61 protein-coding genes (2 of these 61 running past the window's edge) are annotated in these 55557 nt (G+C 47.9%); 29 read left to right on the forward strand and 32 right to left on the reverse strand.

Annotated features, from left to right (window positions below; genetic code table 11):
- Together G459_RS0124030 and G459_RS0124035 are read right to left on the reverse strand one after the other, a co-directional pair.
- Window positions 1-594, reverse strand: the start of a protein-coding gene (locus G459_RS0124030; protein ID WP_084454739.1) for a TolC family protein. Its footprint begins 774 nt before the window's first position; only the first 594 of its 1368 coding nucleotides appear in the window; the start codon lies at window positions 592-594; its stop codon lies off the left edge, out of view.
- 73 nt (window positions 595-667) lie between these two features.
- A complete protein-coding gene (locus G459_RS0124035; RefSeq protein ID WP_026969853.1) occupies window positions 668-1126 on the reverse strand; it encodes a GbsR/MarR family transcriptional regulator in 459 nt (152 codons plus the stop codon).
- Between the two features lie 260 nt (window positions 1127-1386).
- On the opposite strand from G459_RS0124035, the gene G459_RS0124040 reads away from it, so the two are divergent.
- Window positions 1387-2289, forward strand: coding sequence for a DMT family transporter (locus G459_RS0124040; protein ID WP_035456989.1), 903 nt, complete (start codon window positions 1387-1389; stop codon window positions 2287-2289).
- Here the strand turns inward: G459_RS0124040 and G459_RS0124045 are convergent.
- Window positions 2278-3132, reverse strand: coding sequence for a metallophosphoesterase family protein (locus G459_RS0124045; protein ID WP_245588251.1), 855 nt, complete (start codon window positions 3130-3132; stop codon window positions 2278-2280). The genes G459_RS0124040 and G459_RS0124045 overlap by 12 nt on opposite strands.
- On the opposite strand from G459_RS0124045, the gene G459_RS30580 reads away from it, so the two are divergent.
- Complete coding sequence (locus tag G459_RS30580) at window positions 3076-3204, forward strand: hypothetical protein (RefSeq protein WP_281171911.1); 129 nt, start codon at window positions 3076-3078, stop codon at window positions 3202-3204. The two genes, G459_RS0124045 and G459_RS30580, sit on opposite strands and share 57 nt — an antisense overlap.
- A 160-nt stretch (window positions 3205-3364) precedes the next feature.
- On the opposite strand, the gene G459_RS0124055 is transcribed toward G459_RS30580, so the two are convergent.
- Both G459_RS0124055 and G459_RS0124060 read right to left on the reverse strand, forming a co-directional pair.
- Window positions 3365-3778 (reverse strand): response regulator, encoded by a 414-nt coding sequence (locus G459_RS0124055; RefSeq protein WP_035456991.1) that lies wholly within the window; start codon window positions 3776-3778, stop codon window positions 3365-3367.
- 75 nt (window positions 3779-3853) lie between these two features.
- The gene (locus G459_RS0124060) at window positions 3854-4555 is read right to left on the reverse strand and encodes a LytR/AlgR family response regulator transcription factor (protein WP_026969857.1); all 702 of its coding nucleotides are present in this window, start codon (window positions 4553-4555) and stop codon (window positions 3854-3856) included.
- 389 nt (window positions 4556-4944) lie between these two features.
- On the opposite strand from G459_RS0124060, the gene G459_RS29265 reads away from it, so the two are divergent.
- Window positions 4945-6078 (forward strand): sensor histidine kinase, encoded by a 1134-nt coding sequence (locus tag G459_RS29265; protein ID WP_051315414.1) that lies wholly within the window; start codon window positions 4945-4947, stop codon window positions 6076-6078.
- Window positions 6079-6083: 5 nt separating this feature from the next.
- Here the strand turns inward: G459_RS29265 and G459_RS0124070 are convergent, their stop codons facing one another.
- From G459_RS0124070 to G459_RS0124095, 4 genes are all read right to left on the reverse strand, one after another.
- Complete coding sequence (locus tag G459_RS0124070; RefSeq protein WP_026969858.1) at window positions 6084-6686, reverse strand: LbetaH domain-containing protein; 603 nt, start codon at window positions 6684-6686, stop codon at window positions 6084-6086.
- A gap of 239 nt (window positions 6687-6925) precedes the next feature.
- On the reverse strand, window positions 6926-8671 hold the full coding sequence (locus G459_RS0124080; protein WP_026969859.1) for an ABC transporter ATP-binding protein: 1746 nt from the start codon (window positions 8669-8671) through the stop codon (window positions 6926-6928).
- A gap of 199 nt (window positions 8672-8870) precedes the next feature.
- Window positions 8871-9269, reverse strand: coding sequence for a DUF1573 domain-containing protein (locus tag G459_RS0124090; protein WP_026969860.1), 399 nt, complete (start codon window positions 9267-9269; stop codon window positions 8871-8873).
- A 139-nt stretch (window positions 9270-9408) separates the two neighbouring features.
- Window positions 9409-10860 carry an ATP-dependent DNA helicase gene (locus G459_RS0124095; protein WP_026969861.1) on the reverse strand — a complete coding sequence of 484 codons (1452 nt, stop codon included), beginning with the start codon at window positions 10858-10860 and terminating at the stop codon, window positions 9409-9411.
- A gap of 14 nt (window positions 10861-10874) precedes the next feature.
- Between G459_RS0124095 and G459_RS0124100 the strand changes: the two genes are divergently transcribed.
- The 4 genes from G459_RS0124100 to coaD are packed head-to-tail and all read left to right on the forward strand — an operon-like array spanning window position 10875 to window position 13309.
- Window positions 10875-11384, forward strand: a complete 510-nt coding sequence (locus tag G459_RS0124100) for an NUDIX domain-containing protein (protein WP_084454685.1) — start codon at window positions 10875-10877, stop codon at window positions 11382-11384.
- Between the two features lie 50 nt (window positions 11385-11434).
- Window positions 11435-12019 (forward strand): hypothetical protein, encoded by a 585-nt coding sequence (locus tag G459_RS0124105; RefSeq protein WP_026969863.1) that lies wholly within the window; start codon window positions 11435-11437, stop codon window positions 12017-12019.
- Window positions 12020-12031: 12 nt separating this feature from the next.
- Window positions 12032-12850, forward strand: a complete 819-nt coding sequence (locus G459_RS0124110; RefSeq protein WP_026969864.1) for a DUF3822 family protein — start codon at window positions 12032-12034, stop codon at window positions 12848-12850.
- A 3-nt stretch (window positions 12851-12853) separates the two neighbouring features.
- Window positions 12854-13309 carry a pantetheine-phosphate adenylyltransferase gene (gene coaD, locus G459_RS0124115; RefSeq protein WP_026969865.1) on the forward strand — a complete coding sequence of 152 codons (456 nt, stop codon included), beginning with the start codon at window positions 12854-12856 and terminating at the stop codon, window positions 13307-13309.
- On the opposite strand, the gene G459_RS0124120 is transcribed toward coaD, so the two are convergent.
- Window positions 13306-13983: an NUDIX hydrolase gene (locus G459_RS0124120; RefSeq protein WP_026969866.1), complete on the reverse strand. Its 678-nt coding sequence runs from the start codon at window positions 13981-13983 to the stop codon at window positions 13306-13308. The genes coaD and G459_RS0124120 overlap by 4 nt on opposite strands.
- 95 nt (window positions 13984-14078) lie before the next feature.
- Between G459_RS0124120 and pyrE the strand changes: the two genes are divergently transcribed.
- Window positions 14079-14726, forward strand: coding sequence for an orotate phosphoribosyltransferase (pyrE, locus tag G459_RS0124125; RefSeq protein WP_026969867.1), 648 nt, complete (start codon window positions 14079-14081; stop codon window positions 14724-14726).
- Between the two features lie 176 nt (window positions 14727-14902).
- Here pyrE and G459_RS0124130 read toward each other — a convergent pair whose 3' ends face one another.
- The 10 genes from G459_RS0124130 to G459_RS0124175 form a co-directional block, all read right to left on the reverse strand.
- Entirely contained in the window at window positions 14903-15799 is an 897-nt protein-coding gene (locus G459_RS0124130) for an alpha/beta hydrolase (RefSeq protein WP_026969868.1), read from the reverse strand.
- A 163-nt stretch (window positions 15800-15962) separates the two neighbouring features.
- The gene (locus tag G459_RS0124135) at window positions 15963-16484 is read right to left on the reverse strand and encodes a DinB family protein (protein ID WP_026969869.1); all 522 of its coding nucleotides are present in this window, start codon (window positions 16482-16484) and stop codon (window positions 15963-15965) included.
- Between the two features lie 130 nt (window positions 16485-16614).
- Window positions 16615-17373, reverse strand: coding sequence for a sulfite exporter TauE/SafE family protein (locus tag G459_RS0124140; RefSeq protein ID WP_026969870.1), 759 nt, complete (start codon window positions 17371-17373; stop codon window positions 16615-16617).
- On the reverse strand, window positions 17370-18581 hold the full coding sequence (locus G459_RS0124145; protein WP_026969871.1) for a hypothetical protein: 1212 nt from the start codon (window positions 18579-18581) through the stop codon (window positions 17370-17372). Before G459_RS0124145 ends, G459_RS0124140 begins: the two co-directional genes overlap by 4 nt.
- Window positions 18582-18587: 6 nt before the next feature.
- Window positions 18588-19418: a type 1 glutamine amidotransferase gene (locus G459_RS0124150; RefSeq protein ID WP_026969872.1), complete on the reverse strand. Its 831-nt coding sequence runs from the start codon at window positions 19416-19418 to the stop codon at window positions 18588-18590.
- Window positions 19419-19459: 41 nt separating this feature from the next.
- Window positions 19460-20578, reverse strand: coding sequence for a carboxylate-amine ligase (locus G459_RS0124155; protein WP_035456993.1), 1119 nt, complete (start codon window positions 20576-20578; stop codon window positions 19460-19462).
- 11 nt (window positions 20579-20589) lie between these two features.
- A complete protein-coding gene (locus G459_RS0124160) occupies window positions 20590-21546 on the reverse strand; it encodes an ATP-grasp domain-containing protein (protein WP_026969874.1) in 957 nt (318 codons plus the stop codon).
- Window positions 21547-21577: 31 nt separating this feature from the next.
- On the reverse strand, window positions 21578-22291 hold the full coding sequence (locus G459_RS0124165; RefSeq protein ID WP_026969875.1) for an alpha/beta hydrolase-fold protein: 714 nt from the start codon (window positions 22289-22291) through the stop codon (window positions 21578-21580).
- 281 nt (window positions 22292-22572) lie between these two features.
- On the reverse strand, window positions 22573-23094 hold the full coding sequence (locus tag G459_RS0124170; protein ID WP_026969876.1) for a hypothetical protein: 522 nt from the start codon (window positions 23092-23094) through the stop codon (window positions 22573-22575).
- 98 nt (window positions 23095-23192) lie between these two features.
- Window positions 23193-23714 (reverse strand): gamma carbonic anhydrase family protein, encoded by a 522-nt coding sequence (locus G459_RS0124175; RefSeq protein ID WP_026969877.1) that lies wholly within the window; start codon window positions 23712-23714, stop codon window positions 23193-23195.
- A gap of 135 nt (window positions 23715-23849) precedes the next feature.
- Between G459_RS0124175 and G459_RS0124180 the strand changes: the two genes are divergently transcribed.
- The 8 genes from G459_RS0124180 to secG all read left to right on the forward strand — a co-directional run bounded on the left by G459_RS0124180 (window position 23850) and on the right by secG (window position 31519).
- Window positions 23850-24572, forward strand: a complete 723-nt coding sequence (locus G459_RS0124180; RefSeq protein ID WP_026969878.1) for a YceI family protein — start codon at window positions 23850-23852, stop codon at window positions 24570-24572.
- A 61-nt stretch (window positions 24573-24633) separates the two neighbouring features.
- Window positions 24634-25884 (forward strand): anthranilate synthase component I family protein, encoded by a 1251-nt coding sequence (locus G459_RS0124185; RefSeq protein WP_026969879.1) that lies wholly within the window; start codon window positions 24634-24636, stop codon window positions 25882-25884.
- A complete protein-coding gene (gene dinB, locus G459_RS0124190; protein WP_281171908.1) occupies window positions 25874-26974 on the forward strand; it encodes a DNA polymerase IV in 1101 nt (366 codons plus the stop codon). The genes G459_RS0124185 and dinB overlap by 11 nt, the downstream gene beginning before the upstream one ends.
- A 122-nt stretch (window positions 26975-27096) precedes the next feature.
- Window positions 27097-28572 carry a tRNA (N6-isopentenyl adenosine(37)-C2)-methylthiotransferase MiaB gene (gene miaB, locus G459_RS0124195; protein WP_026969881.1) on the forward strand — a complete coding sequence of 492 codons (1476 nt, stop codon included), beginning with the start codon at window positions 27097-27099 and terminating at the stop codon, window positions 28570-28572.
- Window positions 28569-29849, forward strand: coding sequence for a sigma-54 interaction domain-containing protein (locus tag G459_RS0124200; protein ID WP_026969882.1), 1281 nt, complete (start codon window positions 28569-28571; stop codon window positions 29847-29849). Before miaB ends, G459_RS0124200 begins: the two co-directional genes overlap by 4 nt.
- Entirely contained in the window at window positions 29836-30372 is a 537-nt protein-coding gene (locus tag G459_RS0124205; RefSeq protein WP_026969883.1) for an LptE family protein, read from the forward strand. The genes G459_RS0124200 and G459_RS0124205 overlap by 14 nt, the downstream gene beginning before the upstream one ends.
- 30 nt (window positions 30373-30402) lie before the next feature.
- Window positions 30403-31149 carry a hypothetical protein gene (locus G459_RS0124210; RefSeq protein ID WP_026969884.1) on the forward strand — a complete coding sequence of 249 codons (747 nt, stop codon included), beginning with the start codon at window positions 30403-30405 and terminating at the stop codon, window positions 31147-31149.
- Between the two features lie 10 nt (window positions 31150-31159).
- Window positions 31160-31519 carry a preprotein translocase subunit SecG gene (gene secG, locus G459_RS0124215; protein WP_026969885.1) on the forward strand — a complete coding sequence of 120 codons (360 nt, stop codon included), beginning with the start codon at window positions 31160-31162 and terminating at the stop codon, window positions 31517-31519.
- A 169-nt stretch (window positions 31520-31688) separates the two neighbouring features.
- Here the strand turns inward: secG and G459_RS0124220 are convergent, their stop codons facing one another.
- From G459_RS0124220 to G459_RS0124240, 4 genes are all read right to left on the reverse strand, one after another.
- Window positions 31689-33314: a hypothetical protein gene (locus G459_RS0124220; protein WP_026969886.1), complete on the reverse strand. Its 1626-nt coding sequence runs from the start codon at window positions 33312-33314 to the stop codon at window positions 31689-31691.
- Between the two features lie 8 nt (window positions 33315-33322).
- The gene (locus tag G459_RS0124225; RefSeq protein WP_026969887.1) at window positions 33323-34468 is read right to left on the reverse strand and encodes a DUF4249 domain-containing protein; all 1146 of its coding nucleotides are present in this window, start codon (window positions 34466-34468) and stop codon (window positions 33323-33325) included.
- Window positions 34469-34589: 121 nt separating this feature from the next.
- Window positions 34590-37319, reverse strand: coding sequence for a TonB-dependent receptor (locus tag G459_RS0124235; protein WP_026969888.1), 2730 nt, complete (start codon window positions 37317-37319; stop codon window positions 34590-34592).
- Entirely contained in the window at window positions 37316-38050 is a 735-nt protein-coding gene (locus G459_RS0124240; RefSeq protein WP_026969889.1) for a hypothetical protein, read from the reverse strand. Before G459_RS0124240 ends, G459_RS0124235 begins: the two co-directional genes overlap by 4 nt.
- Before the next feature lie 321 nt (window positions 38051-38371).
- On the opposite strand from G459_RS0124240, the gene G459_RS28535 reads away from it, so the two are divergent.
- Complete coding sequence (locus G459_RS28535; RefSeq protein WP_051315415.1) at window positions 38372-39409, forward strand: serine hydrolase domain-containing protein; 1038 nt, start codon at window positions 38372-38374, stop codon at window positions 39407-39409.
- Between the two features lie 140 nt (window positions 39410-39549).
- Here G459_RS28535 and G459_RS0124255 read toward each other — a convergent pair whose 3' ends face one another.
- The gene (locus G459_RS0124255; RefSeq protein ID WP_026969891.1) at window positions 39550-39924 is read right to left on the reverse strand and encodes a DoxX family protein; all 375 of its coding nucleotides are present in this window, start codon (window positions 39922-39924) and stop codon (window positions 39550-39552) included.
- 73 nt (window positions 39925-39997) lie between these two features.
- Here G459_RS0124255 and G459_RS0124260 point away from each other — a divergent pair, with 73 nt between their 5' ends.
- Complete coding sequence (locus G459_RS0124260) at window positions 39998-40408, forward strand: winged helix-turn-helix transcriptional regulator (protein WP_342664351.1); 411 nt, start codon at window positions 39998-40000, stop codon at window positions 40406-40408.
- Window positions 40409-40549: 141 nt separating this feature from the next.
- On the forward strand, window positions 40550-41269 hold the full coding sequence (locus G459_RS0124265; RefSeq protein WP_051315416.1) for a head GIN domain-containing protein: 720 nt from the start codon (window positions 40550-40552) through the stop codon (window positions 41267-41269).
- A gap of 29 nt (window positions 41270-41298) precedes the next feature.
- On the opposite strand, the gene G459_RS0124270 is transcribed toward G459_RS0124265, so the two are convergent.
- From G459_RS0124270 to G459_RS0124280, 3 genes are read right to left on the reverse strand one after another with little or no spacing between them, the layout of a single operon-like run.
- Window positions 41299-41679, reverse strand: a complete 381-nt coding sequence (locus G459_RS0124270; protein WP_026969894.1) for a hypothetical protein — start codon at window positions 41677-41679, stop codon at window positions 41299-41301.
- A 13-nt stretch (window positions 41680-41692) separates the two neighbouring features.
- Window positions 41693-42058, reverse strand: coding sequence for a hypothetical protein (locus G459_RS0124275; RefSeq protein WP_026969895.1), 366 nt, complete (start codon window positions 42056-42058; stop codon window positions 41693-41695).
- Between the two features lie 13 nt (window positions 42059-42071).
- Window positions 42072-42443 carry a hypothetical protein gene (locus G459_RS0124280; RefSeq protein ID WP_157373450.1) on the reverse strand — a complete coding sequence of 124 codons (372 nt, stop codon included), beginning with the start codon at window positions 42441-42443 and terminating at the stop codon, window positions 42072-42074.
- Window positions 42444-42581: 138 nt separating this feature from the next.
- On the opposite strand from G459_RS0124280, the gene G459_RS0124285 reads away from it, so the two are divergent.
- From G459_RS0124285 to G459_RS0124305, 5 genes are all read left to right on the forward strand, one after another.
- Window positions 42582-43484, forward strand: coding sequence for a bile acid:sodium symporter family protein (locus G459_RS0124285; RefSeq protein ID WP_026969897.1), 903 nt, complete (start codon window positions 42582-42584; stop codon window positions 43482-43484).
- 116 nt (window positions 43485-43600) lie between these two features.
- Window positions 43601-44602: a 1-acyl-sn-glycerol-3-phosphate acyltransferase gene (locus G459_RS0124290; RefSeq protein ID WP_026969898.1), complete on the forward strand. Its 1002-nt coding sequence runs from the start codon at window positions 43601-43603 to the stop codon at window positions 44600-44602.
- A 1-nt stretch (window position 44603) separates the two neighbouring features.
- A complete protein-coding gene (locus tag G459_RS0124295; protein ID WP_026969899.1) occupies window positions 44604-45149 on the forward strand; it encodes a P-loop NTPase family protein in 546 nt (181 codons plus the stop codon).
- A 66-nt stretch (window positions 45150-45215) separates the two neighbouring features.
- Entirely contained in the window at window positions 45216-46310 is a 1095-nt protein-coding gene (gene hppD / locus G459_RS0124300; RefSeq protein ID WP_026969900.1) for a 4-hydroxyphenylpyruvate dioxygenase, read from the forward strand.
- Between the two features lie 189 nt (window positions 46311-46499).
- A complete protein-coding gene (locus G459_RS0124305) occupies window positions 46500-47099 on the forward strand; it encodes a DUF502 domain-containing protein (protein WP_026969901.1) in 600 nt (199 codons plus the stop codon).
- Between the two features lie 99 nt (window positions 47100-47198).
- Here the strand turns inward: G459_RS0124305 and G459_RS0124310 are convergent, their stop codons facing one another.
- Together G459_RS0124310 and G459_RS0124315 are read right to left on the reverse strand one after the other, a co-directional pair.
- Window positions 47199-49010, reverse strand: coding sequence for a glycoside hydrolase family 2 protein (locus tag G459_RS0124310; RefSeq protein WP_026969902.1), 1812 nt, complete (start codon window positions 49008-49010; stop codon window positions 47199-47201).
- 26 nt (window positions 49011-49036) lie between these two features.
- A complete protein-coding gene (locus tag G459_RS0124315) occupies window positions 49037-49888 on the reverse strand; it encodes a hypothetical protein (protein ID WP_026969903.1) in 852 nt (283 codons plus the stop codon).
- 180 nt (window positions 49889-50068) lie between these two features.
- Between G459_RS0124315 and G459_RS0124320 the strand changes: the two genes are divergently transcribed.
- Entirely contained in the window at window positions 50069-51799 is a 1731-nt protein-coding gene (locus tag G459_RS0124320) for a phospho-sugar mutase (RefSeq protein WP_026969904.1), read from the forward strand.
- An 81-nt stretch (window positions 51800-51880) separates the two neighbouring features.
- Here the strand turns inward: G459_RS0124320 and G459_RS0124325 are convergent, their stop codons facing one another.
- A complete protein-coding gene (locus G459_RS0124325; RefSeq protein ID WP_026969905.1) occupies window positions 51881-52825 on the reverse strand; it encodes a succinylglutamate desuccinylase/aspartoacylase family protein in 945 nt (314 codons plus the stop codon).
- 77 nt (window positions 52826-52902) lie between these two features.
- Here G459_RS0124325 and murB point away from each other — a divergent pair, with 77 nt between their 5' ends.
- Complete coding sequence (gene murB, locus G459_RS0124330; protein ID WP_026969906.1) at window positions 52903-53916, forward strand: UDP-N-acetylmuramate dehydrogenase; 1014 nt, start codon at window positions 52903-52905, stop codon at window positions 53914-53916.
- Here murB and G459_RS0124335 read toward each other — a convergent pair.
- Window positions 53913-54395 (reverse strand): deoxycytidylate deaminase, encoded by a 483-nt coding sequence (locus tag G459_RS0124335; RefSeq protein ID WP_026969907.1) that lies wholly within the window; start codon window positions 54393-54395, stop codon window positions 53913-53915. The two genes, murB and G459_RS0124335, sit on opposite strands and share 4 nt — an antisense overlap.
- Before the next feature lie 106 nt (window positions 54396-54501).
- On the opposite strand from G459_RS0124335, the gene G459_RS0124340 reads away from it, so the two are divergent.
- The 3 genes from G459_RS0124340 to G459_RS0124350 form a co-directional block, all read left to right on the forward strand.
- Window positions 54502-55101, forward strand: a complete 600-nt coding sequence (locus G459_RS0124340; RefSeq protein ID WP_169725068.1) for a DUF4136 domain-containing protein — start codon at window positions 54502-54504, stop codon at window positions 55099-55101.
- Between the two features lies 1 nt (window position 55102).
- Window positions 55103-55414 (forward strand): Mpo1-like protein, encoded by a 312-nt coding sequence (locus tag G459_RS0124345; protein ID WP_026969909.1) that lies wholly within the window; start codon window positions 55103-55105, stop codon window positions 55412-55414.
- A 114-nt stretch (window positions 55415-55528) separates the two neighbouring features.
- A protein-coding gene (locus G459_RS0124350; RefSeq protein ID WP_026969910.1) for a response regulator crosses the window boundary here: on the forward strand, window positions 55529-55557 show its 5' portion. It continues 328 nt past the right edge of the window; the window shows 29 of its 357 coding nt (coding positions 1-29); the start codon lies at window positions 55529-55531; its stop codon lies off the right edge, out of view.

Genomic DNA, 55557 nt, shown 5'->3' on the forward strand with positions numbered 1-55557 from the left:
GGCGAGGTCATTGTCATACTGCGCCTGCAGGATTTTTTCCAACCCTTCAAACTGGCTGATAGTAGCCAGGAGATTTTCCTTCTGAAGCTCCAGCTGGATCGCTCCGAGGAAGTTCATCGCGATCTCGTGGATCACATCTTCCTCAGACTGCTGAGCCAGGAGGTTGTAAAACTCCTCCCCTGTCTTGGCGGCTTTCAAGCCGATCAGGTAGGAGTTGCTGTAGATCAGCTGATTCAGCTGAACACCGGCTTTCAGCGACTGGGGCACACCGAGGGCGATCACCTGGATATCCTCAGGACTGCCTCCAAAAATCCCCCCAGGGACTGCCTGTGGAAACACATCGATGAAATTGTTGTAATCCCCGTAGGCGGAAATCTGAGGAAGTCCAGCCCCTCGGATCTCGTTTCGCTGATACTTGGCCTTGTCTTCATCGAGCAAAGCCTTCTTGTAATTCCTGTTGTTCTCCAATCCAATCTGGATGGTTTCCTTCAAGGTCAGCGGATCCGGAAAAGTAAATTCCGGAGCGGAATTTTGTGCTGACAATACCCCTGGTATCAATAGGGTAACTGCGTAAATCAGGTATTTTCGAAACATTGTGCTAGTTGGTAGTAGATTTTGATAATTATAGTTTGTTCTGTTAAAACAGAACTTAATATTCAAATTTTTTTTAGCCTTGGCTTTTTCTGAATTCATTGAAAAGTGAAGGGATTCGGGTTTTCAAGAAATCCATGAACTTACAGATGTCTTTGATGTTGTGGTTAAATTCCGGCTTTGTCTCGCCCCTTGCCTCCAGTACTTCCTGCATAAATGAACTCATCTCAGAGATATCACAAAGCTTCTTTTCCATATCACCCTGCCAATTTTCCAGAGTCAGATGGAAAAATCTTTTCCGATCTCCCGGCTTGGTTTTGTAGGCTACATGGCCTTTAAGCTGAAGTACATTCAAGGCATTACTCACTGCACTTTTGCTTACGTTTAGATAATCGACGATTTCTTCAAAGGTCGCTTCCGCCTCTTCCAAGACTAAAAGCAAGCCCATAATTCGGCCCATCAACGGCTGCACTCCACGCATTTCGTGGAATACTCCAATCCGTTCAATGAGTTCTAATTTTTTTTCGCTTAACATTTTTAGTAAGGGTTTATACTCTCTAAACGTCACAAAGATAATTTGGTTCAGTTAGTTCTCCAAATAAAGAACAAACTTTATTTTTGACAATTATCGGCAGTGGTCTTGCCGCGAAAGAAGTATCGTCAGAGCTTTCGGTAATAGCAAAAGACCTTTGGTCCTATCCAGTCAACTTACGCGATTTCGCAATATCTTCGCAGCGAAAATCAATCAAGCTATTGAACTTACCGATTCATCTTCGAAAATTTCCGGGTCTCATCATGGCGCTGTCGTCCGCCGTTTTTTGGGGAGTTTCCGGCACCTGCGCACAGTTTCTTTTTGAGAAAAAAGGATTCGATCCTGCGAAGCTCGTGTGCTGGAGGATGCTGCTGGCGGGATTTATCTTGGTCTGCTATTCACTGACCGAAGAGCGAAAAGACACTTTTAAAATCTGGAGAAACCCAAGCGCCGCTGTCCAGTTACTTTTGTTTGCCATCGTCGGAATGGTCGGTGTGCAGTACACCTATTTCTATAGCATCTCCCTGTCCAATGCTGCGACCGCTACGATCTTGCAATACATTGGCCCTTTGTTCGTCGTGGCATTTTACGCGATAAAACACCGCAGATGGCCCGTGTTGGCAGAGTATGCATCATTGATCCTGGCATTGGTCGGTATCTTCCTGCTAGTGACTCACGGATCATTTGACCAATTGGTCATCTCTGATGCTGCACTTTTCTGGGGGATATTTTCAGCTTTTTCTCTGGCATTCTACACGATTCAGCCGGTTGTCTTACTCAAAACCTACTCGCCTGCCACCGTGACAGGATGGGGAATGCTGGTGGGAGGTTTGGCATTTTCTCTTTTCAGTGAGCCTTGGGACTTTCAGGGAACTTGGGATCTGGAAGCCTGGAGCGCTTTTGTCTACATCATTCTATTTGGAAGTGTACTGGCCTTTTATTTTTTCCTAAAGGCGGTAACCATCATCGGAGCCTCGACGGCCAGCCTTCTTTGCAGCGTGGAGCCATTGGCAGCAGCAGGAGTAGCTGTGTATTGGCTCGGAATCTACTTTGGGCCGATGGACTGGCTGGGCACAGGCTTTATCCTGATGACCGTGATACTGCTGTCTCTTGCCACCAATGAAAAAAAATCCCTACCCCCTCGGTCGGGTTCACTAGACAACTAGCCCTTCGATCCTGAAGTTGCTGATTTCAGGCTTGAGATTTTCCCGTTGCTCGGCTTCAGTCAAGATGGTGTATCCCAAGTCCGTCGGCGAAGGTCCAATCCACTGAGATTGTCGTCCCTCTACAGACACCTTTCCTGATTCCGGGTCTATTGTAAGCAAGGCAAATAGGCAATCCGAATAAGGGCAGGTGAACTTTAGCGCGGGATATTTCTCGTGTACTTCCTGAGGCAGACTTTCATGCGCCAGTTTTTCCCCCACCCAATAATAGGAAGCGGAATTGATGTGCAGGTAATTGACCCCGCCGACTAGAACGTGCTGATCCACATGGGCGTGGCCATTGATCGCTAGCAGAATCTTGGATGAAAAACGGCTCAGGATCCCCTGGATTTCTTGTGAATTGTCAATCGTATAGATCCCAGCGATCGGCTGGTGGCAGACGACCAAGACCGGTTTACTGGACTTCTCCAGTTCGGCGATCAGCCAAGCTTGCTGGGACGGATCGATGTAGGAAGGATAGCCACCTTTGTTGCTGGGAGAACCTGGATCGTTGCCGTCCAGCACGATCAAGTGGATTGAACCCAGATCCGCCGAATAATAGCGCGCAGTCATTCCAAAGGCTTCGCATACAGCTTCACGCGAAAAGCCTCCGTCCATATCATGATTTCCCAGCACATGAAAAACCTGCGGATGGGCTTCGTTGAAAGTGCGAATCGTCATGGCATTTTCAGGGATTGGAATCGCAAAATCGCCCATTTGGATCAATGCGTCTGGCTTTTCTCTGGCCATATGATCCAGAAAATTCTGGAGTCTGGCCTCACCATCATGGATGATGTCAACATGCAGATCGGAGATAAGACCGATTTTGAGGACTTTTTTCTTCGAAAAAAGTTGAAGGACGGAATCTGGAAGGGCTAAACTGAGAAGCGAAACAGAGCTGGTTTTTAGAAAATCTCTTCTGGAATTGGTAGACACGGGTAGAAACTATTAAACAGTGTACTAAGGTGAAAATATAAAATTAAGAGCGGACTATCGGATCCGGGAGTTGAGTTTCAGGATTCTTATCCAGGCCCTGTTTTTACTCAATAGTGCTGCAAAACTTATCAAACACCTTAATAAAATCAAAGTACTGATCTGCCTCAGAAGGCTTGACGATGTAGCAGCTCGCCTGCTCCTGATAGCTGGTCAAGATATCCTCCTGAGTGGACGAGGTCGTGAGCATGATCACAGGAATCTCCCGAGTGGCAACGTTGGCTTTGATTTCCTGCAGGACTTGATGGCCGGTTTTCAGCGGTAAGTTGATATCGAGCAGTACCAGATCCGGGCGATCAACCTCTTCGAATTTTTCCCGTCGAAAAAGATAATCTACCCCGTCCTTGCCGTTGTGAACCACTTCGATGTCGACTACATATTTGCTCTCTTGAAGCGCCTCCGAGGTCAGCAAGACGTCACCGGGATTATCCTCAATCATCAAAACTCTAAACCTCTTCATACAGATCAATCAAACTATACCGCTATTTTATTTAAAGCTATCAAAAAACCGGAGTCGAAATCCCGCCAGGCCACCTCAGATATTCATCTTTTCCATCAGTTCTCGGTACAATCCGCGTCGGATCGGGACGTTGGTTTCTCCAAGATTGATTTTTTTGGCGTTGAATGACGCGATGTAATCCATGTTGACCAAGAAAGACTTGTGAACTCTTAGAAACTTGTCAGCTGGCAGTTTTTCCTCGAATCCCTTCAGGATATCCCGCACCAGATAGGATTTGGCTTTGGTGAATACTTTCGTGTACAAACCGTCCGCCTTCAGATAAACAATCTCTGTATAAGGCACGGGCACCAGATAGCCTTTGTCCATGATCTTCAGAGAACCCTTTCCTTTGCTGTCTTTGCTGGATTTTTCCTCGTGCCTCTTTAGCCCAAAAAAAACGGCGGTTTTCAAGCTATCAAGTGTAAAAGGCTTCAGCAGATAGCCTTCGTGAATGTCGGAAGAGATCCGCTCGAGATACTCTGTCCCGGAGTACGCGGTACTGAAGACGATCGGGAGATTGAATTTCTCCCGGATCTTGTAGGCCAGATCAATCCCGTCCAGATCGCCACGGATCAAGATGTCCATCAGGACCAAATCCACTTCGTTCTCATCCAAAAAATCGAGTGCGCTACCGGCATTGTCTACGACGGCTGCCACTTTGTAATCCATGTTCGAAAGGATTTCACTGATGTTGTTGGCCAGCTCGACTTCGTCTTCGACAATGAGGATCTTTTTCATATATTCAATTTATAAAACATCGGCTTATTTCCCCCTATCGCCCTTGAGTTGTACGATGTATTTAATCAAGATGTCACGAATTGTAAACGTACTGACGGTAAACAACTTTGAACAACTGTCACGCGGCCCTAAATTTGCGCAGCGATTAGTGCGAAGTCACCCTGTTTTCGCCTGACAGAAACCCGCAGCAGCACCTTAAGTGTCGAAATCAGGCTGGCTCTCCCGAAAAACCCAATCGGTCAAAGCTGCTTTTTTTCAGCCATTGCCACCAGCACTATTCCCACTGGTAAATGATGAAAATCCTGCCTGTACCTCCAATTTAAGGGTGGGTGGTAGGAGCAAAGGATTTTGGTAAAGAAGCGGATAAACATAGTATATTATATTTCCAATTGCACAAGATATTGACTCCTTCAGACCAAGACGCCAGCAATTCGATACTCCCTACCGGATTTTCGGAAAAAGAGCTCCTTCAGTTAGTTATCGACCAGTCTGAGGACATTCTGGTATTGACCAATGCCGCTATGGAGATTGAATTTATCTCCCAGTCACTGGAGACTTCTCTGGAAATATCGGTTGCCCGCTCCACTGGAAAGAAGATCAACGAAGTCCTGGAGAATTTCCCCTCGCTGCCGCTGATGAAGCCGAATCAGAAGATGGTCATCCCGGTGACCACTCCGAAGACAAAAAAGAAATTTTTGATCGAATTCGAGTTCAAGCCGCTTTTTACGCCAAAGGGCAAGATCAGGGCGATTTTTGCAATCGGCAGAAACGTCACCGAGCGGGAAAACTCCCTCAAGAAATTCAAGGACACTGCATTTAAAGAGAAGGAGTTAAACCAGCTGAAGTCGCGTTTCGTCTCCATGGCTTCTCATGAGTTTAGAACTCCCCTTTCAACGATCTTGAGCAGTGCGCTGCTGATCGAGATGCTATTGAAAAAGGACTTTAGCCCGGAAATCGAATCGAAAATCCTCAACCATGTCGGCAAGATAGTCGCACAGACCAACAGGCTGACAGACATCACGAGCGACGTGCTGCTCCTTGAAAAAAGCATTCAACAGGAGATGAAGATCTCAGTGAAAAAGGTCCAAATCGGCCGGTTTGTCAAAGATTTGGTGGATACGATCAACCATGAGAATTTTGACCGGAGGCAAGTCCGGTGCTTTGCCCCTGAGACCGAAGTGACGGTGCAGACGGATCCGAGTCTGTTGGTTCATATTTTCAGAAATCTGATCTCGAACGCGCTGAAATACTCTCAGGGATCGCTGGATCCCGAGGTGCATCTCCAGTTTCGGGGCTCGTATTTCGAAGTGATGGTCAAAGACTACGGTCTGGGCGTTCCCAAAGAGGATCAGGATCATATTTTCGGATCTTTCTACCGCGCCAAAAATGTCGGAAACATCAAGGGAACCGGCTTGGGACTAAACATTGTGAAGGAACTGACCAAAAAATTAAACGGCGAAATCTGGTTTACCAGTAAGCAAGGCATGGGATCGGAGTTTTATGTATCCTTCCCGTTTAAGTAAAGGATTCACTTTTTTATCCTCGACGCAGGCAGCAGATCTTCTCTCACCTCCGACCCGGCGCCGATCTCGGTTTCCCGTCCGATTCGCACTCCCTGCGAAATGACTGCTTCCTTCCCGATAGTTCCGGCATCTTCGAGATAGCTGTATCCACCGATACTCACCGCTTCCTCGAGATAGCTGTAGCTGCTGATCACCGTCTCATGCCCGATGGAACAGCGCTGGTCAATCGTGTTGAAATTGCCGATCTGGGTACCAAAGTTTATTAGACTACCCTCCAAGATGAGATTTCCCCTCCCAAAAATGCAATCTCTCGAAACCCAGGCATTGCTGGAGAACAGATTGGGGAAGACCAGAGATGGGTGGTACAACAATCTTCTGACGATGTCGGCTTTTTCGCTGGGGCTGCTCACAGTGATCACCAGTGCGACTTTATCCATGGCAAGCACCGCATCATAGGTACCGATGACCGGAAGTCCCGCAAACGTCTTCCCAACCAGCTTGGGATTGTCATCCACAAACCCAATCAAGTCATAGCGCAGCCGAAACTGTGAGTAGTTACTCACAAGATACTCCCCTAATTTTGTAGCTCCGGCTATGATCAGATTCATGGATATTTCATCCGTTTGTGTTTTTTTTTTTCAGAGGTCAGATAGCCCGTCCCGATTCGCCGCGGCGGATCGGGAAAATCTCGTCTGGATTGTAATTATTCCTCTGTATGCCGCCTCCGACATGCTCGATTTTAAGCTTGACGCGATTAATCCTCTGATAAAATAACACTACAAAATTTAATAATCACATATAACTCAAATTTTCTCACCGATCCGAGGAAAAAACAGACGCCTCCAAATCAGATCCTAGCTTGATAGGTATAGAGCTGGTAATACCTTCCCTCCTGCGCGATGAGCTCATCGTGTTTGCCGCGTTCTACGATCTTACCCTGCTCGATCACCAAGATTTGATCTGCTTGCCGGATGGTACTCAAGCGGTGAGCGATGACAAAGGTTGTCCGACCTTTCATCAGTTCTTTCAGACTCGCCTGGATCAGCGATTCCGATTCCGTGTCGAGATTGGAAGTCGCTTCATCCAAGATTAGAATCCTTGGATCTGCCAATATGGCCCTGGCAATCGCAATCCGCTGTCGCTGACCGCCGGACAACTTCACCCCGCGCTCGCCGATCAGCGTATCCAAGCCCATCTCGAACCGGTCGGTAAACTCGTGCACATGAGCTGCTCGCGCGGCCTGTTGTACCTGTGATTCGTTGGCATCGGGTCTTGGGAAAAGAATGTTTTCACGGATGGTTCCCTCGAAAAGAAAATCATCTTGCAGCACCACCCCCAGCTGGGATCTAAACGACTCCAGGGTCACCGTCTGTAGATCCTTGCCATCCAGTGTAATCTGGCCGGAATCCGGATTCAAGAACGTGGCCGCCAAACCTGCGATGGTGGTTTTGCCTGAACCAGAGGTCCCCACCAAAGCAGTCACCGAACCGGCCGGAGCGCTAAAGCTGACTCCCTTGATGACCTCCTTGCCTGACTCGTAGGCGAAGGACACATCGCGAAATTCCATGTCACCTTGGATCTGATTGAGAGACAAAGTCCGGGTACGGTCGTCTGCCTCCAGGGGAGTGTTCATGATCTCCTCAGTACGGTCCAAGCCAGCAAAGGCTTCCGTAAGCTGACTTCCGATGTTGGACATCTGCACTATCGGGGCGATCATAAATCCCAGATAGAGCGTGAACGCCAGGAAGTCTCCGAAAGTCATCTCGCCCTCCATGATCATGTAGCCGCCGATGCCCATGATACCGGCTGATGCCAAACCCAGCAAAAGAGCTCCTGCAGAAGTCACAAAACTGGTCGCAGTCAAGCTGGCTTTCACATTTTGGAACAATTCATCCACCCCTTTTTCGAACGTCTTGATCTCCTGATTCTCAGCATTGAAGCCTTTGATAACTCGGATGCCGCCGAGAGTTTCGGTCAGCCTGCCCGTGACTTGAGCGTTGATCTTGCCCCGCTCACGGAATATCGGGCGGATTTTTGCAAAAGCTTTAAGAGAAACCAAGCCGAAGATTACCACCGGTAAAAGCACATACAGTGTCATCATCGGACTGATCGAAATCAGCAAAACGAGGGAGATGATAGCTGTCAGAATCCCGCCCACCATTTGGGCAAATCCCGTTCCGACAAGATTCCTCACCCCTTCCACATCAGTCATGATCCGCGATACCAGCTCCCCCGTCTTCGCGTTGTCAAAGTACCGGATCGGCAGCTTGATGATGTGCCTTTGCACCTGGGAGCGGAGCTTAGCAATCAGATTTTGCGCCTCAACGCTCAGAATCTGCGTCAGCGAATAGGAAGTCACGGACTGAACCACAATCGAGGCAACAACCGCCAAAATAAGCCATTTCAGCATGTTCAGGTCGTTGCTTGGAATCACATCGTCTACCAGATATTTACTGGCCCCGGGCAAAACCAAACTTGCCAGCCTGCTGATGACGATCAAAAAAAGGCCTAAAAAGAGATGTTTCCTTCTCGGCCAGATGATATTTTTGAAAACCTGCCGGATAGTCACCCGACGCTCTGTTGCTTTTGCCATATGTGGATTTAAAAACTAAGATGATCAACCGCGGAATTACTGACGAGGTTCATTTTCGCTTTTTCTTCTTTTACAGAGTAGAAAAATGAACAACCCGGCGCCTCCGGCAGTCAAAGCCCCAGCCTCAGAAGTTTTGGATATCAGGCAAAAAAAAGCCTGTCCAAATCGGACAGGCTAAAGGTTTTTCTAACTAAACCGATTACTTGGTCTTTGGTAGTACGTTTGAGACAAGAGATACTTTTTCGATCGGCTCAGATGCATTGGAATAGATCCTCACCACCGAATTTTGCTGGCCCATCTTTCCCGCAGAGTTGAAGGAGACTTTGATTTCAGCAGATTTGCCCGGAGCGACCGGCTCTTTTGGCCAGCTAGGCACAGTACATCCGCATGTCGCAGCAACGTTGGAAATCACGAGAGGTACAGTTCCTGAATTGGTCAATACGAAGGTGTGTTCCACTTTTGCACCCTGTACGATGTCACCGAAATCGACAGATTTCTCCTTGAACGAAATGACAGCGCCAGATGCCTGCTCTTGGGCAGATGCCTGGAATACCAGTGCAAATGCAAACAGGCTCAATAGAATTCCTAGTTTTTTCATAGTTGTATCAGAATTGATCTTCAAATATTTCGATTTTTTACGAAGCAACAAAGCAACAAGTTATTTTATATCGCACCCATTTAGGTCTAAAAAGCATGCCAAAACCGATGATTGCTGCCGTTCATTTTTCGGGATTGTCTTATTCCTCTTCTTTGATTCCAGGTGCTTTCACAAAAAAAGAAGGCGCAAAATTCACCAAATATAACTCCTCCGTTGCACGGGTGATTGCGGTGTAGAGCCATCTGACAAAGTCGCGATCCACCTGCTCTTCATTGAGGTATCCCTGATCCACAAACACCGCCTTCCACTGTCCTCCCTGCGCCTTATGGCAGGTCAGCGCATAGGCAAACTTAACCTGCAGGGCATTCAGATAGGGATCTTTTCGGATATGTTCCATTCGCTCGGTCTTGTTTGCCAAGTCGGCGTAATCTTCCGATACCTGATCGTATAGACTTCGGTACTGCTCTCTGGTCAGCGAGGGACTGGGGGAATAAAGGGTATCTAAGACGACTTTCGCTTCAAAAAACGGCTCCTCCGGGTAGTCCAGCAATCTCAGCTCCAGCGTCGCAAACCTCAGCCCATACATCTCTTCAAAGCTGCGAATCTTCATCACCTCCACCATGTCACCGTTGGCCAGGAAGTTTACCTTTTCCGACTCCGCCATGTACGTATAGTTGTTTTTGACGATCATCAGCAGGTCTCCGGTGCTCATCTCGTCTTCGAAGAAGTGGATTACCCGACGGATGTATAGATTGTATTGGACGGCGGACTTGTTTGATCTGGTGACAATCGTCGAGTTTTCGGTTCCATACTTTCCATAGGCATAGCGAAGCCCGTCCTCCAGCCTTTCGGAAGTCATCTTAAACACGTCCTTGAACGTACTCGTCTGGATCTTCACTTTGGGCTCCTGCTGCAAGAGTTGATCCCTCAGCGCCGTCGCATTAAACAAGATGCCTGATTCCAGCCGCTGACGCATCACCTCCGAGAGCTCGATCTGATCAGCCTCGAGACGGTAATGACGCAATAGATAGCCCGCGTCCAGCGCCGGACTGTACTCACTCCCTACCGGCGGCAACTGTGCCGTGTCGCCGATCAGCAGCAGCCGGTTGTCTTTTCCGGAAAAAACATATTGAATTAAATCCCAGAGCAAATTGCCGGACATGCCGCCGTCATCAGCGAGCATCGACGACTCATCCACGATGAAGACCGTGTCTTTGTAGTAGTTCTTTTGAAGGGTAAAACCGCCTCCCATGGTACCGGGATCACCTTTGGGCTTGTAGATGATCTTATGGATGGTGTAGGCGCCCCGGCTTGCATAGTTGCTCATCACCTTGGCAGCCCGTCCCGTCGGCGCGAGCAAAAGCGCACGCATATCGAGCTTGGGTAAGACCTTTACAAGTGCAGACACCAAAGATGTCTTCCCGGTTCCGGCATATCCTTTTAGGACAAAGACCGGCTTCTCCTCGGGCTTTTTGAGCAAAAAGTCATCCATCCTCGTAAAAAAAACCGCCTGTCCTGAAGTAGGAGAAAACGGAAAATAGTTACTTAGAAGTCTCGATGGCCTGAGTTCACCCTGATTATCTATCCCCATAGAGACGAATGTAAATGGCAATGGACAACATCAGCAAGGAAATCGAAGCAAAATTCGGCAATCAGCTGAGAACCAGAGTCAATGGGATTTTGATTGACGGGGATCGGTTGCTGATGGTCAAGCATCGGATGGGCAACGGTCGGATTCTCTGGTCGGTACCGGGCGGCGGGATGCATTTTGGCAGCACCGCAGCGGAAAATCTTAAGCGGGAATTTATGGAGGAGACACACCTGGACATCGCTGTGGGTGATTACCTGTTTGTCCATGAGTACCTCAATCCGCCGCTTCATGCAATGGAGCATTTTTTTGCCGTAAAAAGGATAAACGGCAACGTCAAATTGGGAAAAGACCCCGAGCTTTCAGGAGAAAATCAGATTCTCCTCGAAATCTCCTGGAAATCTATTTTTGACATACAAAGTATTCCTGACGACTCCCTTCATCAGATCTTTTGGGGAATTAAATCCCTTTCTGAGCTGGGATTGTGGAAAGGATATTTTAATTTTGGAAATAATTCTATAAAATAGCAGCGTTTAAAAACCTTCCACCTTAACCAGATTTCTAAATCACTATCAAAATGAATCTCACAAAAGTTCTCTCATTAGTATTCTTTGCGGTTGCTGCGTTTCTCGGATACCTTCTTTGGAAGGGTGTAGACGACGTAGTGGAAGAAGAAAAAAGAATTGCCCGTCTGGAGGCTGCGACGATCGAAAAGCTGGAAATGCTTCGTGATGCGCAACTGGCATACCAGGCATCCAATGGAAAATACGCAAGCACTTGGGATTCATTGAAGATGTTCATCGAAGACGGTACGATCTGGATGGTTCAGCGTACAGAGACCACCAAATTGCTAGACTACGGTGCAGAAGAAATTAACGTATCGTATGACACATTGGGATCAGTAGGTGTAATGGACTCCCTTTTCAACGACCGGAAATACCCTGATTTCAACATTGAACTTCTTCCAGTAGTACCTGGGTCCGGAGGAAAGCAGTTTGAGTTCTTCGCAGACAAGGTCGAAAAAACAGGTGGTTATCTTGTAAACGTGTTCGAGATCAGAGATCCATCTCCGATCAATCCAGATAGAAGACTAAACAACAACGAAAAAGCATTGAAGGTTGGATCCAGAACTGACGCTTCTACGGAAGGCAACTGGAAATAATCCACTTGGATTTTGGAAAACAACCTAAAGGTCTATAAAAGTGATAAGTTTGATGTGGAAGACACAGCAAGCTTATCACTTTTTCTTTACCCCCACTCGCTGTTTATTTTTGCCAAAGATCAAAATCAGGCAAACATCGGGATTCACCACTACCGGGATTTTAAGCTGGAGAACCTCGAAGGGCTATTCAGCACCGATCCACTATTGAGAAACGACGTACCCGTCAAGTTTTACTTTCATCAGGCGGCATTCAGTCTGGTGCCGGGAGTGCTCTATCAGCCCGGCAAAGAACAAGAATACCTTCAGTTTGCCGAGAACTTGCCAGAGGAATCTACCTTCTTCTCTTCTGCGTTGGACAGCAATAATCTCCAGGTTATCAGTCATATATCTTCAAAACTGAAGAAAAATCTTGACGCCAGGTTTTCAGAGATCACCCTGTATCACGGCTGCTGTTCTTTCCTTTCTTATTTATTCAAAGAACGGTTTAATCTAATAGGCCAGGAGATTCTGGTCAATTATTTTGAGACGCATATTTACATCGCGGCATTTACAGATCAGGACCTGAGCGTGTTCAACTTTTTTGAAATTTCAGAAAAAGAGGACGTTCTAAAATATGTACTGATCATGATTGATCAGCTCAACTACGATCGAAATCACGTCCGAATCAGTCTCTTTGGGGCGACGGAAGACAGCGGAATTACTGAAGCTTGGGGAAAAGAATACTTCCAAAATTTCAGATTGCTGAATCCCCATGTCAACCAGAGCTATTCGCACGGATTCAAACATCTGAAATCAGAAAACGTATTGGAAGCTTACTGGCAATACGAATAGGGGATGAAAAAGACCGCCATTTTTCCGGGATCGTTTGATCCATACACCATGGGGCATCACGACATTGTGCTGCGTAGTCTCAATCTTTTTGACGAAGTCATAGTCAGTATTGGATACAACTCCACCAAGCAAAATCGCTACTTCGACATCGACCTGATGGTGTCAAAAATCCAAGGTGTGTATGAGGGGGAAAGCCGCGTAAAAGTGGTCGTATACAATGAGCTGACCTCTACGTTGGCCAAGTCTTACAACGCCCAATTTCTGGTCCGGGGGTTGAGAAATACAACGGACTTCGAATACGAAAACACGATAAGTCAGATGAACCGCTACCTCAATGAGGAGCTGGAAACTGTATTTTTGATCACTTCACCGCAATATGCTGCGATCAGCTCCACGGTCATCCGCGAGGTACACCGTTACGGCGGCAACGTGAGCGAGTTTCTCCCCTACCCGGTTTAAGATTTGATGTGATTCTTGAGGTACTGCTTAAACATGTACCTCATGGACGGATACGAATTGATCAAAGCCGTCTTGGCGTCCGCTTCGGACAGCCAGGCGATATCCTCAATCCCCTCTTCCTCCTGTGGCTTCATCCCGGAGTCGTTGACCGAATCCATCGCATACCAATAGGTCTTTTTGAGGATGCTCTTGCGGTTTTGTGTATAGGTGTGCCACGTGTTGCATATATGTGGCCCAAGCTTCACTTTGACATTGGTCTCCTCTTCCACTTCGCGTTTGGCGCATTCTTCCGGGGTTTCGCCTTTTTCGAACTTTCCCTTCGGGAAATCCCACTTACCAAGTCTAAAAATCATCAGGACTTTCTCCTTTTTGGACACCACACCACCGGCAGCTTTTACAATTAGAAACCGGCTTTTGATAAAATCTTTCAGTGCCTTTTTCTCTTTGGTCACCAAGGTGATGGAGTCCAACTCCTTCATCTTCCTGCTTCGGAGCAGATACAGCAAGCGAATAATCATGTCATGGCTCGGCTCGTGAAACAGAATATCCTCTTCCCATTGGATATCGGCAGGCAATTCTTCCAGATTGGAAAAAGTGCTATCATAAGACTTTGCTGGATCGAACTCTTCGTAGCTCAACAATTCTACCGGCTTGTCGTTGATAAAGATTTTCATGATCGAAATCCTAGGATAATGGTGTTCGGTCAAAAATGCATAAAAAAATCAGGCAGTACAATCTTCAGGCAAATGATTCTACTAATTTTGGAACTATGGAAATTTTAGACCAAAGCATTGCGGCCGAAGTAGCCGACAGACTCCTGGAGATCCAGGCAATTCGTCTTCAACCTGCTAAGCCTTTTACCTGGGCATCCGGTTGGAAATCCCCCATTTATTGCGACAACAGGCTCTCGCTTTCCTTTCCTGAGGTCCGAAATATCATCCGCGACAACCTTGTGAGATGTGTCAGTCATTGCTTCCAGGAAGCTGAGGCGATCGCCGGTGTAGCTACCGCCGGAATACCACAGGGAGCCCTGATCGCAAACGACCTTGCACTGCCCTTTGTCTATGTCAGATCCAAACCAAAAGGCCACGGCATGGAAAATATGATCGAAGGAAAAGTAGTTCCCGGTCAAAAGGTCGTAGTAGTCGAAGACTTGGTCTCCACGGGCGGAAGCTCTCTGAAAGCTGTTGAAGATCTGAAAAACGCAGGATTTGAAGTTTTGGGAATGGTTGCCATCTTCACCTACGGATTCGATGTCGCTGACAAAAACTTCGCAGACGCGGGTGTCCGACTGGTTTGCCTGAGTCATTACGACGCGCTGCTACCTATGGCTGTCAAAAGAAAATATGTCACTCCCGAGACGCTCGATTCGCTTGCCGAATGGCGAAAAGATCCAGGAAGCTGGATGCAGGAATAACAAAAAAGCCGGTCTCCCGGCTTTTTTACTTTTCAGAGATTTCAATCGATCTGGATGAGCTTCTTTCCATCTAGGCATGCAAGTTCTCCATTTCCAGAACCTTTGGCTGGAATGGCAGAACCGAGCGGCTAGTAGTCGCTTTTCTCAAGCCTACCAAGCCTTCTGCATCACAACTCCTACTTCAGGTTCTTTTCGAGAAAGGAAAAAACCGCTGTCCTGATCTCCGGCGCGTCAAATTCCACTCCGAAGTGTGGAGCGCCTTTGACGACGATCAGCTCGGTTGGCACGCCCTTCACCTGAAGCCAGGAATTCAATAGGTGAGACTGTGTCGGGGAAACCAAATCGTCTTTTTCGCCATGGATGATCAAAAAGGGAGGGTCTTTTTCATCTACATAAGAAACCGGGCTGGCAACTTTTGCCAAGTCAGGTCGGTCTAAGGGAGCTGCTCCGATCAATAACGCTTCCGGCGACTTCGAATCTATCGCTCCGGGGAAAAGCGTCAGATCGGCCGGGCCATAGAAGTCCACGACAGCTTTGAAAGAAAACTTACGGTTGGTGCCAGGGTTATAAAATTCCTCCACATCGTTATTATTCGACAGTCCGACCATGGAAGCTAAATGCCCACCTGCAGAGAATCCCATCAGCGCCATACGATCTGTAGCCAGTCCATATTTCTCAGCATTATCCACCAAATAGGAAATGGCCGCGTTGCAGTCCAGCATCTGCGCAGGGAAAGTCGCTTGGGTGCTGAATCGATAATCGATGGAGGCCAAGGCATAGCCTTTATTCATCAATTCTTTGATAGTTTCCTTCATGTAGCCCATATCGGCATACTTGTCGTTGCTGAGCCAGCCACCGCCATGCACCCAGATCACCAGCGGAAGCTTTCCTGTTGCGTTAGCAGGCAGATAGATGTCCAGGAGGTGTTTTTTGAGTGTGTCACCTTGATAGGAAATATTTCCATGCAGCGTAGTTCCTTCCGGAAAGAGGTTCATCACACGGTTGGTTTGGGAAAAACACAGTTGCAAACCGACAAATAAAAGGAACGCGGCACTGAGTGAGATTTTTTTCATTTGGCTTGATTTCGGGATTAAGGTTAATTCTCAATAAGATAGGTCGTTCCGTTCAATTTTCTCCTTCAAAATAAAAACTGTTGAGCCTGTAATCCATAATTCATGGAGAACAAGCCCAACAGAATCGGTTTCAATTTCCGGCGGACTGGATGCTTGGGAAGCGTTAAAACAACTTTTCCTGAGGAGGAGTAGCCCCAGCCAATCGGATGTAAACAGTCGCCTGTCCACGGTGGTGAGTCTGATGCTCAAAGCACTTCTCAAGCGCTTGGCCTTTGGTCATTTCAAATCTTCCAAACAGCGTGGTAGTTCCCGCCAATTGCTCAGGCGTCATTGTCTTGATGCTGCTAATCACAAAGTCATAGCCGGCCATTACTAGTTTGGTAACGTTTTCTTTGGATTGGTCCTCAGTTTTTTCGGAGGCACCCATGCCTACCGGACTGGCTACGCCGGTAGCTGCTGACGCAAAGCCATAGTTGCCATCCGTCAGGTGGAGCATCTGCTGAGCAAAGCTGCGCATCTCAGGAGTAGGCTTTAGGTCGTATTTGTCCGCGGGCATGGCGTCCAGATATTCCTGTGTGTAGGCTTTGGCGCGTTCCCAGTCTTTGACCATGTTGTCTATGCTGGTTTGGGCAAAAGTGAGGGAGCTAAATCCCAAGACAAAGAAGAATGTGATCAGGGTTTTCATAAGTAAAAGAGTTAGTTTGAATTAGTATAAAAATACAATATGATTATCTGGAAAGATACCAATAGCCAAATTATATTTTGACCAAACCCAAGTAAGACCCAATTCCCGGATCGAACCCCTGTGAACCTGGTTAAATATTGATCCCAAACCCGTGCATCAACACGAGTCTCAGGCCTACATAAATCACCAAAACAGCCGTAAGGCCCCCAAGTATCCGCAGGTTAAATTTCACGCTGGAGAGATAGGATCCGAGGCTTCCCCCCAGCACGACGGCAAGTATCAACTTCCAAATCAAATCCGGGTCGAGGTGAAATGTATCAGCGACTGTCAGCCCGACTAGCCCACTGATCGAGTTGACGAGGATAAAAACCGAAGCCAACGCCGCCACCGATCTCGGATTGGCCCAGTTGAGAAGATTCAGCGTCGGGCTCAGAAAAATCCCTCCTCCTATCCCGGAAACACCCGCCAAGAAACCTACACTTCCGCCCAAACCCAACTTTTTCACCAAGCTAAATTCATGAGACTCCAGCTTGGACTGGATGTAGCGGAGCATCATTGCGGCGCCCGAAAGAATAAGAGAAGCGCCGAGAATAAGGAAGAACACCTGCTGTGAAAGCCTGAGCTGTGCCCCGAAATATGCCAGCGGAATGCTGGAAACCAGAAACGGCCAAAAGAGCTTGAGATCAAAGACCTTGTTTCGAATGAAAATAAGCGTTCCGATCGTGACCACGCAGACATTCAGAACCAATGCCGTCGCGCGTATTTCATAGAAATCAGTCAGGAAAAGACTCAAGATGGCCAAGTAGCTCGATCCGCCACCGAATCCAACCGAACTATAAAACAAAGCGATTATAAAAAAGATAAAGGGAAGGTATTCTATTGAAATCATTCAACTTCAGATTTACTCCCCTTTTCAAATAAGCCAATCGAACCGCCGACCCAGTCCTTGTCGCGGTTGAATTTCACGCCGATCATCTCTCCCCTGCTGAGACGGGCCAAGTTGCCGACTATCGTCGGACTTTCATCTTCCTCCGGCCACAGGCAAAAGACACGCACCTCCACTTTCACTTTGCCATCGGGAGACTGGATGACAGGAGCGTAGTGGACTTTCTTCTGAAGGATAAAAAGACCCTTGTCCTTCACCTCCTCTACGTCTTTTTTCGTGACATTGAAGATCACGCCTGCGCCTGAAAAGGAGAAAAGCGGCTTGAGCACATAGTTTTCCAAGTCCTCAGGAATAGACTCCAAGTCACTCAGCAGCGTGGTCTCGATGAAATACGGCCCGTGCAGGTATGGCAGGATAAACTTCGAAATCCGCGTGTACCAATTAGGATGTCCGGCCCATTCTACATCAAGCTCCTCCTCAAAGCTGAAATCCAGCTTTAGGTCTGTTCTGGCGTTCAACTCATCAAAGATCACCCGATTGTAGATTCGTTGGATCCTGATTTTCTCGCCGGTTGAGTTCTTGTAGAAAAGCTTTTTATCCTCCTTGATCACGTCCGTGACGCATATCACGGGAATCTCCAGATCCCGGTGAGCATAGTAAAAGTCAATCTTGGTATTTTGCTTCTCAGGCTCGATCTCCAGCAGGACGACCTCCACGGGAGAATATTTTCCAAAAATCACCTTTTTCAAAAGATCCAAGTAGTCCGCCTCATCCATTCCGGCAGGATAGGGAGACAGTTCGGCTAGGAAGGGATAACTCTCCACAATCTTCCGATAGAGATTGTATTGGAAATTGAAGATAGTCGGGAAGCCCTGCACCTCGATCAGTTTAGGGACGATTTGCCCGTCTTCTTCGCATATCCCAAAGTCTATTGCCAAAAACTGCGTGTGATTGTCCTCATTGGGAACGGCGGTGTTCAGCTCAATCGATCGCTGGGTAAGCTGCTTGAAGTCCGGCCGCTTGATGAAATCGATCACCTCATGGCATCCTTCCAGGATCTGGTTTTCGAGATCTTTGGGGATAAAAAAAGGTGTCTCGGCTATTCGAAAAGTCGGTGCGAAATCAAAATCCGACGCGATGCTATGGAGAAAAGCCTGATACTTTTCGGGTGAGAAAGCAGTGTTAAACTGCTTTCTGATTTTATCGATCATGGCATATCAAGTCAATGTCGGAGTACTCGCCACTTTTTGTTTGCGGATTGCCTGCTCCAGGAAATTAGGAATCAAGGTCTCGTTGGTTTTGTAAATCTTGTTTTCGTCTACCAAATCCTCCAGCATCGTTCGGAATCGCGCTTTGCCTTTCAGTTCGATGATCTTTTCCCGCACCATCGGCTTCTTCAAATGCTCGAGGAAGCTCACCGGATCGGCTTCTGGATGAAACTGGGTGCCGACGATTTCGTCAGAAAATCGGATCGCCATCAGCGCACGCTCGTACTCTACGTGGTTCCTGACCTTTTCCAGCGCGATAATCTTTGCCCCCAATGCTTTAAACTTTCTATGGCTAGGCTGCACGACTTGGTAATCTCTGGAATCCACCGCCCAAAATGGATTGCCCAAGTCCCCAAAAAGAGGATCGTTCATGCCCTCTGGAGTCTTATGGATGGTAGTCACCCCAAATGACGTCGATTTTCTCATGGTAATCTGCCCCAGCCCAAAGTGCTTGCATGCAATCTGAAAGGAATGACAAATGAGCAATAGCTGTTTTTTCTGGGAGTGGTTTTGGTTCCAAATCCAGATTTCATCCAAAAAATCATTGTACCGCAAATCCCAGTTCCCATCGCCTTCCAGTGGATTTCCAGGCCCGCCTGTCGAAATATAAATGTCAAAATTCCGGATATCGGGAAGTTGTGCCTTGCCCCTCACGTCAAATTCACGGTAGCTGATCACGTCCGAAAACCTAGAAAGGATGTCATGAATACAACGCATGCCCTGATTGGGCTCGCCATCATACATGTCCAAAATCGCCAGATTTACTTTTTTCTTTCCCACTTCAATTGCATGTTAATCCCGCATCAAAGGTAAGCATTCGCTCAAATCCCTTCAGTAAACTTCCCTGTTATAAAATCAACCACCGCTTCCAAGCTGCCGGTTTTTTCAAAAACATCCAGCTGCTGATCGGCTCCGGTGCCCCTTTCGAGAATCTGGTGAACATACTCGATGTCTGCTCTGCTGCCCAGCTCGTCCACGACATCATCGATAAATTCAAGCAGTTCCATGATCAGTTCCTTGGTCGGTACCTCGATTTTCTTTCCAAAATCAATCAGCAACCCGTCGACCCCATTTCTTGCTGCCCGAAATTTGTTTTCCCGGATCAGCGCAATTCGATAGATATTAAAGCTGGTGTTGCTCATCAAGAGCTTGTAGAGCTTCGCCACCACGGCCTGAATCAGCGCGACGATGCAGATCGTCTCATCGACGGTTAGGCACATGTCGCAGATTCGAAATTCGATTGTGCTGAAAAACGGGTGCATCCGTAGATCCCACCAGATTTTTTTGGGGTTGTCAATGCAATTGGTCTTTACCAGCGTTTCCAGATAGTTGTCGTAAGACTGAACTGAGTCGAAGTATTCAGGAAGGCCCGTTCGCGGGAATTTTGCAAAAACCTTGGCTCTGAAAGCCTTGAAGCCGGTATTCCTTCCTTCCCAAAACGGCGAGTTGGCTGTCAGGGCGTACAGGTGCGGCAGGAAATAGCAGGCCTGATTCATCAGCTGGAGCGCGATTTCCCGGCTTTCTATGCCCACGTGGACATGCAGCCCAAAGATCAGATTCGACCTGGCGATGTCTTTTAGTTCGTTTACAATACTGTGGTAGCGTGGATCGTCGGTGATCTCCTGATCTTGCCATTTGGCAAAGGGATGTGTGCTGGAAGCACCCACCGCCAGACCTTGAGCAGCTGCCAGCTCATGGATCTTTCTCCGGAGAAAAGACACCTCTCTGCGGGCATCTGAGACGTTCTGACAGATATTGGTTCCCACCTCGACCACTGCCTGGTGCATCTCAGCCTTGACCTGCTCGTGTAGGACGATCTTGCCACCCTCCACGATCTTGGACATATGGGAACGCAGATCCCTCGTTTGGGGATCGATAATCATGTATTCTTCCTCTACTCCCAGGGTGAATTGGGGGAGTTTCTTTACCACAGTTGCCATAGTGTCTTTGCCTAAAATCTCTTTGCCGTTTCGACTGAATTTTTCACAAATGTTCCCCAGGTCAGATTCATTTGCCCCGGTTTTTGGGCTTTGGCGTAGGCTATCGCCATCTTCGCAGCTTCCTCCACCACCCACTCGAAATTCTCCTGCCCCACCGAGTTGACGTCGGCATCCGGCGCGGGATTGCCAAAATCGATCGCATACGGCACGCCGTCTCTGACTGCAAATTCCACGGTATTAAAGTCGTATCCCAATCCAGTACACAGCCGCTGGGTGTAGTCTTTCACCGTGCTGAGCAGCTTCTTAGACGAAGGCGCTTTATCCACCACATAGCGTAGATGATGGGGGTTTCGTGGTTCATACTCCATAATCCTCACAGCTTTGCCTCCCAGGCAATAGACTCTGAAATATTCATCAAAGACAATTTCCTCCTGAAGCAGCATCACCAACTGACCTGTTTCCGGATGTTTCTGAAAAAACTCTTCCTTGTTTTCCAATCGGTAGACATTTTTCCAGCCGCCTCCCGCATATGGTTTCATGTAAGCTGGAAATCCCGTATAGTTGAAAATCCCCTCCCAATCCAAGGGCGCAACCAGGTTTCGAAACGACTTGGCTGTGGTGTCGTCAGGATGCTTCGCCGAGGGCAAAATCACTGTTTTGGGCAAGGGAACGCCCAATTGATCGGCAAGTGCGTTGTTGAAAAACTTGTCATCTGCACTCCACCAAAATGGATTGTTGATGACGGCAGTGCCTGTCAGCGCGGCATTTTTCAAATATGCCCGATAAAAAGGCACGTCTTGAGAAATCCGGTCGATGATCACCGCGTATTCTGTCAGTTCATTTTGAACAACTTTATCGATACGGACGGCTTCGGCGATGATTCCTTTCTCCGCTTTCTGATTGACCCGCTCGATGAAGGCCTGAGGAAAGGTGTCCTCCATGCCGAAAAGTATCCCGATTTTTTTCATAGTAATTGAGTGTTGCTATTTTGAATTTCTTTTAGTCAAACTTGATGGTGGACAGGTAATGCGGAAACATCTCTTTCCAAAGCTCCCAGTCGTGAAGGCGGTTTTGCCGGACATCAAACCAGTGCCCCACTCCTTTTTGCTCGAGCACAGCATGAAGCTTCAGATTGGCGTCGAAACAAATATCCCAATTGGAGGTCCCCAAAGCGATCTTCATATTCCAAAGCTCATGATCCTGAAGATCCCTCAAATATTCGAGGGGACTGTTATAGAAAATGTCGTCGTGCTGATATCCTTCCATGAAGCTTCGGATATCAAAGGCTCCGCTCATACTGAATAGGTGGCTCACGTATCCAGGATGCCGAAAAGCGAAGTTGGCAGCATGGTACCCCCCAAAACTGCAGCCGGCCATTGCGACCTTGGCTGTGCCGGTATTCAGCCTGACTCGCTCCACCAGCTCATGGCAGATCATCTTGTCGTAAGCCATGTGTTGTGCGATCCGCTGATGTGGATGGATTCCTTTGTTATAGAAACTCTGCCTGTCGTTGCTTTCCGGACAAAATATCTGCACCAGTCCCTGCTCGATAAACCAGTGCGCCGATCCTATCAGACCCATGTCACGGTTTTCATGAAACGAGCCCATGGACGTGGGGAAAAGTATCACAGGATACCCTGAATGACCAAAAACCAGCATTTCTACATCCCTGTTTAGGTGTGGGGAATGCCACTTCAAATACTCTTCTTTCATCTGTTTGCAATTGATTTTTTATGGTCAGTTGGAATACCCTGAATAATCATTTTCCTCTGTGAAAACTTTTCTCGTGGGCATTTCATCTGTTTATAATTTGTCTCGATGGCCACATGGAATCTCGCATGGAATACAATCATCCCATTATATGTCACTTAAGACATGCTCGATTTCATTAGCTGAATTTTGACCGAAAAAACTGGATTCGGTTCTGTTACCAAATACTAGTCAAAATTCAATAAAAAGAAAAGAATCAAAGGAAAGCGAAGGTCAAGGAATGGTTAAATTCTGACTTCAGCGGATTTAGAAGCTAAATATTTCCTCGAAAACGAATTTGAGAGAAGGCCAAAGACTAGCACAACCAGCAAAACTACAACCAACACCCACTTGGATGTGGTGAAAAGGGAAGCGACCGAAGCCATCGACATATTCTGCACCGGGTAAAGTGCCAAAATCTTCAACACCGAAAGGTTTTCAAATAGGTCCATGACCAAAACCCCAAAAGGCAACCAAGCCACTTTGGTGTTTTTCAAAAGTCTGATCAGGAGTCCCGAAAAAAGAAGAAAGTACACCGCCATGTAAGGCATATCCAATGCCCAAATTCCGATTCGATACGTCTCCCGCTGGCTCAGATCCATCTTTGCCAGCGCCCCATACGCATCATCAGCCGAATAGGCAAACATCAAGTCCAGGGCATGTTCCTTGGGCATCGTGGAGCTCAAGAGAAAGTTGAACAACAGAAAAAGACCTGCCAGCAAACACAGGCTTCCCGGTTTGCTGAGCGATTGAAAAAATTGTTTCATAGTTAAAAATTTGAACTGTCCAAAAACAACAAGCAGTATAGCAACTACGCTACATCTGGCAATTTGGACTATCGGGAGTGCAACTTTTTTTTTTGCAATCAGATTTCAGGATCAGAAAACCACTGCGAATACATCGGGTAATTTCTCGCCGTTCTCAGGATCACCTCCCGCATCTCCGGCCCGATTTCTTTCAGCTTTCTTGCCGGCGTGCCACCGTAGATCGAATTTGATTCCACCACCGTTCCTGCCAATACCACAGCTCCAGCGGCTACGACCGAATCCGAGTGGATCACAGCCCCATCCATCACGATTGCGCCCATGCCAATTAAAACGCGGTCATGAATTGTACAACCATGGACGATGGCATTGTGCGCAATGGAAACCTGGCTACCGATATAGGTCGGAGCACGTTGGTAAGTGCAATGAATCACCACGCCGTCCTGAATATTGGTATCGTCACCGATGCGGATTTCATGCACATCCCCTCGCACGACGGCGTTGAACCAGACCGTGCAGTTCCTGCCCATGACCACGTCACCTACGATCGTCGCGTTGGGAGCCAACCAGCAATTCTCGCCGATTTCGGGTGACTTTCCTCTTACTTTCATGATCAGGGTCATGGCTTGCTGTGTTTTGGTTTCTGAAAAATTCCGGACGAAAATTAGAAATTTTAATCCTCACCCGAACCTTTTTAACTGGAATCAGTTTACGTGTATATACATACAAACTTTTATCTCAATCAAATCAACATTAGAATGAAACCAACCAATCAAATCGGCTTGTTCATCGCTACCGCAATGATCGCAGTCGCCTGTGGCGGCCCAAGCAACACTGTCGAAACATCTGAAGCGCAGGAAGTAGCTGTGGCAGAGGGCAAAACCCTCTCAATCGATCCTGCAGCGACTTCAATCTCCTGGAGAGGCTACAAGCCCGGCGGAGAGCATTTTGGCAAAATCCCTGCTACCCAGGGAGAAGTTACGGTAACGGGTGACCAGGTCACTGCCGGGACTTTCACGTTTGACATCCCGGGACTAAAGATCGAAGACATGCCTGCTGAAGACGAAAACTACGGCAAACTCTACGGACACCTTCAGTCTGCAGACTTCTTTGATGCAGCAAATCATCCAACCGCCACATTCGAAATCACCGCAGTGGAGCCGTTCAATTCAGGTGATGTGATCGCTGACAAGGAAGAGAGAGCTTCAGAACACGCACCAAAACACGACACTGAACTCACTCCTGCCAATCCAACCCACTGGATCAGCGGAAACCTGACCATGAGAGGCACAACCAAAAACATTAAATTCCCCGCTGCTGTAAGCGTAACAAACGGTGCTGTAACAGCAAAAGCAGGTTTTAACATTGATCGCACCAACTGGGGACTTGCCTACGGTACGGAATCAGATCCAGCCAACATCGCAAAAGACCAGTTCATCTACGACAACGTATCTCTGACATTGGACGTGAGCGCCAAATAAAAACCAAAACCACAATGATTAAAGAGGGATTCTGCGGAATTCCTCTTTTTTTTGCCCTGCGATGAATGCCTTTACCCATTTTTATCCTTTTCCCAAGAGCGAGTTCATTCCTATTCTGCTCCATTGGGCGAGTCAAAAGTTTAATTTCTTAGCCTATTTCGAAGGAAACGGCCACTCCTATCCGCAAGCCCCCTTTCAGAATTTGTTTTTTGCAGGAGATAGAGAACTATCTGAGGCGGAATTGTTTGACAAGGCGATTGGCGGCCAGAAAGTTGGCATCCTTGGCTATGATTTCAAAAATCAGGTTGAGGCCCTGAAAAGCGAAAACCCTGAATTTTTCCAACTGCCCGATCTTTGTTTTTTTGAACCGGAATTATCGTTCGCAGTCACGGAAGATGGTTTCTATTCCAGAGAACGGCTGCCCGAATCTTGGATCAACGAGCTAAAGGCTTTCATCCTGCCGGAAGCCGGAAACCTCTCTTGCATCGTCACACCCCAGATTTCCAGAGAAACTTACCTTGACAAGATCCAAATCATCCAAGATGAGATCCGCGAAGGCAACACTTACGAGGCCAACTTCTGCCAGGCTTTCTCTGGAGAATTCAAATCTTGGGACCCGATCACTGCCTACCTCACACTCAATGAGCTCTCGAAAATGCCGTTTTCAGGGCTTTTTAAAGCAAGAAACCAATGGCTGATATCCGCCTCGCCGGAGCGCTTTCTGAAGAAAGAGGGCAGCCGACTCATTGCTCAGCCAATCAAAGGAACCATCCATCGCGGTACCAACGACCGTGAAGACGCCGCAAACCGACAAGCGCTTTTGGCCAGCGAAAAAGAACGAGCTGAAAACCTGATGATCACGGATTTGACCAGAAATGATCTGGCGAGAGTTTCAAAGACTGGATCAGTTCGGGTCGAGGAGCTTTTTGGAATCTATGCGTTTCCGCGTGTTTTTCAGATGATCAGCACGGTCAGTTCGGAGATAAGACCGGATACGACTTTCCAAGATGTCATCCATGCCACCTTCCCGATGGGAAGCATGACCGGAGCGCCCAAGATCAACACGATGAAGATCATCGAGCGGGACGAAAGCTTCCGTCGAGGATGGTTTTCAGGTGCATTTGGATGGATTGATGAAGATGGCGATTTTGACTTTTCTGTGGTCATCCGGTCGATCATTGCTGATTTGGAGGTGAAAAAGCTCTATTTTGGAGTGGGCAGTGCGATTACCATTGATGCTTCTGCGATGCAGGAATACGAAGAGTGTGCGCTGAAAGCCCAAGCCATCTTGGAACTGCTACGTGGAAACTGATATTGAATCTCCCGCCCCCGTCCGCAAGATCATCCATGTGGACATGGATGCATTTTATGCATCTGTGGAGCAACTGGACCGTCCTGAATGGCGGGGAAAGCCCTTGGTCGTCGGCGGAAATGTAACGCGTGGCGTGGTAGCGGCTGCAAGCTATGAGGCCAGAAAGTATGGAATCTTTTCGGCGATGTCTTCCGCTTTGGCTGCGAAGAAATGCCCCCATCTCATCTTTGCGCGGCCGAGGTTTTATCGATACAAAGAGATCTCGCTCCAGATCCGGGACATCTTCTACGAATACACCGATTTGGTCGAGCCACTTTCACTGGACGAGGCGTTTCTGGACGTCACGGAAAACAAGATGGGACTAAAGTCAGCCATCCTCATCGCCAAGCAAATCCGAGCCAAGATCAAAGAGAAAACGGGGCTGAACGCGTCAGCTGGCGTCTCTTACAATAAGTTTCTGGCCAAGATCGCCTCTGATCTTAACAAACCAAACGGACAGGCGGTGATTCTCCCACAGGACGCGGAGGCTTTTCTGGAAAAGTTACCGATCGGCAAGTTCTTCGGGATCGGCAAAGTCACCGCCGAGAAGATGCAGAAACTCGGAATTCACAACGGACTGGACTTGAAGCAATTTTCGCTTCAGTTTCTGACTAAGAAATTTGGCAAGTCTGGACTCCACTACTTCAATATCGTGCGCGGGATTCACCTTTCGCAAGTGCATCCACATCGCACACGGAAGTCATTGAGCGCGGAAAGCACCTTTGACAAAGATCTCATCGCATTCCAGGAAATGGAGTCCAAGCTTCGCTATGTATTTGAGGAAGTGATCAGCAGAATCGAGCGGAGCGGCATCAAAGGAAGAACCGTGACGCTGAAGATCAAGTATTCGGATTTCACCCTACAAACGCGCAGCAAAACGCTGGAACAATATCCGGATCAGGAAATGATCTGGACCACGGCGCTCGAACTTTTGAATCAGGAGGAGATTGCAAAACCTGTCCGTCTTTTGGGTTTGGGACTATCCAACCTGAACATCACCGAGGAGCAGGTGCATTTTGGGCAACAGTTGAAGATCCCGTTTTCAGAATAAATAACACGCGCGCCCTGCCATTTTGTCCGCATTTTCGTAATTTCGCAACCTGAAAGAAACTTTCCCGGTTTGATTGTCTTCCAACCCGGCGGTTTTTTACCCAACAAAAGTAAACTCCATTCATGGATCTGATTAAAGACATCGACATCATCACTGCGGAAGAGGCTCAGGCCTGCGATTACAAAACCACCACAGACGAAAATACCGGCAAAACCAAGAAACTTTACATCGAAAGCTATGGCTGCCAGATGAATTTTGCGGACTCGGAGATCGTCGCTTCCATCATGAAAGAGAATGGTTTTGACACCACTTCTGACTTTCTGCAAGCCGATGTGATCTTTTTGAATACCTGTTCGATTCGTGAAAAAGCCGAGCTGACTGTAAGAAAGCGTCTCACTGATTTTCAAAGAGCAAAAAAGGCTAAACCTGAATTGACCATCGGTGTACTCGGCTGCATGGCAGAGAGATTGAAAGAAAACCTCCTTCAGGAGGAAAAAATCGTGGACGTGGTCGTCGGCCCAGACGCCTATCGGGATCTCCCCAATCTGGTTTCCGCCGCTGAGGATGGACAGAAGGGTGTCAACACCTTCCTTTCCCGCGAGGAAACCTACGCAGACATCGCTCCAGTCCGGTTGAATTCCAACGGAGTTACAGCCTTCATCTCCATCATGAGAGGTTGTGATAACATGTGTTCGTTTTGCGTGGTGCCATTTACCAGAGGAAGAGAGCGCAGCCGCGATCCGCATTCGATCGTGGCGGAAGCACAGGACTTGTTCTCAAAAGGATACAAAGAAGTGACCCTGCTCGGCCAAAACGTGGACAGCTACAAATGGTCGCCTGAAGAAAACAACAAAGCACGGCTGAATAAGAAAGAGGAGGAAGTTACCCAAGTGGTGAACTTTGCCCACCTGCTCGAGATGGTAGCTCAGGTGAGCCCATACCTGCGGGTGCGCTTCTCGACTTCCCATCCCAAAGACATCACCGATGAGGTCCTTCACACGATGAAGAAGTACGACAACATCTGCAAATACATCCACCTGCCGGTACAAAGTGGAAACAGTCGCATGCTGGATTTGATGAACCGAACCTATGACCGGGAATGGTATCTCAATCGAGTCACCGCCATCCGGGAAATTCTGGGCGAAGAATGCGGCATTTCTTCCGATATGATCACGGGATTTTGCACAGAGACGGAAGAAGAACATCAGGACACCCTGTCACTCATGGACATCGTGAAGTTTGATTTCTCTTACATGTTTTTCTATTCCGAGCGTCCGGGCACTTTGGCCGCCAAGAAATTTGAAGACGACATCCCGCTGGAAATCAAAAAAAGAAGATTGGCAGAGGTCATCACCAAGCAGGCTGAACTTTCATCAGAGCGAAACAAACTTGACTTTGGCCAAGAACAGCTGATCTTAATCGAAGGAACTGCCAAGAAATCCGACCAACAATTGCGAGGAAGAAACTCGGCCAACAAAGTCGTGATCATCCCAGCCGACCATGCTAAAAAAGGAGATTACGTCCGGGTGAAAATAATCGAAGTATCACAAGCAACGTTGTTTGGGGAGGTTTTGGAAGTAAATCCGATCCTTCTATGATCACACCCTCAGAAATTCAAAGCGTCAAGCAACGCTTCGGCATCATCGGCAACAGCCCCCTACTCAATCAGGCAATCCTGGTCGCGATGCAGGCGTCCCCGACCGACATGACCGTCCTGATTACTGGGGAAAGCGGAAGCGGGAAAGAAAGCTTCTCCAAGATCATCCATTCGCTTTCACTGCGAAAGCATGGCAAATTCATCGCCATCAACTGTGGAGCAATCCCTGAAGGAACGATTGATTCGGAGCTTTTCGGTCACGAAAAAGGCTCCTTCACCGGCGCTCACGAGGCCAGAAAGGGCTATTTCGAAGTCACCGACGGAGGCTCCATCTTCCTCGATGAGATCGGCGAGATGCCCCTCGGCACCCAAGCGAGACTGCTCCGCGTACTGGAAAACGGCGAGTTCATCAAAGTGGGCTCGTCCAAAGTCCAGAAAACCAACGTCCGCGTCATCACCGCTACCAACGTCAACTTGCTCAAGGCAGTGGAGAAAGGTAAGTTCCGCGAGGACCTCTATTACCGTCTGAACACGGTTCCGATCTATGTTCCGCCATTGCGGGAGCGCGGTGAGGACGTGGTGCTGCTTTTCCGCAAGTTCACGGGGGATTTTTCTGAAAAATACCACGTCAAACCCATCAGTTTGGATGCAGAAGCGCAAGTTTTATTGATGCGTTACGCATTCCCCGGCAACATCCGACAGCTGAAAAACATTGCCGAGCAAATCTCTCTTTTGGAGGAAAACAGGGAGGTCAATGCACAGACCTTGTCGAGATACCTGCCTGCGGACGCAAGTCGCCTTCCGATGGCCTTGGGCTCTGGTGGCAAGGGAGAGCAAAGCGACTTTTCGGAACGGGATCTTCTGTACAAAGTCCTTTTCGACATGAAAAAAGACATGAACGACCTCAAAAAACTCGTTTTGGAGTCCTTTCAAAATGGCGGAATGAACTCCTCGATCATGCAAAAGCATCAAGGCCTTTTCGAAGATCTCGATGCTGGTTTTTCGCAGAAAGAAAACATGGACAGCGGAAGTTCCTTTCCTTTGGTCTTGGAATCACAGAAAAACGCGTCGATCAACAACGAAGATTACGAGGAGGACGCCATCGAGGACATCATCCATGAGGAAGACGACAATTCGCTTTCCTTGGAAAAAAAGGAGAAAGAAATGATCCTGAAAGCGCTTCGAAAGCACAACAACAAGAGAAAGTACGCCGCGGGCGATTTGGGGATTTCCGAACGCACGCTTTACCGTAAGATCAAACAGTATGAGATTGAGTAAGCGTTTGTTCCCATTGCTGGTTTTGGCTTTGTTCGGACTTCAGGCCTGTGCGGTGAAGTACAGCTTCACGGGAACGAACATTAACTACGAATTGGTGAAGACTTTCTCCGTCGAAAACTTCTTCAACGATTCCGGCGGAGGCCCAGCAAATATGGAGCAGCGCTTTACCGAAGCGTTCAAAGAATACTATCAGCGAAACACGCAACTGGAACTGGCGCGTACCAATGGAGATCTGCAGTTTTCCGGCGCGATCACTAGATACTCCCTGACCCCTCAGGCGGCAGTGTCCAGCGGAGACCCCAATCTCCCAGACCGCGCGGGCCAGATGAGATTGACGATCACGGTCGAGGTGGAATACATCAACCTGAGCAACGAGGAAGAAAGTAAAACGCAACCTTTTACGTTCTTCAAGGATTACGATCCTAGAAATGTCACCTTGCTGGACGTCGAAAACATTCTCGTAGAGGAAATTTTCGAGGTAATCATCCAGGATATCTTCACAGCCACGGTGGCCAACTGGTAATTTTGCTATCTTGAATCCAAAACCCGGACAGTGAACGCTTCTCAATTCCTTGATTTAATTCAAAAAGCCGATCATCTGGAAAAGGCCGATTTGCTCCAGCTCAAGAAAGTGCAGGAGAATTTCCCCTATTTCCAAATTCCCCATGTGCTGGCGGCCCGGTATGATTTTCTGAAAAGCGGAGGAAAAAAGACTAAGACTCTTGCTCAGGCTGCGATCACCAGTCCCGATCGGATTTGGTTAAAAACACTGATCGAAAAGCCGGTTCCGGCAGATTTCAAACCTTTCGAAGATCAGGAAGACCTGCTTCCTGAAGATCGCGAAATCACGCAAGATCCTGCCAAAAGAACCGAATCGCTTAAAAACCTTGGCCTACAACTCAAGGGGATAAGTCCTGAGACGGAAGAGCAGGAGGTCGAAAAGCCCAAACGCCAAAGAAGACCCCCTCCCAAAGATGACCTTATAGAGACTATCAAACGGAAGGAAAAAAGGGAAATCGTCGATGCCAAGACCAAAGAGCAGATCGACCTGATCAAAGCCTTCAGCAAAAAGGACATCAAACTGGCCACGATCAAGGAAATTGAGGCCAACCAGAACACTGAAAACCTCGCTGATTCCAGCACCAAACTTCACGACAACCTGATGTCTGAGTCATTTGCGAGGATTTTGATCAATCAGGGAAAAAAAGGGATGGCGAAGGAAATTTATGAGAAGCTGATTTTGAAGTTTCCCGAGAAAAGGGCTTACTTTGCGGACTTGATTGAAAAACTGAAAGAATAATTTAACTCATATGTTTATTGCATTAATTAGTATCATTTTGATTTTGGCGGTATTGCTGATCTTAGTAATCCTCGGCCAAAACTCAAAAGGTGGAGCCGGAGCGGCTTTCGGAGGCAGTGCTTCCCAAATCATGGGCGTGACCAGAACTGGTAACGTATTGGAAAAAGCCACTTGGATCCTTGCGGTTTCAATCTTGGCTTTGTCTTTGGCGTCATCGGCGTTCTACACCAACAGCCAGCCAAACCAATTCTCATCTCCAAACATCGAAAGTGCCAAGCAGCAAGTAGTAGCTCCTGCATTTGGCGACGAGAGTCTCCTTCCAGCGGCAGACACCGCAGCAGCTCCTACAACAGATACTACAGGAAATTAATCTCTACGAGATCTCATCAAAATCCCGCTTTTGGCGGGATTTTTTTGCTCTGATGATTCGTTTGAGTTGCTTTTGCTAGACCTACAGACTTGGATTCCAAAAGGATCCATCAGCTAAACCGCCGAGTCCGGTCCAAAGCTGAAGGCTTGAAAGTGCTGCGACCCTCGCCTTATTTCACTTCAAACGTGGCATATTCTTCCTTCACTTTTCCGGAAGAATCGCGGGTTTTGACTTTGACTTGAAATACGCCTTTTACCAAAGGAGCTGTCACAGACCAGGAATTGTCTTGGGTGAGACTCTCCGAAGCCGGTGACCAATACAAAATAGTCCTCCAGTCCATGATCCCGCTCTCCTGAGTAGCTGGACCAAACAGCGTGTTGTGCTCAGTCACCGGCGGCTGTATCCCGGGATACGGCACATAGACCGCATTGGTAGGAAGCGGAAAGCCTCCAAAATCGTTTTGAAACGAGCTGAAGCTGACCACACCGGGATAGATTTCTTCGTTGAGAAAAAACGGCCGGCTGAGGATTTCCATTTTCTCGAATTTCGCAGGATTGAATCCCAGCAAAAAACCCGCGTCAAATACCGGCATTGCGTCTACCAGCAGGAGCGGATTTTCGGTAAATGACCTGTTCTGTAGCACATTCAGCACCCGCAGCTCCTTATTTTTTTCTCTCGTTCTCACCGAGACTTCCGGCACATATTCCTTGATATGCGTCTCCACATCCTCGAAACGGTTATAGTCATCCAGGATAAAAGTACGGTCTTCCACAAACCCAGTGACGACGGGTATCGGCTCGTTCTGAAATTCCTGCACGAAATACTCCTCAATCTCACCTCCCCGCAGCAATTCCTTGAGCAGTGGCTCGTCACTTGGACTGATCTGAAGTTTGGGAAACTGAAATCCCGTCCTGAATCTAGTTTGAGGGCTTGGAGAGATAATTTCGAAATCGTTCATGGGCTGGTTTTCCCGTCCCTGGGCAATGAGATAATCCCAGTGCCTGAGTCCCCCTGCATCAAAAAAGAGACTTCCATCTCCATCCGGCCGATCCGTAAACAAGGCGGATTTTTCTCCATGAAGTGAAAGATAGTAAAGTCCTGATATCGTAGAATCCTGGGCGTCACTCCTGATTTTAGCCTCGATGATATGGCCATAAAACTCCGGAACGACCTTTCTGGTTTCGATGCTTTCATAAATCTCCTTGGACGAAATCTTTCCCCCTTCGCTCAGAAAAGGGTTTGCAACCGCAACAGCCAGCTCCAACAAGCTGTCGGATCCACTGTAAGTTATTTCGAGTTGCCCGCCCGGTTGAACGCTTTTTGAAGAAACAGAAAGCAACGGCGAGTCAGGTTCTTGATCTGGATTTTCGTTCCGATCCGCGACCACTTCCGGGGGGATTCTCGGATTGAAGACCGTGACAAACTCCTGCACCAGCCCCTCCTCCAAGTTTTGAAATGGACTGACCCGGGTAAAAACGCGAAGCAGATACTGGTCAGACGGCAAGTCATCCGGTAGTTGCAAGAAGTTGAAAGCCAGTCCAGATTCAAGAGGGACTTTAGCCAAGGCGACAGATTCTCCGTATCGATTCCAAAGCTCCGCATAGCCGATCCGGGAATTCGCGGCACCAGCTAGGCTCTCAACTTGGATAGACAGCCAGATTTTTTCTCCGGTAAAATAGATGGTCTTCGGAATGGCAAAGCCAACCCGTTCTTCATACTCAGGATTGGTCTGACCAAAGCCTTCTCCAACGAATGAAAGCAGAACCAAGACGAACGCTAGTTTTAGATGCTTCATAGTCAATCTCACCAGAAATCAGGTCTTACATTGGTTCCTCTGAGCGTACAGTCCACGCATCGTCTCAGAGCCGAGCGGTATCCGATGATCACGCTGTTCGCAAAGACTGCCATCGCGGGGAATTTAATCCCAGTCGCAAACCGCTCTTCAAAACCTGCTGCGGAAACTGTATCCGCATCCAGTTCACAATCAAAATAGGCGCTGAGATCATTGGTCCAGGGACTGACCTCCTGTACACCGATAAACAACCTGCGCTGCGAGATCACACCCAAGCTCACATGTCCGATGACAGCCCTTTCGGGATCCTGATCATTGGTAATATTACCGGAAATATTGGAAGGCATCGGGCTGAAAATCGTCCCGATGTCGTCTGTGTTTTGCCGCATGATCTCCCAAAACTCGGCCGCCTCCGGTGAAAGCGCCATCTGAGAAACCAAGATGCTGTACCGGGTCGAGAGCCGCTCGTCTCCCGGTACGATCCGGGTGATCGGCTTCTTGAAGATTACATTTTCATCAAAATTTGATGAAGTCTCCAAGATGAGATCCGGACTCACCAGGGTCCGGTAGCAAAGGTAGATTGTCTCCTCAGGGATGCGCGTATCGACCTCATTGGTCTCTGCCCGATAGATATAAGGGGAGACAAATTTTGGTGAGAAGGAATAAGTCTCAGAGAACGTCCAGATGAAATCGTCTATTTCGCGAGAGCCCCTCGTGGTAATGTATATCTCCACTCCGCGCGCATCTTTCTCAAAATTGATATCCTCAATCTCAGTGGAAACCAGGGGACGCAGGAGGTCGGAAGTGTAGCTTTCAGCCCCTCCAAAAGCTATCTTGAGCTGATAGGTATCATCTTCGGCAACATCCTGCTCAAAAAGGTAATAACCATTCCCCTGATCCAGTAAGTCATATTGCTGACCCGAAGAGCTCTCCAGATAGACATCTGCTCCCACTGCCGGAGTCGATCCCGGGCCGAGATTGTCTCCATAGATTCTTCGTGTATATCCAAGGTACAACTCGCTGGGCTTGCCTTCGGTATCCAAATAGCCCTCCACCGTCAAAACACGCAGATTTTCCTGGGATAGATCCGGTTCAAAAGGTTCTTTGCAAGCAAAGACCGCAAAGCCAAGAAGGATGAAAATGGCTCCCTTTTTCATCGGTTTAAAATTTGATTTGCAACAGTCAGATAGCCTGTCCCGTCCGCCGCGGCGGATCGGGAGAATCTCGCATGGTTGATTATCATCCTAGGTTGTGACTTTTTAGTCATGCTCGATTTCATTAAAATCTGAAATTATAAGTGATAAAAGGAATCGGTCGCGCAAAGATGGAAAGCTGGTAGCCCCGCAACTGACCGGCCTCAGGAATGAAATAAACCGAATAGGGGTTGGTCCTGCCCAACAGATTGTACACGCCAAGAGACCAAGAGGAATGCGCCAGTTTCTTGACCTTATGGCTTCCCTCCAGGTTTAGGCTAAAATCTATCCGGAAATAGTCCGGAATCCGGTAGGAATTGCGATCAGTGTAATAGACCCGCTCCGAGCCACCGTAGTCAAACTCCGCCGCCGGCAAAGTAATCGGTCTTCCCGTGCTGTAGTTCAGGTTTAGCGTGGTGTTGATTCGCTTCGAAAACTCATAGTTGGTCACCAACACCAGGTTATGTGGCTGGTCATAATTACTGGAGTACTCCTTGCCTTTGTTGATCTTCTCGACGCTCGGCTGATCCGAGGTCTTGAGCAGTGACCTGCTGTAGGTGTACGCCAGTGAACCCTTGAATTGCCCTTCGCTTTTCTTGAGCAAAATCTCAGCGCCATAGGCCCTGCCGTCTGTGTTGAGCGCATCTTGCTCTAGGTCCTCATTGAGAATGATTGACGCGCCGGACCGATAGTCCAGCAGGTTTTCCATCTTTCGATAGAACAATTCGGTGGAAAACTCCACGGCACCTTTGAAGATCGTACGGAAATACCCAACAGAAGCCTGTTGCCCCAGTTGCGGAGCAAGGTACAAGTCACTGAGCTTCCAGCTGTCCGTCGGAGTGATCACCGAACTGTTGGACAGCAGGTGGATATTTTGGCGCATGGTGTTGATGCCAAATTTGAGCGAGGAAGTCTTGCTCAGATTATAGCGTCCGCCCAGGCGAAACTCTGGACCCTGATAGGTCTTTACAACTTCGCCTTTCTCAAAATTTACTTCCCCGGTAACGTTACCCGGCGTGTATGGAAGACCTTCTGTGTAGGTTTTGAACTGGGCAGGACCCAAAAGCTGGTAAACCATATACCGCATCCCAAACGTAAAAGCCAAGTTGTCATTGACTTGGAACTCGTCTCCGACAAAAAGCGAAAACTCCCGTCCCACTTCCTCATCGAGTTGTCTGTCCGTCACGATGGATTCTGCTCCAAATGGACTCATGTGGCCGGGATTGAGCGTGTATTGGATTCCCTGAAAGCCAAAGTCAAAGATGTGTTCTCCTTTTCGGTATTCGAAGTCAGTTCTCAGTTGGAGCTGCTCGATGTCAAAACCGTAATTGAAAGAATTGAGCGGATTGTCCAGTCCTTCGATGTTGAACTTATAAGTGTCCCGCCCCACGGTGATTTTTCCCTCCAGCTGTTCGTTGAAATACCGTTTCCAGCTAAGCGCCAAGTTTACATTTTGATAGGAATAGGACGTATCCGGATCGAAGCGAAACTTATCCGAACTCATGTAGCTGGTGAATTCCAGGGTATTTTTCTCATTTACCCGGTGCTGAATATTCGCATTCCAATCGTAGAACGAAACTTGGCTACCGGATAGCTCGGCGTTTTCCTCGAGCAGATCCAAAGCCCAATTGGAATACGTCGTCCGTCCTCCGACGATGAAAGTGGTATTTTTGCCAATCGGTCCATCCAGACTCAGCCGACTCGTCAAGATACCGATTCCTCCGGATCCCCCGATCTTTTCAGCTCTTCCAAACTTCGGTTCGATTGCTAAGACTGACGAAAGTCGTCCTCCATATTTCACCGGCACGGTACCTTTGTGAAGCTCCACTCCTGACACCATATCGGCGTTGAAGGCAGAGAAAAAGCCAAACACGTGTGACGGGTTGAAGACCGTAGATTGGCCGTAGAGAATCAAGTTTTGGTCTGCCGAACCTCCACGTACGTTGAATCCGACCGTGGCTTCTCCTGCGGTGTTGACACCCGGCACGGTCAGAATACCTCTCAGCACATCGACTTCACCCATGACAGAGGGCAGGCGCTTTACTTCCGCGATGCTGAGCGACTGGACGCCCATCTCGAGTTTGTTGACATTCGACAAGGCGCCAGAGCTCACCACCACTTCGTCGAGAGACAGGATACTTTCCTGGATTTCGATATTCAGCGTCCCGTCTCCGCGCAACTCAATATGCCGTCGCTCCTGATACCCACCGATATTTTGGACGTAGATGGTATGGCGTCCCTTGTCTAGCGTGATCGCATATCTGCCTTGCGAATCTGTGACCACCTGCGTATAGTTGACCCGCTCGACGATCACGGCTCCTCCCATTGGCTTGCCGGATTCCACGCTGGTGACCACTCCGCTGAGCGTGGCTTGCTTGGAAACCGTACTGTCCGAGGACCTTCCGATCACAAAGCGCTGATTTTTTGCAAATTCTCCCAGACCTTCTTGATTCTTGGCCGCGTCGGCATTTGGAAGGACATCGAAGTAAGTATCCGTGAAATCCAATGTCATCGGCTTTTCCTTGGTGACCCAAATCCTTTTCTCAGGGTCAATGGTGTAGAACAATCCCGATCCTGAAAAGACTTGGTTGAGCAAGGTCCGCAACTCGACATTTTGAGCCTGGAGATTGACTGTGAAGTTTTCGACATCTGCATCCCGATAGATAAAGCGGTAGCTCGTCTCTGATTCGATGGACTTTGCAAAACGCGCAAAAGGCATCTCCATAAACATCCCGGAGATCTTGGCAGCTTCGTCCTGCGCCATCACGGGAAGGCTCACTAGAAAAAATAGCAGAAGTCCCAGCAATCGATTCATCTTTCTGGAAATCCTTTAAAATCGCCACCTGTACTTTCTTTCAACTGAAGAAGTTCCAAAAGAAACCTTTCCGGATCCTTTTTGAAAACGATCCCTTTTCCACTGAAATGACTGTTTACCTCCTTATTGGATAGGCTAAGGGCAAGAGCACTTTCCTTTTTGCTGCCCGCTTTCCAAAACTCTCCTTTAAACCAAAAAAAGTAGTCCTGCCCGACTTGGAATTCCCGGGTGATGAGCCCGGTTTCATTGACGGATTCGACATTACGGTAGTGCTTTTTGAGCAGCTTTGGCTCTCCGTCCGCGATCAGCTGATAAAATCCGTGATGATGCTTGCCATAGCCGGGATTGGAATCGATTCTAATGAACGTAGCACCATCGCTAAACACAAACTTTTCGATTTTTTCCGCCTTGATCAGGATTTTTTGATTGTAGATGGGATGAAAAGTCACCACTTCATCAGCCCACGCATCATAAAGTAACTGGACCTTGGAGTACCGCAGGCCATTGACCCAAATCTCACCAAAGTCAAATTGCCGGGACTCATAAAAAGGCGTACCAAGGTAATTGGCAGGTGCATCCGCATATTGGCCTCCAGTTACCACCTCCTGAAACAAAGGCAGCGTCTGCTGATACCAAGCCAAAAGCTCGGGACTCAATTCTGTCCGTTGTCCAAGGGATTCATTGGAGTAAAAACAAATCAGAATCAGGACAAAAAAAAGGACTCGAATCATCGGTTATTGTGGGCAGAACACCAATTACCGGGAAAAATGGCTCTTTTTCAACAGCTTGGTCGGCATTCTGGATAAGCGGCAGATATTGGAAATGAATGGATTACGGGCTCAAATGCGATTTGCCTTCCAAAATAACGGACTTCCATCCTACGTAACTGAAAGTCAATGTCTGGAATTTATTGTAAAAACGGCTGTCGTTCAAGATTTAACAGGTCCGGCTTTGGTTTCTCATTTTGCTCAGTTCCAGTCGGAAAATGCACAAAACAGCCTGCAAATTTTGGTGGAGAAATTCTGTATTTTGGTCACCAAACCACCCTTGCTATGAAATTTTGTGCCACGATTGTCAGCGTATTTTGGATAAGCCTTGGCTCGAGTTTAGCCCAAAGCCAAGCCTTGCCCGATGCAATCACCGAAATCATAAAAGAAGCGGAGATTCCGGGGATTTCCTACACATCTCTTGAGGCGGGAAAGCTAACGAACAGCGTTGCATTGGGTCAAGCAAACAAAAGCGGCAAATTGCTGGATAAAGAAACGGTCTTCTCTGCGGCTTCCCTGAGCAAACCGATTTTTGCCTACTTGGTCATGCAATTGGTGGACGAAGGCATTTTGACACTGGACGCGCCCCTGTCCAGCTACTACACTTATGCTGATATCGAGGACGAGCCACATTCTAAACTGGTCACTGCAAAAATGGTTCTCAGCCACACCAGCGGACTTCCCAATTGGAGATCGGGTAAACTCAGATTCAAATACGCCCCAGGTGAGCGGTTCAGCTATTCGGGTGAGGGCTATGTTTGGCTTCAGCGAGTAGTCGAGCATCTGAAAGGCAGGTCGCTGGAAGAATTGGCGCAAGAATACGTCTTTGTTCCTTTGGGAATGACGCGCTCCAGCTACGTGTTTCTGGAGGAATTTGAGGAAAATCACAGTCTATCTTTCAAAAAGGACGGAAAGCAGCAATCCAAAAACAAGATCCAAACCGGAAATGCCGCCGCCTCTTTGCAGACGACCTCCTATGATTTCGGACTGTTTCTGGAGGCACTTCTTGCAGGAAGGCGTATCAGCCCCAAACTACAGGAGTTGATGTTCAGTCCTTTTGTCCCAGTTGAACCTAAGGAAGGAATAAAGCAGGAACTTTATTGGGGGTTGGGAGTTGGAATCCAGCAAACGACTGCTGGGAAGCAAATCTTCCAATGGGGCGACAACTATACATTCAGAGGCTTTTTCGCCGCCAACCTGGAGACCGGAAATCCGGTGGTCTACTTGACAAACAGCGAAAACGGGCTGAAACCAGTCCGGGAACTCGTGGCCTTAGCGCTATCCGATCCACAACCCGCCTGCGACTGGTTGGACTACAAGTGACTATTTGTATTCATATCTTGGCAGTCATCCAAAGATGAGAAGCCTTACAACAAAAGAAGGAACACCAATGATGCTCCTTCTTTTTTTTTTCTTAGAGGATGCACAGCAATCGGCAGGCGTTTGCAGGCATGCCAGCTCCTTTACTTCGCCAGCTTCAGTTCCAGTTTGTTAGCATACACGTACGACACCGCCAAGACTCCCAAGAGTAAAACAGGCACTGCTGTCGCTGACAGCGTATCGTTTATGGAAATGTGAGCCAACGTAGCGGATACAAACGTCAGCGCAAATCCGAAATAAGCAAACTCTCTAACTAACCGGGGGAAAATCGGAATGATCAGGACGAGAGCTCCGACGATCTTAGCCACACCGAGTTCGACTCGAAAGAATTCCGGGAAACCCAGCGTGCTGATTGCGGCTTTGATCTCTTCACTAGTGAGGTAGAGGAATCCGCTGAACAGCATCATAGCTGCAACGATTCCGGTGGTAGTCCAGTAGATAATTCGATTGGTCTTCATAATTGAAAGCGTCTAGGTTTGTTTTCGGGTCAAAACTAGCTAAGTTTGCTATACATAAGTAAGTACTATACCCATGTATAGTACTATACTCCGATATAGTAACTCTGAATTTATCATGCTGGAAACTCACACAGAAGAAAGAACCCACGGCTCTTGCAACAAAATGCTGCTGCCGGTGTCGGACGCTTTGTATGTACTCAGTGGGAAATGGAAAATACCGATCATCATCGCCCTGACCTTCGGAAACAAGCGATTTGGGCAGATTTCAAAAGAAATCCCCAAGATCACTGACCGGATGCTCGCCAAAGAACTGAGAGAATTGGAACTGAATCAACTGGTCAGCCGGAAGGTTTATGACACGATTCCGGTGACGGTGGAATACACACTCACAGACTATGGGGCCACGCTGCAGCCGGTCATCGAAGAGTTGGCGAAATGGGGATTCCATCACCGGGAAAGGATGTTTGGCGAAACGCAGAAGTAATCATCTAGCTAGTTGATCGACTTCTCTTGATTCATCGGTCATGGCCTCTGAAAACGCCTTTCTATGATTTATTCGCGAACATGCCTAACTTCAAGGGAAGAAAACAGCTTTCGCTCAATTCAAAATCCAGCCCTGCACCCCATGAAGACCAAATCCGCATCTCTAATCCTGTTTGCTGTATTGACGTTGTCCGCTTGCACGGCCAATTTTTCCTCTAAAGAATCCGACAATCGGGTCTCGGAGGAGCGTGATTTGGACAAGGTAACTCAGCTGTCAGTCAGTGGGGTTTTCAATCTGTACCTTTCGCAGGGCGACAAGCCGTCGCTAAAAATTGAAGGTGAAGAAGATCAAATCAAGAAGTTAAAAGTCACCCAAACCGGCGAAATGTTGGAATTGAAATTTGACGAAATCAACAATAATTTTTTCGGAGATTCCAAGCCGGACGTGTATCTGACCCTGAGCGAATTGGAAATGATGGAATTTGACGGGGTGGGCAATCTCAAATCCGAAGGATCTTTCAGAGTAGAGGATCTCCAGCTGAATGGCAATGGCGTGGGCAATATTTCCTTGGACTTTGACGCCAATAAAATCGATGCAGACTTTAACCTCTTGGGAAATCTGACACTGGAAGGCAGCGCCGATGAGATTACCATTTCAAACGAAGGTATAGGAAATATCGAAGCAACCGGACTTGACGCGCAGAATATGACTCTGACGAGCTCCGGGATCGGCAGAGTGTCCGTGCACTGCACCGGCGACCTGTCCATCACCGTCAATGGCATCGGAGCAGTCAGCTACACCGGCAATCCAAACGTGATCAAAGAAGAGATCAACGGGATTGGAAAAGTGACAAGAAACTAGCATTTGTTTCTTTCCATTGCCATTCGTTTCTAAATGTTGCAGGAGTTGTTGGACGACTTCCAGATCACCTCAGAATCTGTGATTTTTTCCCATTCGATTCCTTCTGTTCCTAGTTGGCCGAGCACCTCTCCGTTACAATCATAGATAGCTGGAGGAGTCATCAAGCAACCGGGACAACAATTTCCAAACAGGAAAACTCGACGCTGATTTTTCATGGCACCGGGCTTGTAGATTCCAGTATAGAGGAAAGAGTAGTCTTGACCGATAAGATATTTCTCTTTCTCCTCAATCAGCTCAGCCAGCCAAGGCATATCAATGGCATTTTCTACATCACAAGACGGATCTTGATCATCGGAGCAGGAAAAAGCGAGTAATCCCAAAAATGCGAAGAGATAGATGTAGCTTTTCATAGGTTGCTAAATTTTAGATGTTGCAGGAGTTGTTGGACGATTTCCAAATCACTTCTCTGTCGGTGATTTCATCAGCAGAAATTCCTTCGTATCCGATTTTTCCTATTGTATTTCCGCTGCAATCATACACCACAACGATCGAGTTACACAAAGGACAGCAGTTTTGCGACACAAAGACCGTCTGGGAATCATACGTCCCCATCGTAATGTAAGCGTAGTCTCTGCCGATTTCGAATTCTTCGGTCTCCGCGATCAGCTCCTGCAACCAAGGTAACTCCAAGACGTTGTTCACATTGCATGCTTTAATCGGATCGTTATCATCGGAGCAGGAAAATGCGAGTAATCCCAAAAAGGCGAAGAGGTAGATGTAGTTTTTCATAAATTGTTAAATTTTAGATGTTACAAGAGTTTTCGGACGACTTCCATATCAATTGAGAATCCTTGATATCCCATTCGATTCCATCACCCGCAAGCCGTCCCAATTCGTTTCCATTGCAATCATAAACGGATGGCGAAGCCATACTGCAATAGTGACAACAGCTGCCAAATATAAAAACCGTCTGAGAGCCGTATTGTCCAGAGTGGAGGTAGGAAAATTCTCTACCAATTTTTGAATTCTCTAAGTCCTCAATCCGCTCTGCTATCCAAGGCAACTCAAAAATATTATCAACGTCACAACCTACTACCGGATCAGCGCCCGGATCATCCGAGCAGGAGAAAGTGGCCATTCCCAAAAATACAACGCTGCAGAAAAAGTTTTTCATAGGTTTTTTTTTAGCCATGACGCTAAAAATAAGGGATTCGTTACAGTCGTTCCAAGTGAACTTAAAAATAATTTGCGTTTTTCAATTATCTCTTTCGTGCAGTTTGCTTATCTGCACAATTCCCGTGACTTTCGGGCAATGTCTTCGCCCGACCCACTCGACTCGATCCGTCTGAATTTTTCCCAAGGGGATCTTCTTCTGCTCAATTTGGCCTTAGCTCTGATCATGTACGGAGTCGCCTTGGATCTGCGATGGGAAGACTTTCGCTACCTGGCCAAAAACCCAAAAGGGTTCTTTCTGGGGGTTTTCTCTCAGGTCTTTCTTTTGCCCTTCCTGACCTGGGCGCTGGTCTACCTGATTGCCCCTCCTCCAAGTGTGGCTTTGGGAATGATCTTGGTGGCGGCTTGCCCTGGGGGCAATGTTTCCAATTTCCTGACCAACCTGGCCAAGGGAAATACAGCACTTTCAGTAAGTTTGACCGCGTTCACTTCCGTATCAGCCATCGTCCTTACTCCGCTGAATTTTACACTTTGGGCGGGCTTTTACCCACCTACGGCAGCGATGTTGCGGGTGATCGAACTGGATACGGGTGACGTATTTTTCACCGTAGTACTGATTCTGGGATTGCCTCTCCTACTTGGAATTCTTACCCGCCAAAAATTTGAAAGATTTGCGGAAAAGGCTACCAAAATCCTGAAGCCGCTGAGTATCCTGATTTTTACAGCATTTGTCGTGATCGCTTTCGCAGGCAATTTTGATCTGTTTCTCAAGTACATCGGGGTCATATTTCTCTGGGTTTTGGCGCACAACTTCGTCGCGCTTTCGGCTGGATTACTGACCGGAAAAATCGCGAAACTTCCCCTCGCAGACGTAAAAACGCTGACAATTGAGACAGGAATTCAAAATTCCGGTTTGGGGCTGGTGCTGATTTTTACTTACTTTGACGGCCTTGGCGGTATGGCCATCATCGCTGCCTGGTGGGGCATCTGGCATCTGATCTCTGGGATGACCATCGCCAGCTTATGGAATAAATCTACTTGACATCGATCTTGCCGAAAACGCAATAAAGCGAGGTGATTGTCAATCAAAAGAGATTCTCCCGATCCGACGCGGCGGACAGGACAGGCTATGTGGCCATAGAAAAGCAGTTATAACGCATGAAAGACCTTATTAACGCCATTCTCAGACTGCTTGTGAAAGTCGCGCTGCATGGCTATTTCAAAAAGATCATCGTCGAAGGCAAAGAAAATATCCCAAAAAACCGGCCGGTGATCTTGGTGGCAAATCACCAAAATGCGCTCATCGACCCGCTACTTTTGGCCACACACACCCAACTCAGTCCCTGGTTTCTGACCCGGGCGGCAGTTTTCACCAATCCTTTTGTCCGTAAGCTCCTCCATCTCATCCGCATGCTTCCCGTGTATCGGCTTAGAGATGGCTTCTCTACCATCCAGCAAAATCAACAAACATTTGACGACACCTATGAGGTGCTTCGCAAAAACGGAACGGTCGTCATCTTCGCCGAGGGCAGCCATAGCCGTGTGAGAAACCTCAGGCCGCTCAGTAAGGGTTTTACCCGCATGGCCTTTGGGCTTAAAGAAAAGTATCCTGAGCTCGAGCCTGTGATCTTGCCGGTCGGACTCGGGTTCAGTGCTCACATGCGTTCGGGAAGTAGGGTGAGGATCACCTTCGGTGAAACAATTCCCGTGGACATGCCTTCGTCCCAATCCGGCAAATTGACCAAAAGCGTGGAAAAAGCCCTTAAGTCACTCATCGTGGACGTCCCGGATTTGGACTATGAGGCTACAATCCAACGACTGATCGAGCACGAAGTCGACTTAACTTCGAAAAAAGACGTCGAGGTCTTTCTGGCGACCGGCACGGTACCCAACCCAGTCGGAGCTATCAACGGCGTAGGAAACAAGCTGATGAAGATCTTCAATTTCCCTCTTTACGGTTTGTGGCTGTGGAAGAAGTCCAGCGTAAAGGACGAAGTGTTCAGCTCTACCTGGAAGTTCCTGATCGGATTTACGCTGGCTATCCCCTACTATTTTTTCTTGCTTTGGCTGGCAATGGACACCGCGTTGGGAAGTTGGGGATTGACCTTTCTGCTCTTGGCCTGGATTACACTTTGGCGAAACAAAAACCCGCAAGAATAGCATGAATCGCATTCACATCTTCGGAGCGTCGGGCTCCGGTGTGACGACTTTAGGTTTGGCTTTGGGAGAAAAGATGGGCATCCCTTACTTTGACAGCGACAGTTATTTCTGGGAGAAAACTGACCCGCCCTTTACACATAAAAAGCCTCCTTTGATCCGAAATAAGGAGATAAAAGATACCCTCCACTCGCACAGGGAATGGATTTTTGGCGGATCGAGTTTGAGTTGGGGAACGGACATCTTTCCGGACTACAGCTTGGTGGTCTTTTTGAAAATCCCAAAGGAAATCAGGCTCCAGCGAATCGAAAAGCGTGAGTTTGACCGCTACGGAGAAGCCATTTACACCGACCCAATCCAGCGCGCTAAGACCCGCGAATTTCTAGCGTGGTGTGGAGACTACGACGATTGCACCGGTATCGCCAACCGAAACATCAAAGTTCATGAGCATTGGCTTCAGAATCTAGCTTTTCCGACGCTGAGAATTGACGGGGATTTCAGCGTAGAGCAACGGATCGAGATCATCCTAAAGGAGCTAAAAAAGAATTGACGTTCACCAAATAATCTTTGGTTTTGTTTCTAACTTTAGAGAAGAATTCAAAACCCAAATTTAGCCATGACTCAAGACTTTCTCCCGCTCAACGGGACCGACCACATCGAACTGTACGTCGGCAATGCCAAACAAAGCGCGCTATACTACCAATATGCGTTCGGGTACGAACTGATTGCCTACTCAGGTCCAGAAACCGGCGTCCGAGACCGTGCGTCCTACGTCCTCAAGCAGGACAAAATCCGCCTTGTCCTCACCTCGCCCCTCCACTCCGACCACCCGATAGCCGACCACATCCGACGACATGGTGATGGGGTGAAAGTACTCGCTCTTTGGGTAGATGACGCTGAAAAATCCTGGCAAGAAACCACTTCCAGAGGTGCTGAGTCGGCTGCTCCACCTCAGGTGATCAGAGATCAGTTTGGAGAAGTGAAAGTCGCCTCCATCAAAACCTACGGGGAAACGATCCACACCTTTGTGGAAAGAAAAAACTATACCGGCGTATTTCTCCCCGGGTACCAGGCCCGGAAGAGCAACTTCAAAACCGAAGGAATTGGGCTGAAATACATTGATCACTGCGTGGGAAATGTGGAACTGGGCGCAATGGATCGTTGGGTGGAATTCTACGAAAACGTGATGGGCTTCAAGCTGCTCCTGACCTTTGACGACAATGACATCTCCACAGAATACTCCGCCCTGATGTCCAAAGTCGTGTCCAACGGAAACGGCTACATCAAATTCCCGATCAACGAGCCCGCCGAAGGCAAAAAGAAATCGCAAATCGAAGAGTATCTGGACTTCTACGGAGGTCCTGGTGTGCAGCACATGGCGATTGCTACGGACGATATCTGTCATACCGTCAGTGAATTGAGAAGTAGAGGCGTGGAATTCCTCGAAGTGCCATCCTCCTACTACGACGACTTGCTGGATCGGGTGGGAAAGATCGATGAGGACATCGAACCCCTAAAAAATCTTAACATTCTCGTGGACAGAGACGAGGAAGGCTACCTACTGCAGATCTTCACCAAACCGGTGCAGGATCGACCGACACTGTTCTTTGAAATCATCCAGCGGAAAGGCGCCAAGTCCTTTGGCAAAGGAAACTTTAAGGCCCTATTCGAAGCCATCGAGCGCGAACAGGCCTTGAGAGGGAATCTTTGATGCGGCTTCCTGACTTGCTTTAGCCAGACAGACTTTCTGCTCTGGCTTTTTATTTTTTTTCCCCGATAAAGAGATAATTTCATTAAAAGTCAACGCCATGATGTCTAGCATTGCTGCCAGTCTCACACGGAGCGATACGAACACTGCAGGCGAGATTCCATCCGACAGTTAAAAATAAATTATAAACACATGAAGGTCCTCTTTTCACTTTTCACCCAGACTGTCAAAGGCGGGATATTTTTCCTCTTGCCACTCGTCATCGTGATTGTTTTGTTAAAGAAAGCAGTGGAACTTATCCTGCCGCTCTCTCATCTCATCCGCGAACATCTACCTTTTCATCTGCCTCTTTCAGCTATGACTCTGAGCGTGGTTCTACTGACTATGATCTGCTTTGGAGCAGGCTGGGTGGCCCGGCTGGGAGTCAGTCAAAAGCTCATTCTGTTGCTCGAGGAGAATTTTTTGGTGTTGTTTCCCGGCTACCAGCTGATGAAAAATAGCCTTGAGTCCAAAGTAGGACTGGATTCAGAAAAGGAATATCCGGTGGTCTTAGTACCCATCGATGGCTGGATGATTGCTTTTTTGGTAGAGGAACTCAACGAAAAGGAAGTGATGGTCTTTGTTCCGTCTGCGCCGAGTTCTTGGGAAGGAAGTCTGGTGATTTTCGAAAAGTCCCAAATCAAGGCAAGCAACCTCAGCCCCAGCGATCTGATGTCCATCATGAAGACATTGGGCGTGGGATCCAAAGCTGCTTTCAAAGGTAAAATAGAAAAGCCTTCCCGGAATTCTTGATCCGGAAAGGCTTTTCTGAATTTTCTAGTTTCGGAGAATATCAAAACAAACTAGAGTTGTTAAGAGCTGAAACGCTACTCCGTTTTCTCCTATCCCGCCTCACTTATACAGCTTCTCGTGGAGCTTTTTGAGCTCCTCCGTCGGGATCTTGATGATCTTTCGGTCATAGGTCATGATCCCATTGGTTTCCACTTCCACGTCGGTCGTCTGCGTGTAGATTGCGGCAGCCAAGCCTTTTGGAATCAGTTCCGCTAAGTCCTCAATCAGGATCGCATAGCGGGATTTCAACTCCTCCATCGTAGTAAAGCTCTGATAGCCCCAGTTATCCTTCAGCTGCCAAGTATGCCCTTCGATGGGCAAGCCTAAGCCCCCATATTCACCCAAGACCAAGATAGATTGGCTTCCAAAGATCGCCGGATCGGGCATCACGGGGTCGGGATAGTTATGTAAATCCATGATGTCGCCGACGATCTGTGTCCCTTCCATCTCGAAGTTTCCACCGCTTGCGCTGTTGATCAATCGACTTGCGTCTAGTTCCTTGGTCAGATTGACGATCTCCGTTGTTTTGAACTGACCCCAAGCTTCATTGAACGGAACCCAAACCACAATGGACGGGAAAAACCTAAACTCGCTGATGATCTCTTTCCACTCAGTCTTGAATATTTCCTCTGACTCGGGAGTGCGCTCTTTATTCATCCCTTCACGGATGATCCCCGGTCGGACTTCCCAGCGATTGCCCATATCGCCGCTTGGCATATCCTGCCACACCAGCATCCCAAGCTTGTCCGCATGGTAATACCAGCGCGCCGGCTCCACCTTCACATGCTTTCGGATCATATTGAAGCCCATTTCTTTGGTCTTTTCAATGTCAAAAAGAAGCGCCTCGTCCGTCGGTGCAGTGTAGAGTCCATCAGGCCACCAGCCTTGATCAAGTGGGCCATATTGAAAGAGCGGCTTTCCGTTCAGAAACATTCGTTGATGACCGTCCGCTCCCTTGGCCATTCGGATATCGCGGTAAGCTGCATACGATTTGACTTCTTCGATGAGTTTTTTTCCTTGGAAAAGCTTGATCGAAACTTCGTAAAGCGTCGGCGAATCCGGTGACCAAGCTTTCGGATTTTCGATTTTTACCGGAGCAGGTTTGTTGGCTTTGGCCCGGAAGGAGGCGATTACTTCACCCGCTTCCAGAATACTCACCTCTACTTCTTGACCTTCTTGTGAATTTTCGACCTCTGGATAAAAGACCTGAACACCATTCTCCCAATCGGTCTGCGAATAGCTGGATGCGATAAACGATTCGGATACAGTCTCCAACCAGACGGTCTGCCAGATCCCGGTCACCGGAGTGTACCAGATTCCTTTCGGTTCTTTGACTTGCTTGCCTCTTGGCTGTGGTCCGGAGTCGCTAGGGTCCCATACTCTTACCCGGATTTTTTGAGATTTTCCCTTGACCAAATGATCCGTAATGTCAAAGCTGAATCCGTCAAACCCGCCCTGATGTTTTCCAACCTGTTTATCGTTTACCCACACTTCCGCTTCCCAGTCTACTGCTCCAAAATTGAGCATGATCCGCTTTCCTTTTCTATCCAAGCTCAAATCAAAGGTACGCTCATACCAGAGCTCGTTGTCCGGACCGACAGTCGTCTGGACGCCTGACAGAAGGGATTCGACGGCAAAGGGAACGGTTATTTTTCCCGCGAATCCCGATTCTGGGCTGCTTCCCTTGGGTAAAATCGCAAAGTCCCATCTGCCGTTCAGATTTTGCCAAGCACTGCGAACCAGCTGGGGTCGGGGGTATTCCGGAAGTGGGGCTGAAGGGTTCATTTCCTCGGCCCAAGGCGTTTTCAGGGTATTCTGAGCATAGCTCCCAATGCAAAGTGAGAAAAATGCAAAAAAGAAAATTGATCGCATATTGAGTAAGTAAGTGAACGCTGAACTTATTGAAAATGAAACCAAAGAACAAGCGGATTTAAAGAATCGGATTTGCTCTTGAGGTTAACTTCAGACGGAGCTTGGGGCAAAAATACTGCCCGATTTCCAGTCAGATCCAAGAGAAACCCTAGGTCTGAATTGATTTCAGGAAAATTAGAATCTTGACTTTCAGCATTTCTCATTCCAAAAAAAATCCCGGGAGACTCCGCCCGGACGTCCACTGTGACAGACTCAAACTCGAGTTTCACGGATTGGATTGGTTGAAAAAAAACATTCTGCTTTTGTTCGACTGGCGGCTCAGAATGGCCAAAGGGCATGTAGTTTTCATTTTTCCAAACGCCATGCGCCCTGGACGATTGTGGCTGATTTCCCTCCCAGGATATCTGATTCAGTTGATAGTCCGGATAGTCAAAACCCAACCCAAGCCAACCGTTTGCCACAAAGTTGGATGTCGCGGTCGACGAAGCTTCCAACATCAGTTGACCGCTGGCTAAGACCGTCCAAGTCAGTGTTGCTGGCCAGGGTTTGTAGGAGGATTGGATCTGAATCGAGCCGTTCTTCAGCTTTTTCCAAGCCACCTTGCTGAACGTACTTTCATTTCCCTGCACTCCGGGAGCCTGCGAAAATGGCAAAACGTGCATTCCGACTTTCACTTTATCTAGGGTTCCTTTTGCTTTTCCAAAAACAAAAAGCCTCGATCCCACCGACACCTGAAGCTCACTGGTTGACTCCCTAACGGAGATCTGGTCAGCAGCGAAGTATTCCGTGCTGGAAGAGCTGGTCAGGTTTTTGAATATGGAGTCCTTGCCCAGTCCAAGCGGTAGCAGGAAAATCAAAATAAGGGAGCGGAAGAGCATATTCTCCTAAATCAGGGCAATTTCTGTCAGAAAGCAAATTCTACACAACTATATAAAAATCAATTCAAAACAAAAACACCACAAAGATTGGAATTAAAATTGTTCCCGATCATCGGCCGAGTAGTCTGGCAAATTTTGACATTTTGTATATCTTAGAACCACACTGAAATTTTTAAAGAAATGAGTTTAATCGACCCTGCTATCCTAAGCAAAGCCCAAAGCTGGCTGGATGGAAATGTGGATGCTGACACCAAAGCATCCATCAAGAAACTGATAAGTGAAAACCCGACGGAATTGGTGGATTCTTTCTATCAGGATCTGGAGTTTGGCACAGGCGGATTGAGAGGGCTGATGGGAGTCGGCACCAACCGGATGAATGTCTACACCATCGGCATGGCTACCCAGGGGCTGGCAAATTACCTGCTGCAGTCTTTCCCCGGACAGGAGATCAAAGTCGCGATCACTCACGACTGTCGGATCAATAACACGCTCTTTGCGACGACGACTGCAAATGTCCTGACTGCGAACGGGATCAAGGTTCTTTATTTCAGAGAGATGAGACCTACACCGATGCTTTCTTTCGCAGTGAGACACTACGGCTGCAAAAGTGGCGTGATGATCACGGCTTCCCACAATCCGAAAGAGTACAACGGCTACAAGGCGTATTGGGAAGACGGCGCGCAGGTAGTGGCGCCGCACGACACCAACATCATCAAGGAAGTGCAGAAAATCACCTCATTTGACCAGGTAAACTGGGACAAAAACGACGCGCTATTCCAGTACATCGAAGAAGATTTTGACGCGATCTATCTTGATCTGGTGAAGGCTTTGAGCCTCTCTCCAGACGCGATTCAAGCGCAGAAATCCATGCCGATTGTCTTTTCTCCGATCCATGGAGCCTCCGGCAAAATGGTGCCAGCGGCTTTAAAAGCTTACGGATTTGACAACGTCCATATCGTCAAGGAACAAGCAGAACCGGATGGCACCTTTCCAACTGTGATCTATCCCAACCCTGAGGAAGCGGAAGCGCTGACGATGGCCGTTGAATTGGGCAAAAAAGTAAAGGCCGAATTGGTACTCGCCTGCGACCCAGACGGAGACCGCTATGCGGCAGTCGTTCCCAATGAAAAGGGAGAATACGAATTGCTTAACGGCAATCAGACCGGAGCGATGATCAGCTACTACCTGCTCAACAAGTGGAAAGAGGCGGGCAAACTCGACGGAAACCAGTTTATGGTCAACACTATCGTGACCACCGAACTGATCAATACGATAGCGGCCGGATTTGGGGTCAAATGCTTCAATGTGTTGACCGGCTTCAAAAATATCGCAGCCATCATCCTACAACTGGAAGGAAAAGAAACCTTTATCGGCGGCGGAGAGGAATCTTACGGCTATCTGGTCGGAGATTTTGTGAGAGATAAGGATGCGGTAAGCGCCGCGGCGATCTTTGCAGAGCTAGTCGCCTACTACAAAACCAAAGGGATGAGCGTCATTGACCTGATGGCTAAGATTTATTCGGAATTTGGGTTCTACAAAGAGTCACTGATCTCAGTGACCAAAAAAGGGAAAGACGGCGCCGAGCAGATCCAGGCCTTGATGAATGGATTCCGAACCAATCCACCATCCCAAATGAACGGCGTCGATGTAGAGCGTGTCGTGGATGTGAAAAACTCGACCATCACTCACGTCAAGTCCGGCAAAGTTGAAAAACTGGACATGGACAAGTCCAACGTAATGCAATTCTACCTCGCTGACGGCAGCAAGATCTCTGCCCGTCCATCCGGTACCGAGCCAAAGATCAAGTATTACTTCTCAGTCAACGAGCCTCTCTCCGCTCCTTCTGATTATCGGAATGTAGAGGCAAAATTGGCAGAAAGACTGGAAGGTTTGAAAAACTACTTCAGCTAATCAAATTCAAACCATAAAATCGAAAGCACCGGGAGATCGGTGCTTTTTTTTTGAGCTTTTGCAAAACAGGAATCAATTCGATTATTCTTTGCCGATGTGAACGATGGCATCTCCGACATTGATCACCGGATTGTTGTTGAGTCCGATCACATGACCATTTGTGGTTGCTTTCACAGGCACAATCACCTGGCCGTAAGGATCTGATATCCGGGCAATAATCTGTCCTTTTCTCACCGAATCTCCGAGCTTCACCGAAGAATAGAAAATCCCGGAAGCTCTGGCACGCGTCCATTCGCTTTCTTTCAGGATAATGGTTTCCTGCGCTGCCGGAGGGAATTCCAGCATCTCCAAAAAATTCAACAATCGCTTGGTCCCGCTGATTCCCTCTTCAATTGCGTAATTGTCAAGACGCATCGACTCCCCACCTTCAAAGACCAAAATATGCTTCCTGGCCTTATAGGCTGTCTTTCTGAAAGATTTCTCAATCGGCTTTGAGTTGACGATAAAATGCGTCCCAAAGGCCTTAGCCAGATCCAAGCCCACTTTGTCTTTGAAGTCCACCCGAATTTGCGGGTGATTGCTAAGCATCCTTCCTCCCGTGTGGAAATCAATTCCAAAGTCGATCTGTGGGATGATCTCCTCATTGAGAATGTAGGCAATGCGGGAGGCCAGCGAGCCTTTCTTGCTTCCGGGAAAACTCCGGTTCAGATCTCTTCCGTCCGGAAATGTGCGGCTGTTGGATAGAAATCCGTAAATGTTCACCAGTGGAATGATAATGAGCGTCCCCTTCAGCAACTCCAATCCCTGATCAAATTCTTCCAACAGCTTTTTAGCCGTCACTACCCCGTTGATTTCGTCACCGTGAACGCCTCCTGAGATCAGCACGACAGGACCTTCTTTTTTGGAAGACCGGATAAAAATCGGCAAATCGATGAGCGTGTGAGTCGGAAGTTTGGCAATGGGCAATTCGATGTTGACTGACTGACCGGGCCTGACGCGGACACCGTTAATCTGAACTTCTTTCATGAAATGGGCTGGCAGATTGGGGTTTCATTTCACATTGGCTCAAAATCTTGCTTATTTCGCAGGACAAGCCAAGGCTCATGAATATACAAGAAAACATTTCTTTAAAGTCACTCAACACGTTTGGTTTTGACCAAAATGCTCTTTTTTTCACAGCGGCTGACTCCGTAGAAAGCCTAAAATCAGCCTTAACATGGGCTAAGGAAAAGGAACTTCAAGTGTTAATTCTTGGCGGCGGCAGTAATATTCTTCTCACTCAGGACTTTGTCGGGCTGGTGATCAAAGTAGAGATGAGAGGAATACAGCTTGTCGGGGAAGACGAAAATCACCTTTGGGTCAAAGTCGGTGCTGGTGAGGTTTGGCATGACTTGGTTTGTTATGCGATCGAAAGAAACTGGGCAGGCATCGAAAACCTATCCCTCATCCCGGGCACTGTAGGAGCCTCTCCCATGCAAAATATTGGAGCCTATGGTGTGGAGATCAAGGATATTTTCGACAGTCTGGAAGCCATGAACAGGTCCACGCTGGAGATGGAAACGTTCTCTCATGGGGCCTGTCAGTTTGGCTATCGGGAGAGCGTCTTCAAAAACAAGTTGAAGAATCAGTACGTCATCTGCTCGGTTACTTTCAAGCTGAATAAGAGCCCGAATTTTCAGGTAGAATACGGCGCTATTCAGGATGTTTTGAGACAAAAAGGAATCGAAAAGCTTACAATCAACGCGGTCAGCGAAGCGGTGATCGAGATACGCCAGTCCAAGCTCCCAGATCCAAGAGTGATCGGAAATGCGGGTTCTTTCTTCAAAAACCCAACAATCCCCCAAAATCAATACGCCGACTTACAGGCTAGATTCCCGGGAATCCCAGGATACCCAAGCGAGGCTGGAGTAAAAGTCCCGGCGGGCTGGCTCATTGAGCAGGCCGGCTGGAAAGGGTTTAAGTCCGGAGATGTCGGTGTCCACGCCAAACAGGCCTTAGTCTTGGTCAACTATGGAGATGGGCACGGGTCGGAGGTCAGGGTTTTGTCCGAACAAATTCGGCAATCAATCCGGGAGAAATTCGGGATTGAGCTCAGCCCCGAGGTGAATTTTATTTAAACCAAATGATCGTAAGTCACCAGTTCCTTTGAATACTTTTCGACCTCTACTCCGAATTTTCGAAGAAAATCCACGCCTTCATCGCTTCCTATTCCTTTGTATTCAGCGTAGGAAAACAGGTAAACCACTTTAGAAATCCCCATTGAAAAGATGATCCTCGAGCAGGCGAGGCATGGGGACAAAGTCACATAGAGCGTCGAACCGTCTACCGAAGTGTTATTTTTTACCGCGTAGAGAATGGCATTCTGCTCAGCGTGAAGAGCCAGCGAGCAGCTTCCCTTGCTGTCACGGGCACATCCTGATTCAGGAAACTCCACGTCACAATTGTGCGTACCGGCTGGTGGGCCGTTATATCCGATGGAAATAATCCGGGTATCCTTGGTCAAAACTGCCCCCACATGCTTCTTGATGCAATGCGAACGCTTGGCAAGATTAACCGCCAGTTCCATGAAAATATCGTCAAAATCAGGCTTGCTCATGAAAATGAATTTGGCAAAAATAACAATCCTGCCCGGTGTGGGGAAATTTTCTGAATAAAGGCTTCTATTTTTCCGTTAAGGAAGAAAAACTATCTTCAGTCATTCTATGAGGTTCCAAATCATAAATCAACCCAACGTAAAGCGGAAAATCCAGCACCTACTCGGCATCACAACTCTTATTCTTGCCACTTCCTGCAGTTCGATAGAAGTGTTCAAGGAAAACACCGAGATCCCGCTCGCCCGTCCCTACCAGACCTTTGTCATCATCAACGAAGAAGTCGGAATGAAGGGCTTTTCCTCCCAGTTTCTGGATGAGGTGGTCCAGATTCAGATTCGGGAGACTTTAGAAGAGGCCGGCCTGAAATACGATTCAAAACAGCCGGATTTGGTGATTCGCTACAATTCCAATGAAGATTCGCGACAGCGCGAAACAGTAAGTAACAACAACCCCTATCCCTATTGGGGTTATAGGGTCTACGATCCCTGGCGATACAACCCCTACAACACCACGACTGTCTCGACCAGCAACTATGAACTACTGCAAGTCATCGTTGATTTCATAGACCCCGCGCAGGACAAATTTCTGATGACACTGACAGGCGTCACAGAGGTCACCAATCCAAAGTATAAACAAAAAAAGGTAGAGAAAGCCCTAGACGCGGTGCTGAGCTCATTTCTGAGCCAGAATAAGTCGGATCAAAAATAAAATGGACAAGCGATACAGAACGCTCAAGGAATTCTATCCCCATTATCTGGAGGAGCATCGGCACCCCATTTCCCGGGTTCTCCATTTCGTAGGGACTGGCTTGCTGTTCGTTATTCTTGGTGCATCCGTCTTTTCTGGAAATTATATATGGCTGATTTCCATCCCGTTGGTAGGGTACGGCTTTGCTTGGATGGGTCATTTCTTTTTTGAAAAAAACAAACCCGCAACCTTCCAATACCCGCTGTTCAGCTTAGCTTCTGACTTCATTTTATTTTTTGAGCTGCTGGTGGGGAAAGAAAAATTCCGAGGCTGAAACTAATTTATTTGAATCTGCCGATTTTTTATGGCAGAGGATTTGCAGTTGATAGATTTAATTATACTTTTGTATAGTTAATTATGTATTTCATTACGGAATTTTTGCATTTTGATGCTAACAATTGTTCTCATAGACGACGA

The sequence above is a fragment of the Algoriphagus terrigena DSM 22685 genome, from assembly GCF_000429445.1.
Lineage (GTDB): Bacteria > Bacteroidota > Bacteroidia > Cytophagales > Cyclobacteriaceae > Algoriphagus > Algoriphagus terrigena.

What these genes read in the sequence shown, in the direction of transcription:
- G459_RS0124145 (WP_026969871.1), bottom strand. Translation starts at nt 18,581, where the DNA reads ATGATCGATAAAATCAGAAAGCAGTTTAACACTGCTTTCTCACCCGAA.
- G459_RS0124315 (WP_026969903.1), bottom strand. Translation starts at nt 49,888, where the DNA reads ATGCTCTTCCGCTCCCTTATTTTGATTTTCCTGCTACCGCTTGGACTG.
- G459_RS0124100 (WP_084454685.1), top strand. Translation starts at nt 10,875, where the DNA reads ATGGCAATGGACAACATCAGCAAGGAAATCGAAGCAAAATTCGGCAAT.
- G459_RS0124160 (WP_026969874.1), bottom strand. Translation starts at nt 21,546, where the DNA reads ATGAAAAAAATCGGGATACTTTTCGGCATGGAGGACACCTTTCCTCAG.
- G459_RS0124325 (WP_026969905.1), bottom strand. Translation starts at nt 52,825, where the DNA reads ATGAAAGAAGTTCAGATTAACGGTGTCCGCGTCAGGCCCGGTCAGTCA.
- G459_RS0124240 (WP_026969889.1), bottom strand. Translation starts at nt 38,050, where the DNA reads ATGATTCGAGTCCTTTTTTTTGTCCTGATTCTGATTTGTTTTTACTCC.
- G459_RS0124180 (WP_026969878.1), top strand. Translation starts at nt 23,850, where the DNA reads ATGAAACCAACCAATCAAATCGGCTTGTTCATCGCTACCGCAATGATC.
- G459_RS0124255 (WP_026969891.1), bottom strand. Translation starts at nt 39,924, where the DNA reads ATGAAGACCAATCGAATTATCTACTGGACTACCACCGGAATCGTTGCA.
- G459_RS0124170 (WP_026969876.1), bottom strand. Translation starts at nt 23,094, where the DNA reads ATGAAACAATTTTTTCAATCGCTCAGCAAACCGGGAAGCCTGTGTTTG.
- G459_RS0124290 (WP_026969898.1), top strand. Translation starts at nt 43,601, where the DNA reads ATGAAAGACCTTATTAACGCCATTCTCAGACTGCTTGTGAAAGTCGCG.
- G459_RS0124120 (WP_026969866.1), bottom strand. Translation starts at nt 13,983, where the DNA reads ATGAAAATCTTTATCAACGACAAGCCGGTAGAATTGTTGAGCTACGAA.
- G459_RS0124090 (WP_026969860.1), bottom strand. Translation starts at nt 9,269, where the DNA reads ATGAAAAAACTAGGAATTCTATTGAGCCTGTTTGCATTTGCACTGGTA.
- coaD (WP_026969865.1), top strand. Translation starts at nt 12,854, where the DNA reads ATGAAAAAGACCGCCATTTTTCCGGGATCGTTTGATCCATACACCATG.
- G459_RS0124070 (WP_026969858.1), bottom strand. Translation starts at nt 6,686, where the DNA reads ATGAATCTGATCATAGCCGGAGCTACAAAATTAGGGGAGTATCTTGTG.
- G459_RS28535 (WP_051315415.1), top strand. Translation starts at nt 38,372, where the DNA reads ATGAAATTTTGTGCCACGATTGTCAGCGTATTTTGGATAAGCCTTGGC.
- pyrE (WP_026969867.1), top strand. Translation starts at nt 14,079, where the DNA reads ATGGAAATTTTAGACCAAAGCATTGCGGCCGAAGTAGCCGACAGACTC.
- G459_RS0124345 (WP_026969909.1), top strand. Translation starts at nt 55,103, where the DNA reads ATGGACAAGCGATACAGAACGCTCAAGGAATTCTATCCCCATTATCTG.
- G459_RS0124130 (WP_026969868.1), bottom strand. Translation starts at nt 15,799, where the DNA reads ATGAAAAAAATCTCACTCAGTGCCGCGTTCCTTTTATTTGTCGGTTTG.
- G459_RS0124260 (WP_342664351.1), top strand. Translation starts at nt 39,998, where the DNA reads ATGTATAGTACTATACTCCGATATAGTAACTCTGAATTTATCATGCTG.
- G459_RS0124055 (WP_035456991.1), bottom strand. Translation starts at nt 3,778, where the DNA reads ATGAAGAGGTTTAGAGTTTTGATGATTGAGGATAATCCCGGTGACGTC.
- murB (WP_026969906.1), top strand. Translation starts at nt 52,903, where the DNA reads ATGAATATACAAGAAAACATTTCTTTAAAGTCACTCAACACGTTTGGT.
- G459_RS0124225 (WP_026969887.1), bottom strand. Translation starts at nt 34,468, where the DNA reads ATGAAAAAGGGAGCCATTTTCATCCTTCTTGGCTTTGCGGTCTTTGCT.
- G459_RS0124335 (WP_026969907.1), bottom strand. Translation starts at nt 54,395, where the DNA reads ATGAGCAAGCCTGATTTTGACGATATTTTCATGGAACTGGCGGTTAAT.
- G459_RS0124205 (WP_026969883.1), top strand. Translation starts at nt 29,836, where the DNA reads ATGAGATTGAGTAAGCGTTTGTTCCCATTGCTGGTTTTGGCTTTGTTC.
- G459_RS0124035 (WP_026969853.1), bottom strand. Translation starts at nt 1,126, where the DNA reads ATGTTAAGCGAAAAAAAATTAGAACTCATTGAACGGATTGGAGTATTC.
- G459_RS30580 (WP_281171911.1), top strand. Translation starts at nt 3,076, where the DNA reads ATGATCCAGAAAATTCTGGAGTCTGGCCTCACCATCATGGATGATGTC.
- G459_RS0124305 (WP_026969901.1), top strand. Translation starts at nt 46,500, where the DNA reads ATGAAGGTCCTCTTTTCACTTTTCACCCAGACTGTCAAAGGCGGGATA.
- G459_RS0124165 (WP_026969875.1), bottom strand. Translation starts at nt 22,291, where the DNA reads ATGAAAGAAGAGTATTTGAAGTGGCATTCCCCACACCTAAACAGGGAT.
- G459_RS0124285 (WP_026969897.1), top strand. Translation starts at nt 42,582, where the DNA reads ATGTCTTCGCCCGACCCACTCGACTCGATCCGTCTGAATTTTTCCCAA.
- G459_RS0124275 (WP_026969895.1), bottom strand. Translation starts at nt 42,058, where the DNA reads ATGAAAAACTACATCTACCTCTTCGCCTTTTTGGGATTACTCGCATTT.
- G459_RS0124265 (WP_051315416.1), top strand. Translation starts at nt 40,550, where the DNA reads ATGAAGACCAAATCCGCATCTCTAATCCTGTTTGCTGTATTGACGTTG.
- G459_RS0124220 (WP_026969886.1), bottom strand. Translation starts at nt 33,314, where the DNA reads ATGAAGCATCTAAAACTAGCGTTCGTCTTGGTTCTGCTTTCATTCGTT.
- G459_RS0124295 (WP_026969899.1), top strand. Translation starts at nt 44,604, where the DNA reads ATGAATCGCATTCACATCTTCGGAGCGTCGGGCTCCGGTGTGACGACT.
- G459_RS0124185 (WP_026969879.1), top strand. Translation starts at nt 24,634, where the DNA reads ATGAATGCCTTTACCCATTTTTATCCTTTTCCCAAGAGCGAGTTCATT.
- secG (WP_026969885.1), top strand. Translation starts at nt 31,160, where the DNA reads ATGTTTATTGCATTAATTAGTATCATTTTGATTTTGGCGGTATTGCTG.
- G459_RS0124175 (WP_026969877.1), bottom strand. Translation starts at nt 23,714, where the DNA reads ATGACCCTGATCATGAAAGTAAGAGGAAAGTCACCCGAAATCGGCGAG.
- G459_RS0124155 (WP_035456993.1), bottom strand. Translation starts at nt 20,578, where the DNA reads ATGGCAACTGTGGTAAAGAAACTCCCCCAATTCACCCTGGGAGTAGAG.
- G459_RS0124135 (WP_026969869.1), bottom strand. Translation starts at nt 16,484, where the DNA reads ATGAAAACCCTGATCACATTCTTCTTTGTCTTGGGATTTAGCTCCCTC.
- G459_RS0124310 (WP_026969902.1), bottom strand. Translation starts at nt 49,010, where the DNA reads ATGCGATCAATTTTCTTTTTTGCATTTTTCTCACTTTGCATTGGGAGC.
- G459_RS0124320 (WP_026969904.1), top strand. Translation starts at nt 50,069, where the DNA reads ATGAGTTTAATCGACCCTGCTATCCTAAGCAAAGCCCAAAGCTGGCTG.
- G459_RS0124340 (WP_169725068.1), top strand. Translation starts at nt 54,502, where the DNA reads ATGAGGTTCCAAATCATAAATCAACCCAACGTAAAGCGGAAAATCCAG.
- G459_RS0124105 (WP_026969863.1), top strand. Translation starts at nt 11,435, where the DNA reads ATGAATCTCACAAAAGTTCTCTCATTAGTATTCTTTGCGGTTGCTGCG.
- G459_RS0124095 (WP_026969861.1), bottom strand. Translation starts at nt 10,860, where the DNA reads ATGGGGATAGATAATCAGGGTGAACTCAGGCCATCGAGACTTCTAAGT.
- G459_RS0124235 (WP_026969888.1), bottom strand. Translation starts at nt 37,319, where the DNA reads ATGAATCGATTGCTGGGACTTCTGCTATTTTTTCTAGTGAGCCTTCCC.
- G459_RS0124060 (WP_026969857.1), bottom strand. Translation starts at nt 4,555, where the DNA reads ATGAAAAAGATCCTCATTGTCGAAGACGAAGTCGAGCTGGCCAACAAC.
- hppD (WP_026969900.1), top strand. Translation starts at nt 45,216, where the DNA reads ATGACTCAAGACTTTCTCCCGCTCAACGGGACCGACCACATCGAACTG.
- G459_RS0124200 (WP_026969882.1), top strand. Translation starts at nt 28,569, where the DNA reads ATGATCACACCCTCAGAAATTCAAAGCGTCAAGCAACGCTTCGGCATC.
- G459_RS0124270 (WP_026969894.1), bottom strand. Translation starts at nt 41,679, where the DNA reads ATGAAAAGCTACATCTATCTCTTCGCATTTTTGGGATTACTCGCTTTT.
- G459_RS0124140 (WP_026969870.1), bottom strand. Translation starts at nt 17,373, where the DNA reads ATGATTTCAATAGAATACCTTCCCTTTATCTTTTTTATAATCGCTTTG.
- G459_RS0124280 (WP_157373450.1), bottom strand. Translation starts at nt 42,443, where the DNA reads ATGAAAAACTTTTTCTGCAGCGTTGTATTTTTGGGAATGGCCACTTTC.
- G459_RS0124040 (WP_035456989.1), top strand. Translation starts at nt 1,387, where the DNA reads ATGGCGCTGTCGTCCGCCGTTTTTTGGGGAGTTTCCGGCACCTGCGCA.
- miaB (WP_026969881.1), top strand. Translation starts at nt 27,097, where the DNA reads ATGGATCTGATTAAAGACATCGACATCATCACTGCGGAAGAGGCTCAG.
- G459_RS0124080 (WP_026969859.1), bottom strand. Translation starts at nt 8,671, where the DNA reads ATGGCAAAAGCAACAGAGCGTCGGGTGACTATCCGGCAGGTTTTCAAA.